We start from the raw sequence: 57,671 nt of genomic DNA on the forward strand, positions 1-57,671 counted from the left end.
TGCCGGAACGGCCGGAGGCGCCGCGCCCGCCACCCCGGGAGGCGGCGATGACAGGTGCGCGGACTCCGGGCCGTGCGGCGTGAGCCCGTCACGCACGATGTCGGAAATAATCGCGTATATGGATGAATCCTCGCGCTCCGACAGCCCCGGCAGGAGCGCCCTCTCGCGCCGGCTGATCCCGATGACGGGCCGCGACCCGGAGGAACCGGGCCGGGTCTCCTCCCCGTTGGAGCTCCTGTTCGACCTCACGTTCGTGGTCGCCGTGGGTACGGCCGCGTCCCACTTCGCCGAGATGGTCGCCGCGGGGCACGCCGGCCAGGCGGTCACCGCGTTCGTCCTCGCGATGTTCGCGATCAGCGTCGCCTGGATCAGCTTCAGCTGGTTCGCCTCGGCGTTCGGCACCGACGACTGGCTCTACCGCGCCCTGACGATGGTGCAGATGATGGGTGTCGTCGTCTTCTCGCTCGGCCTGCCCGCGATGTTCCACTCCGTCGAGGAGGGCGGACACCTCGAACTGCGGGTCATGGTGATCGGCTACGTCGTGATGCGGGTCGCCATGCTCCTCCAGTGGTGGCGCGCCGCCCGCGAGTCGCCCGACTTCCACGACGTCGGCATGGCCAACATCCGCTGGACCGCCGCCGTCCAGGTCGGCTGGACCGCGGTCGCCTTCACGCACCTGCCGCTGGCCGCCGTGTTCGCCGCCTTCGTCGTCCTCGGGGCGCTGGAACTGGCGCTGCCGGTGCTCGCCCAGGGAGGCGCGGGCGGCACACCGTGGCACCCCCACCACGTCGCCGAGCGCTACGGCCTGTTCGCCATCATCGTCCTCGGCGAGGGCGTGGTCGGGACCGTCGCCTCCTCCGGCGGACTGCTGGGCGGTGTGGACGGCACGCGGTGGAGCGGGAACGCGATCGCCGTCGTGGTCGCCGGCGTCGGGCTGACCTTCGGCATGTGGTGGGTCTACTTCACCACCCCCTTCGGCGACGTCCTCGCGCACCGCCGCAGCCGCGGCTACCTCTTCGGCTACGGGCACATCCCCCTCTTCGTCGGCATCGCCGGAGCCGGCGCGGGACTGCACGTGGCCGGACTCCGGCTGGAACACCACTCCCGCCTCGGCGACACCGCGGTGGTGCTGTCCCTGGCCCTCCCGGTCGGCCTCTACCTGCTCATGGTCTATCTGCTGCACACCCTGCTGATGTCCGCGGCGGACCGGTTCCACCTGCTCCTGATCTCCCTCACCGCCGCCGTGCTGCTCGTGGCCGTCCTCCTGGCCGCGGCCGGCGTCGCGGTCGCGGTCTGCCTCCTCCTCGTGATGCTGGCCCCCCTCGTCACCGTGATCGGCTACGAGACGGTCGGCCGCCGCCACCAGCAGCGGATGCTGCGGAACCTCGCCGCCGACGACCGCTGACGCCGTCCGGCGGCGCCCGGCTCCACCGCCGGTACCGCCGACGGGCCGCGCTTCCCCCTCTGCCATCCTGACCGGGTGCCGCCTCCTCCGCGAACGCCGCAGCCCGTCACCCCCGACCCGCCGCACCCGGCGATGAGCCCCCTGATGACACAGTCCTGGCTCGACCTGGCCTTCCTGCACTGGGCCGTCGACCCCGCGGTCGTGGCGCCCCTCCTGCCCGCCGGCACCGTGCCCGACACCCTCGACGGCGTCACCCACGTCGGACTCGTCGCCTTCCGGATGCACCGCGTCGGATGGCTCGGCCTCCCCGGCATCCCCTACCTGGGCACCTTCCCCGAGACCAACGTCCGGCTGTACTCACGGGACGCGCACGGCAGGCGCGGGGTCGTCTTCCGCTCCCTGGACGCCTCCAGGCTCATCCCCGTGGGCGTCGCCAGAGCCGGCTTCCGGCTGCCGTACGTGTGGTCCCGTATGGACATCCGGCGCGAGGGCGACACCCTCACCTACACCAGCCGACGGCGGCTGCCGGGGCCACGGGGCGCCCACAGCAGGATCGTGCTGCGCGCCGGCGCGCGCATCGACGCGCCCAGCGAACTCGAACACTTCCTCACCGTGCGCTGGGGCATGCACAGCATGTTCCGCGGGCGCCTGATGTACCTGCCGAACGCGCATCCCCGCTGGCCCCTGCACCGGGCCCGGCTCGTCGAATGCGACGAGGCCCTGGTGACGGCCGCCGGACTGCCCGCGCCCGTCGGCGAGCCGCTGAGCGTGCTCTACTCGCCCGGTGTGCGGGTACGCTTCGGCCGCCCGGCCCGCCCCTGACCGGGCCCTTCGTCCGGGGCGCGGCGGGCTTGTGTGCCCGGGGCGATGACCCCGGGGGCGACCCGATCCGGCCGCCGCGCACGGCTCGCCCGGCGTATGGCCAGGGTGTAAAAAGGGGGACATGGCCGGACGCTACGGCCGCCCGCGTTCGTTTCTCCGAATGAGAAGCCTCGCCGGTCAGGTCTTTCTCCTGCAAGTGGCGATCGTGGTGCTGCTGGTCGCTGCCGCCGCGACCGCACTCGTGCTGCAGTCCCACGCGGACAGCGAACGCGAAGCGCGCAACCGGTCGGTCGCTGTGGCCGAGGCCTTCGCGAACGGCCCCGGCATGGAAGCCGCCCTGAAGAGCCCCGACCCCGCCGCCGTGCTCCAGCCGAAGGCCGAGGCGGCACGGAAGGGGTCCGGCGTCGACTTCGTCGTCGTCCTCAGCCGCGACGCGGTCCGTTACACCCATCCGCTGCCCAACCGGATCGGCAAGATGTTCGTCGGCGAGGTGGGGCCCGCCCTGGCCGGCCACGTCGTGACGGAGAAGATCAACGGGACCATCGGCCCGCTGGTGCAGGCCGTCGTGCCCGTGTACGGGTCGAAGGGCCAGGTGGTGGGCCTGGTGTCGGCCGGGATCACCATCAAGAAGGTCAGCGGCGTCGCCGAGGCCGAGTTCCCCCTCCTGTTCGGCTCGGCCGCCGGGGTGCTGCTGCTCACCATGGGAGGCACGGCGCTTGTCACCAGACGCCTGAAGCGCCAGACCCACGGTCTCGGACCCACCGAGATGACCCGGATGTACGAGCACCACGACGCCGTTCTGCACGCCGTGCGGGAGGGCGTGGTGATCGTCGGCGGCGACCGGCGGCTCCTGCTCGCCAACGACGAGGCGCGAAGACTCCTCGGCCTCCCCCCGGACGTCGAGGGCACGCCCGTGTCCGAGCTCGGGCTCGCCCCGGCCGTCACCGGCCTCCTCGACTCGGGACGCATCGCGACCGACGAGGTGGTCGCCGTGGGCGACCGCCTGCTCGCGGTCAGCCAGCGGGCCACCGACAGGAACGGCGGGCCGCCCGGCAGCGTGACGACCCTGCGGGACACCACGGAGCTCCAGGCCCTCACGGGCAAGGCCGCCACGGCGCGCGGACGGCTGAAGCTCCTCTACGACGCCGGCACCGAGATCGGCACCGCCCTGGACGTCGTACGGACCTGCGAGGAGCTGGCCGACTTCGCCACGGCCCGATTCGCCGACTACGCCACCGTGGACCTGGCCGAGAGCGTGCTGCGCGGGGAGGAACCCACGGCCGCCCGCGCCACCACCGGCAACCTGCGCCGCTCGGCCTTCAGCGGCCCCCGCGACGACACGGGCCTCCACCCGCTGGGCTCGGTGGTCCGTTTCCAGCCGAGCACGGTCCTCGGCGCCGGGCTGCTCAGGGGCGAAGCCGTGCTCGACACCGACCTGAGCCGGCTCTCCGGCTGGCAGCAGCCGGACCCGGAGCGGGCCGGATACCTGGTGGAGTGCGGGTTCCACTCCCTGATCGCCGTCCCGGTGCGGGCCAGGGGCGTGGTCCTCGGCGTGGCCATGTTCTGGCGGGCGCAGCGGCCCGAGCCGTTCGAGGAGGAGGACCTGTCCGTCGCGGAGGAACTCGTCGCACGGGCCGCGGTGAGCATCGACAACGCCCGCCGCTACTCGCGCGAGCACAACGTGGCGGTCACCCTGCAACGGAGCCTGCTGCCGCAGGGGCTCCCCGACCAGAGCGCCATCGACGCCGCCTACCGCTATCTCCCCGCCCAGGCCGGGCTCGGCGGCCTGGGCGGTGTCGGCGGCGACTGGTTCGACATCATCCCGCTGCCCGGCGCCCGGGTCGCCCTCGTGGTCGGCGACGTGGTCGGACACGGGCTCCACGCCGCCGCCACGATGGGGCGCCTGCGCACGGCGGTCCACAACTTCTCCACCCTGGACCTGCCGCCCGACGAACTGCTCTGGCACCTGGACGAACTGGTGGCCCGGATCGACCTGGACGAGGCGTCCAACGGATCCGACGGAGGAGGCGTCACCGGGGCCACCTGCCTCTACGCGATCTACGACCCGGCCTCCGGCCGCTGCACGATGGCGCGCGCGGGACACCTCCAGCCGGTGATCGTCAGCCCCGAGGGCGAGGCGGCCTTCGCCGACGTGCCCGGGGGCCCGCCCCTGGGGCTCGGCGGCATGCCCTTCGAGACCCTCGACGTACAGCTTCCGCCGAACAGCAGGCTGGTGCTCTACACGGACGGGCTCGTCGAGGACCGGCGCCGCGACATCGACGAAGGGCTGGACCTGCTGCGGGAGACCCTGTCGGGCCACCCCGACCGGACACCGGAGGAGACCTGCGAGGCCGTCCTCCGCGTCCTGGTGACCGAGAAGGCGCGGGACGACATCGCGCTGCTCGTCGGCCGCACCCGCCGGCTCGCCGCCGAGAACGTGGCCGACTGGGACGTCCCCTCCGACCCCTCGGCCGTCGCCCGGGTCCGCTCGGAGGTGTCCCGCAAGCTGAGCGAGTGGGACCTGGTCGAGGAGGCCTTCACGACCGAACTCATCCTCAGCGAACTGGTCACCAACTCCATCCGCTACGCCAGCGGTCCCATCCGCGTACGGCTGATCCGTGACAGGACGCTGATCTGCGAGGTGTCCGACCGCAGCAGCACCTCGCCCCACCTGCGCCAGGCGGCCAGCATGGACGAGGGGGGCCGCGGGCTCTTCCTCGTCGCCCAGATGGCCGAACGCTGGGGCACCCGCTACACCGACGACGGCGGCAAGGTCATCTGGACCGAGCAGGTACTCCAGCCAGGGGTGGACCGGCAGGTATGAGGGCGGCCCCTCGTGTCACGCCCCCGGCCGCGCCGGCTCGCGGCGGCAGTCCAGGAAGAGGTGGGGTTCGGGCACGGCTCCCGGGTGGGACGGGCTGAAGACCGTCTCGTCCTCGCCCACCACCCCGAGACCGGCACCCGTGACCAGGTCCCTGAACGCCTCCGGGCCGAAGCTCGTCACACGTACCTCCTGGCCCATGAAGAGCGAGCTCACGCCCTCCACGTCCAGTGGCACGGTCGCCAGGACCAGATGCCCGCCCGGCTTCAGCGCGCCGGCCAGGCGGTGCACGAGGGAACGCTGTTCGCCGCGCGGCATCTGAAGGAGCGAGAAGTAGACGCAGACCGCGTCGAAGCTCTCCTCCTCCAGGGGGACCTCGCGGATGTCGGCGCAGCGGAAGGACGCCTCGGGGACACTGCGGGAGGCCAGGTCCACCATGACGGGCGAGACGTCGACACCCAGCACCTCGTGCCCGGCGGTGGCCAGGGTGAGCGCCGTCGGCCTGCCCGTCCCGCAGCCGACGTCCAGAACCCTGCTGTGCGGGGTCAGCCGCTCCAGCAGCCTGTTCAGCGAGGCGCGGTGCGCGGGGGAGCCGGCGAAGGCCCGCTCGTAGTCGGCGCCGATGGCGTCGAACGCCTGGGCTGCCGGGTGCTGGTGGCCGTCGGCCATGGGGACGATCCCTTCCGGACGGGTGGGACGGGGCGGTCCGTCCCGGTACTGTCGCCGCCGCCCCCCGGTGGCGGCCGGAGTGCGGGCGGACGACCACCAGGAGCCCCCCGGCCGGGCCCGGAACGGACCTGGCCCTCGGAGGCGAGCCGCTCCGCCCGGGCAGTCTGCCACAGCGACTGCGCGAAAAACGTGAGCGGTTGACGCGGTGCGGGGTGAAAGGGCGCGGCCCCCGGGACGGATCCCCGGGGGCCGCGCACGGGAGGACGGGATCAGGGGGCGTCGACCAGGTCGTGCTTGGGCACCTTCACCGTGCGGGCGCCGGGCTTGCCGCCCAGGACCACCTTCCGCAGGGCGCTGTTGTTGCTGAGGTCGGTCTCCTTGAGCCGGTTCTCCGGGTTGGCCAGCACCTGGATGTAGTACGTGCCGTTCGGGAGCCCGGTGATGTCGAAGGACTGGCCGGGAAGATCCTGGGTGTAGGTGTCACCGGACCCCACGTCGAGGACCTCACGCACGGAGATGGAGTTCTCCTGGCCGCAGGCCGTGGACAGGTCGGTGTTGTCCGGGTGCCAGTTGGCGTTCTTCACCGTGTAGTCGACCGCGTCGGTGTTGGCCAGGCAGAAGGCCTCCTTGCCGCTGCGCACGGTCTCCTTCTTGTCGGCCTTCAGCAGGCGGTAGCTCGCGAAGTCGGTGAAGTGCCAGTGTTCGTGGCCCGGGCGGGGGTCCCACTCCATGGTGCCGGTCGGGGTGTAGCCGACCTGCTTGCCCGAGGCGTCGTAGAAGTACTGGTAGGCGTCCATCAGTTCGTTGCCGGGCTTGCGGAAGCCGTCCACGACCAGCTGGGCGGGGCCGGCGTTCCACACGTTGGCGCTGAAGGCCAGGTAGTCCTTGCCGGGCGCGCTCGGGTCGGGCTCACTGATGGTGATGCCGTACGCGGGCAGGGAGCGCAGGTCGGGCTTGGGTACGTCCGGCACCGTCGCCCTGCCCGTCGGGCGCTGGGCGTTCGGCGCTGCCGCCGGCGCCTGCCGGGAGCCGTCCGTCATCCCCTGACCGTCGGCCGGGGCGGACCGCAGGCCCTGGCGCGCCGCGGCCCAGGGCAGGGCGGCGGGTGCGGGCGGGTAGGGACCGTGGCCCACGTTGTAGGAGGTCCCGGCGCCGTTGGTCGCGGACACCGGAGCGGGCGGCCGGGCCGCGGTGTGGCCGGCGTGGCCCTCGCGCCCCGCTCCGTGACCGGCGTGCCCGGACGCGGGGCGGGCGCTCCGTACGAGGGCGGAGTCGTCCTCCTCGTAACTGCGCTCGCGCACCGTCAGGCTGACGGTCTGCGGCGCGTCGGCGATGCCGAAGACGTCCCGGTAGCGCTTGGTGACGGACACCTGGGCGGTGTACTTCCCGGCCGGCAGGACGACCGGGTCCGAGTAGTAGCCGGCGTAGGTGTTGGCGGCCCAGCCGTTCTCGACACCCCAGACGGAGCCCAGCGTGAAGGGGTTGGTGGGGCAGCTCTCGGGATACTTCGAGGTGGCCGGGGCGTCGGGCCTGATCCTGCCCGACGCGTTGTTCGGGCAGAACGACTCCGTCCGGCTCGACACCGTTCTGCCCGCGGTGTCGCGGACGGTGACCTGGATGAAGCCGGGCAGCCCGGAGAAGTCCTTCACCAGTCCCTCGGGCAGGACCTTGGTGCGGGTCTTCCCGCCCTCGCGGATCACCTGGGTGGCGACGACCGGGTCCTTGTAACTCTTGCGGGTCACGCGCAGTTCGAGCGGCGCCCCGGCGGCCGTGAGGTAGGTCCCGAGGTCCAGATAGACACCCGGGTCCTCCTTCCACGAGTCGAGCGTCACGGACTTCGACGCGGCGACCAGGCCGAGCTGCGGGACGGGGGACTTCTGCGCCGTGTCGGGCGTGGCGGCGGCGACGCCGGCCGTCACGGCGATCGCCGCGGCGGCTGCGACGGCCGGACGCCACAGCCGGTTGCGGGGGGTTCTGATGCTCATCGTTCTCCGATGTCCGAGTGCCCGGTTGGGCGGTGGAGTCGCTTTGCCTGTCAGAGACGACAACCGCGGGCGCGGGTTGTCCCGCGGTCCGGGAGACAGAGATTGTTGGCTGAAATCAGGCTTTGAGATGCACAATCGGACATTTCTCCGTCGTTTCCCTCCCGTTCCCGGCGAGGCCGTGTTACAAGCCCCCGCCCGGCCCCGGGTGACCGCCGACGGGCGTGAAACGGGCGCCGTGACGACCGAAGCAGGCACCGCCCCGCCGTTTCGCGGCCCCTTCCCCGGGCACGACCAGCGGGGAGGCGTGACGTGAAACGGGCATGAACGGGCACAGCCCGAGGCGCGAAGAAGCTGGTCGTAGTGCCGTTTCTGCTTGTACAAACAATGCGTGGGCCCGAACGGACGCCGGGCCCGCACAGGATCCGCACTAGTGCAGGGATGTGTCGTGGGCACCGAGGAACGCCGGCGGGGAATTCTCGAGACGGCCCGACGGGACGGCTCGGTCGACGTGAACCTGCTGGCCGAGCGGTTCGAGGTGGCCAAGGAGACCATCAGGCGCGATCTGCACACCCTGGAGGAGCACGGTCTCGTGCGGCGCACGCACGGAGGTGCCTACCCGGTCGAGAGCGCCGGGTTCGAGACCACCCTGGCGATGCGCACCACGCACCACGTGCCGCAGAAGGCGCGGATCGCGACGGCCGCCGCCGAACTGCTCGGTGACGCCGAGACGGTCTTCGTCGACGAGGGCTTCACCCCGCAGCTCATCGCCGAGGCCCTTCCCCGCGACCGGCCGCTGACCGTGGTGACGGCCTCCCTGGCCGTCGCGACCGTCCTCGCGGACGCGGAGAAGACCGCCGTGCTCCTGCTCGGCGGGCGCCTGCGCGGCAGCACCATGGCGACCGTCGACCACTGGGCCACCCGTATGCTCGCCGACTTCGTCATCGACCTGGCCTACGTCGGCGCGAACGGCATCTCCCGGCAGTACGGGCTGACCACCCCGGACCCGGCGGTCGGCGAGGTCAAGGCGCAGGCCATGCGGAGCGCCCGACGCCGTGTGTTCGCCGGGGTCCACTCGAAGTTCGGAGCGGTGAGCTTCTGCCGCTTCGCTGGGGTCGGTGACTTCGAGGCCGTCGTCACCGACACCGGACTGCCCTCGGCCGAGGCCCAGCGCTACTCACTGCTCGGCCCGAACGTGATCCGCGTCTGACGCGGCGACCGGCCCGGCCCCGCAGCCCCCACCCTCTCGTCCCCGTCCCCGCCGCAAGGCCGGAGGCCGGCCTCGCCGTGCCCGAACGGCCAGGAGGACCGCAAGCCACGGGCACCGACCCACGAGCCGCTACGACCGATCAGGAGACCTTATGCCCCACCAGCAACGACGCCGTGGGACCCGCGTGCGTGCGGTCGCGGGCACAGCAGCCATGGCCCTTCTCACCGCCGGGTGCGCCGGAGCGGGCGGCACCGCGTTCGGAGGAGGTGACGCGCTCAACGTCCTCATGGTGAACAACCCGCAGATGGTCGAGCTGCAGAAGCTCACCGCCGAGCACTTCACCAAGGAGACCGGCATCAAGGTGCACTTCACCGTGCTCCCGGAGAACGACGTCCGCGACAAGATCAGCCAGGACTTCTCCAACCAGGCCGGCCAGTACGACGTCGGCACCATCAGCAACTTCGAGGTGCCCTTCTTCGCGAAGAACGACTGGCTGCACCCGCTGGACACCTACGCCGCGGAGGACCCCGACTTCGACCAGGACGACATCCTGGCCCCGCTGACGGAGTCGCTCACCGCCGAGGGCCGGCTCTACGCCGAACCCTTCTACGGGGAGTCGTCCTTCCTCATGTACCGCAAGGACGTCTTCGAGGCGAAGGGGCTGACGATGCCCCCGCACCCCACCTGGAAGGAGGTGGCCGGCCTCGCCGCGGAGGCGGACGGCGCCGAGCCGGGCATGAAGGGCATCTGCCTGCGCGGGCTCCCCGGCTGGGGCGAGCTGATGGCCCCGCTCACCACCGTCGTCAACACCATGGGCGGCACCTGGTTCACCGAGGACTGGGAACCCCGGCTCACCTCACCGGAGTTCAAGGAGGCCACCCGCTTCTACGTCGACCTCGTGCGCAAGCACGGGGAGCGCGGGGCCTCCCAGTCCGGGTACGCCGAATGCCTCAACAACATGACCCAGGGCAAGACCTCCATGTGGTACGACGCCACGGCGGGCGCCGGCTCGCTGGAGGCCGCCGGCTCCCCGGTGAAGGGCAAGATCGGCTACGTGCCGGCACCCGTGGAGAAGACCAAGAGCTCGGGCTGGCTGTACACCTGGGCCTGGGGCATCCAGAAGGCCTCCAAGAAGTCGGACGACGCCTGGAAGTTCGTCTCCTGGGCGTCCGGCAAGGAGTACGAGTCCCTCGTCGGCGAGACCAGCGGCTGGTCCAACGCCCCCGCCGGCAAACGGGCCTCCACCTACGAGAACCCCGAATACCGCAAGGCGGCAGGCGCCTTCGCGGACGTCACCGAGCAGGCCATCTCCGCGGCCGACCCGAAGAACCCGGGCACCCAGCCGCGCCCCGTGCCCGGGATCCAGTTCGTCGGCATCCCCGAGTTCACCGATCTCGGCACCCGGGTCGCCCAGGAGATCAGCGCCGCCATCGCCGGCCGGCAGTCCGTCGACAAGGCCCTGGCCACTTCCCAGAAGCTGGCCGAACAGGTCGCCAAGGAGTACCGATGACCACAGCAGTCGACACCGCACCCCAGTCACCACCCCAGCCGCCCCGGGCCCCGGCGCGCAGGACGGACCGGGCCCGGGCCTGGGCGACCAGGGCCCCGCTCCTGCCCGCCCTCGTCTTCCTGATCGTGGTCACCCAGCTGCCGTTCGTGGCGACCCTGGTGATCTCGCTCTTCGACTGGAACTCCCTCAGCCCCGACAAACGCGCCTTCAACGGGCTCGGCAACTACGCCTCGGTCTTCACCGACGCCGCGCTCCGCGACTCGGTCGTCACCACGATCATGCTGACCGTGGGCGTCGTCCTCGCCACCGTGGTCATCGGGCTGGCCCTCGCGCTGCTCCTGGACCGCACCTTCTTCGGCCGGGGCATGGTCCGCACCCTGCTCATCACGCCGTTCCTGATCGTGCCCGTCTCGGCCGCCCTCCTGTGGAAGCACGCGCTCTACAACCCGGAGTACGGCCTCCTCAACGGCACCCTCAGCTGGATAGGCGACCTCTTCGGCGACACGAGCCCCAGCCAGCCGGACTGGATCGCGGACATGCCGCTGCTCGCCGTGATCGCCGCACTGGTCTGGCAGTGGACGCCGTTCATGATGCTGATCCTGCTCGCGGGCCTCCAGAGCCGGCCCGCCGAGGTCGTCGAGGCCGCCCGCCTCGACGGGGCGAGCGCCTGGCAGACGTTCCGCTACCTGACCCTGCCGCACCTGCGCAGGTACCTCGAACTCGGCGTCCTGCTCGGCGCCGTCTACATCGTCCAGAACTTCGACGCGGTCTTCACGATCACCGCGGGCGGACTCGACACGGCGAACCTTCCGTACACGATCTACCAGACCTTCTACCAGGCCCACGAATACGGACTGGCGTCCGCCGCGGGAGTCGTCGTGGTGATCGGCACGATCATCATCGCCACCTTCGCGCTCCGGACCGTCTCGTCCCTCTTCAGTGAGGAGGCGAACCGCGCATGACCACCTCCACCGTCCCCGCGCCCGCCCCGTCCGCCCGCAGTGTCCGTCGCAGGGCCGGACGCCGCTCCGCCGTGCTCGGCCTGCTGGCCTGGGCGGCGGGACTCGCCTTCTGCCTGCCCGCGCTGTGGATGCTGCTGACCTCGCTGCACGCCGAGTCCGACGCCGCGACCAACCCGCCCTCCCTGTTCGCGCCGCTCACCCTCGACGGCTACCGGGCCTTCTTCGGCGCCGACACCGGCGTCACCCCCTGGCCGCCGCTGCTCAACTCCCTGGGCGCCTCGTTCTTCTCCACCGTCCTGGTGCTGCTGCTGGCGCTCCCCGCGGCGTACGCCCTCTCCATCCGGCGTGTGCGCAAGTGGACGGACGTGATGTTCTTCTTCCTCTCCACGAAGATGCTGCCCGTCGTCGCCGGGCTCCTCCCGGTCTACCTGTTCGCCAAGAACGCCGGGCTGCTGGACAACATCTGGCTCCTGGTCCTGCTCTACACCTCGATGAACCTGCCGATCGCGGTATGGATGATGCAGTCCTTCCTCGCGGACGTGCCGGTCTCCGTCATCGAGGCCGCCCAGGTGGACGGCGCGCGGCTGCCGACCGTCCTGGCCAGGGTGGTCGCTCCGATGGCCGCGCCGGGCATCGCGGCCACCGCCCTGATCTGTTTCATCTTCAGCTGGAACGAACTGCTCTTCGCGCGGGTGCTCACCGGCGTCGTCGCCCAGACCGCACCCGTCTTCCTCACCGGATTCGTCACCAGCCAGGGCCTCTTCCTGGCCCAGCTGTGTGCCGCGTCCGTCGTCGTGTCCCTGCCGGTGCTCGCCGCCGGCTACGCCGCCCAGGACAAACTCGTCCAGGGCCTGTCTCTTGGAGCAGTGAAATAATGCGGGCAGCGATCGTCGAAGCCCCCGGCAAGGTCTCCGTCACCACCGTCCCCGACCCCACACCCGGCCCCCGCGACGTCGTCGTGTCCGTCGCCTCGTGCGGACTGTGCGGCACCGATCTGCACATCCTGCAGGGCGAGTTCGCGCCGACCCTGCCCCTCGTACCCGGCCACGAGTTCGCCGGTGAGATCGTGGGCGTGGGACGGGACGTCACGGAGCTGGCCGTCGGCGACCGGGTCGCCGTCGACCCCTCCCTGCACTGCCACGAGTGCCGCTACTGCCGCAGCGGGCGCGGCAACCTCTGCGAACGCTGGGCCGCCATCGGTGTCACCGTCTCCGGCGGCGCCGCCGAGTACGCCGTGGCGCCCGTCGCCAACTGCGTCCGGCTGCCCGAGCACATCGACGTGAAGGACGCCGCCCTGATCGAACCGCTGTCCTGCGCGGTCCGGGGGTACGACGTACTGAGCAGCACGCTCGGGGCCGAGGTGCTGATCTACGGCTCCGGGACCATGGGCCTGATGATGCTGGAGCTCGCCAAGCGCACCGGGGCGGCGGGTGTGGACATCCTGGACGTCAACCCCGAGCGCCTGGCCACGGCCGGGCTGCTCGGCTGCTCCCGGTCGGCGGCCGGGGCCGACGAACTGGACCGCCCCGGCGGCTGGGACGTCGTCATCGACGCGACGGGCAACGCGGCCGCGATCCAGGACGGCCTGGGACGCGTCGCCAAGGGAGGGACCTTCCTCCAGTTCGGGGTCGCCGACTACGCGACGACGGCGGTCATCGAGCCCTACCGCATCTACAACCAGGAGATCACCATCACCGGTTCGATGGCGGTCCTGCACAGCTACGAACGCGCCGCCGCGCTCTTCGCGACCGGGGTCCTCGACCCCTCGGTCTTCATCAGCGACCGGCTGCCGCTCGACCAGTACCCGCAGGCCATCGACCGGTTCAAGGCGGGCGTCGGCCGCAAGATCGTGGTCGAGCCGTGACGGGAGGTCCCGGCGCGGTCCTCGTGGTCGGTGAGGCCCTCGTCGACCTCGTCCCGGTGGCGGGGGACGGCGGGGTACGGGCCGCCCAGTTCGGCGGGGCCCCGGCCAACGTCGCCGTCGGACTGGCCAGGCTCGGCACCCAGGTCTCCTTCGCCGGGGGCCTGGGCGGCGACGGCTTCGCGGACATGATCGAGGACCGGCTGGCGGCCGCCGGGGCCGACCTCACACTGTGCGAACGCTCCGGCCTGCCCACCGCGCTGGCCGTCGCCGAACCGGGTGCGGGGGGAACGGGGTACCACTTCCACCTCCAGGACACGGCGACGTTCAGGCTGCCGGACGTGTCCGCCAGGACCGCCGGGTACGGCGCCGTGTACGTGGGCGGCCTCGCGGCCGTCGTGGCACCCGCGGCGGCGGCCGTACGGGCGGCCGCTCTGGCGGCGGCCGAACACTCGCTCCTCGTCGTCGACCCCAACGTGCGCCGGGACCGCACCCTGGGCGCCGACCACGGCGCGGCGGCGCTGCGGGAACTGTGCGGCCTCGCGCACGTCGTGAAGGCCAGCGACGAGGACCTCCAGCGGCTGTGGCCCGGGACCGATCCGGAGGAGACCTGCCGGAGACTGGCGGCCGGGGGACGGCTGGTCGTCCTCACCCGGGGAGCCGAGGGCAGCACGGCGTACACCGCGACCGCGCCGCCCGTGTCCGTCGCGGCCGCACCGGTCGAGGTCGTCAACACGATCGGCGCGGGAGACGCGTTCGCCGCGGGCCTGCTGAGCCGGATGGGCGCCCGCGGCTCCTTCACGGCGACACCGGAGCCGGAGGAACTGAGGGACCTGCTGTCCGCCGCCTCCCGGGCGGCCGCCTCGGTGTGCGCCCAGGCCGGCACCGAGCCCTCCGTCCCCGCCGGCACCTGAGGGACCGCGCCGGAGCGGAGGACGCGCACCCGCGCACGGGTGCGCGTCCCGGCCGTCGGGGGCCCGGAGCCCTGAGACCTCCGGACCCCCGACGGCCGGTCGCCGGTCCTTCCCCGGGGCGGCGGCCGGAGCCGTCCCGCTGATCTCCGCAGGCCGCGGGCGGCCGGAGTGTCCGTCATACGGACCGTCCCCGGCACGGACTGCGCCCCCGGCGCGCGGGTGAGGCATCCTCTGCTGGTCGGGCAGAACGGGCCCGTGGCGCTGGGTCGATCCTCCGCCGCGGTCTGTTACGGAGAAGGATGCGGAACCAGATGGCAGAGAACTCGGACCTTTTGGCCTTCGTGCGCGCACGCCTCGCCGAGGAGGAGGGCATCGCGCGGGAGGCGGGCGGCGACGGCTGGCGGACCCCGGCCGAGGCACCCGGTGAGGTGCACGACCGCACGAGCGGTATCGCCTTCGTCGTACGGTCGCGCGGGTACGACCGGCACATCGCCTTCCAGGACCCCGCGCGCACCCTGCGCCGGATCGAGACCAACCGGGTCCTGCTGGACGAGTACGAGGAGATCGCGGCCCTGGACACCGACCGGCCCGCCCAGGACTTCCCCTCCGGCCGCGCCGTGGGGCTGGGGTTCGTCGTCCGGCAGATGGCCGCCGAACACGCCGGGCACCCCGACTACCGGGTCAAGTGGCTGCCCCGGTTCTCCCACTGGGGGCCGTCCTCCCAGGACTGAGGACCGAGGACCAAGGACCGAGGACCGAGGACTGAGGACCGAGGGCCGCGCGTCGGGATGAGTACGGGGGAGTGGCGGGACTGAGTACCTGACCCGATCCCGCCTGCCGCTCCCGCCGGTCGAATGGGAGGCATGCTCCCCGACGCGCGGACGCGCCTCCGCATCCGGAACCTGGCCGGCGCGGGCACGACGCTGGCCGTGACCCTGCTCCCGCTGGCCGTGGGGGTCCTGCTGGCCAGGACGACGGCACTGGATCCGATGACGCCCGTGAACGCGCTGGTCACCAGCGGCGGCCAGCGCGCCCGCCTCGCCCCGTCGCGCTGGATGCTCAAGGCCCGAACGCACGAACTCCTTTCCCGCCGGTAATGAAACCTTTGTCCAGGTAAGCGCTGTCGCTTCTGTTACACGGATCCGCGCGGTCCGGGCGGGTCGTCCGGGAGGGCGGGGCCCCGGCGGACGCGATGCGGTGGCCGGGTGGACGGCCCGCCGGAAGGGTCGGTGCAGAGGTCAGCGGTTGACAGGTCTGCGGCGGCCGAAATCCGTGCCGAATGCAGTCGTGTGTGACAGAAATGTCCGCGTTTCGTCACATGGATCAGGGTGTCTTCCGGCCATGCGGGAGGCGGGACACAGTGTGCGTTCCCGGCGCGACGCCGGGGTCGGAGAACGCCCGGGAATCCATTCCGGGCCCGCACGATGAGGGGTTTCCATGTCCCGTTCCGCACGACGGATCACCGCCGCCGTCCTCGCCTCAGGCGCCCTGCTCGCCGCAGCGGCCCTCCCGGCCACGGCCGACGGCCGGGACCACGGTCACAACCGGCCGGCACCGCGCCCGGCGGTCGTCCTGGGCGAGATCCAGCACGACAGCCCCGGTCGCGACGACGGCTCCAACCGCAGCCTGAACGCCGAGTGGGTCACCGTCACCAACACCGGCCGCCGGGGCGTCGACCTCCGCGGCTGGACGCTCAGCGACGAGAGCCGCCGCACCTACACCTTCGACCTGCGGCTGCCCGGCCGCTCCTCCGTCCGCGTCCACACGGGTTCCGGCCGTGACACGCGGCACGACGTCTACCAGGGCCGTCGTGGGTACGTGTGGGACAGCAGGGACACCGCCACGCTCCGCGACGGCCGCGGGCGCCTGGTCGACTCCACCTCCTGGGGCCGGCACCGCGACGGCGGCCCCCGCGACGGAGGACGGCGCGACGGAGGGCACCGCGGCAACCGCTGAGCGGCACGGACGCGGGGGAGGCGGCGCTCCCCCCGAAGGAGACGGCGCACCGCGGCTCACCCCCGTGGTGCGCCGTCCCGCGTGCCGCCCACGGCCGCCGGGGGGCGGGGTCCGTGCACCGGGAGGCCGGGGGTGATGTCAGGATGGACCCATGACCATCAAGGCGTATTTCGACATCACCATCGACGAGCAGCCCGCTGGGCGGATCGTGTTCAACCTTTTCGACGACGTAGCCCCCAAGACCGCCGAGAACTTCCGTGCGCTCGCCACCGGCGAGCACGGCTACGGCTACGCCGGTTCGCCGTTCCACCGCGTCATCCCGGGCTTCATGCTCCAGGGCGGTGACTTCACCCGGGGCAACGGCACCGGTGGCAAGAGCATCTACGGCGAGAAGTTCGCCGACGAGAACTTCACCCTGAAGCACGACAAGCCGGGGCTGCTCTCGATGGCCAACGCCGGCCCGAACACCAACGGTTCGCAGTTCTTCATCACCACCGTCCTCACCCCGTGGCTGGACGGCAAGCACGTGGTGTTCGGCGAGGTCGCCGACGACGACAGCATGGCGCTCGTCCGCAAGATCGAGACCTACGGCTCGCAGAGCGGCAGCACCAAGGCCGCCATCGCCGTCTCCGGTTCCGGCGTCCTCTGACGCACGCGACGGGGCTCCCTGCCGGTTTCCGCCGGCCGGGAGCCCCGAGCTGTGTCCGGGCCTCCCGGACACCGTCCCGCCCGCGATCGTGACCGGGTCCTCCGGGCTGGCATGATCGTGCGCATGGACGAGCGCATCATCGCCGCGTGTGACGGGGCATCGAAGGGTAATCCGGGGCCTGCGGCCTGGGCGTGGGTCGTGGCCGACGGCCAGGGCAACCCCCTGCGGTGGGAGGCGGGCCCGCTGGGCACCGCCACCAACAACGTCGCCGAGCTCACCGCCCTGCTGGAGCTGCTGAGGTCGACCGATCCCGCCGTGCCCGTCGAGGTGCGCATGGACTCGCAATACGCGATGAACGCGGTGACCAAGTGGCTGCCGGGGTGGAAGCGCAACGGCTGGAAGACATCGGCGGGCAAGCCGGTCGCCAACCGGGAACTGGTCGTCGGCATCGACGCACTGCTGTCCGGCCGCGGCGTGACCTTCCGCTACGTACCGGCCCACCAGGTGGACGGCGACCCGCTGAACGCCCTGGCCGACCAGGCCGCGAGCGAGGTGGCCGTCTCGCAGCAGGCCGCGGGGACCGCGTACGGCGCCGTGGACCTGCCGGTACCGGCCCCCGCCCGCTCGACGAAGGGCCGGGCGCCAGGAGCGGCCGGGAGCGGGTCCACGGGCGGGTCCACCGGCAAGGCGCGCTCCGGTGGCACGATCCGCGCGAAGTTCGCGGGCCGCTGCCACTGCGGGAAGCCGTACGCGGCCAAGGACATGATCGCCAAGAATCCGAACGGCTGGGGTCACCCGGAATGCCGGGCCGCGCTCGCCTGAGCCGCGACCGGGGGACTCAGACGTCCGCCCAGACGAGCCGGCCGGACACGCTGGTGCGGGTACCCCACCGCGTCGCCAGCGCGTCCACCAGCATCAGGCCCCGGCCGTCCTCGCCCACCGACGCCAGGCTGAATCCGTCCTCCGCGCCGTCGAGCGCCACCGGGCCGGGGCCCTCCGCGCCGTAGGGCCCGCCCTCCGGCGCGGACGGCCGCTCGGGGTCCCGCGGGCCGGGCAGCCCGGGGGAGTGCAGCCGGCCGCGGTTCCACACGCAGACGCGCACCCGGCCGGAGGTCCGCAGGAGGCGGCACCGGATCCGCCGGCCCGCGGTGTGCTCCACCGCGTTCGCGACCAGCTCGGTCACGACCAGGGCCGCCGTCTCCACGCGCTCGTCGGGCTCTCCCCAGCCCCGCATGGCTTCCTGTACGCGGTGCCTCGCCAGGGGGACGCCCCGGGGGAGGCGGGGGATCCACCAGCTCTGCGCGCTCCGCCCGCCCGAGCCTTCCGGGGCCGGGCGCACGCACGTAACTATTTCCGACATGTACGTACTCTCCGTGCAAAATGCATACTTTGCAAGGGGCAGAGTGTCAGGATGGCCGCCATCCGGAACTTATCGCTCCGGAATATCCCGGAAGCCGTGAGGAAGGTGCGCGGATGAGGCCACGGTCCGGCCCCACCGTCGAGCACCGCGTCCTGGCGACGCGGCTGCGGATGCTGCGGGAGCGCGCGGGCGTCAGCCTCCAGGCGGCGGCCGTGGCGCTGGGTGCCCATCCGGCCACGGTCCGGCGCATCGAGCGTGCCGAGACCGGTCTCGACGCCCAGCAGGTCAGCGTCCTCCTGGAGTGTTACGCCGTCCCCGGCACGGAGGCCGAGCCGATCATGGCAGGCCTCGCCGCCGCGAACCTGCCGGGCTGGTGGCACCGGTGGCGGGACGCGATGGAGCCGTGGCAGCAGGAGGTCATCGGTATCGAGTCCTCCGCCGCACTCGTGAGGACCTGGCACCCCGCGCTCGTACCCGAACTGCTGCGCACCCCCGCCTACGAGGCGGCCCTGTGCCGCACCCTGACCGCCGGTCCGGCCTCGCGGCTCGACGGGCGCCTCGAACTGCTGGCGGAGCGGCAGCGCCGGCTGCGGGAGCGCGGAGCGGCCCTCTGGGCCCTGCTCCCGGCCGCCGCCCTCCACACGAGGGTCGGAGGGCCCGCCGTGATGGCCGGCCAGCGGGCGGCCCTGGAGGAGGCCGCGCACCAGCGCCACCTCACCGTCCAGATCACCCCCCTCGACTTCCCCCCGCACCCCATGACCGGTGTCCCGCCGCTCCACCTCCTGCGCGTGGCGGCCCCCGAGATCGGCGACCGCGCGGTCCTGGAGATCCCCGGTGCCAGGGTGGACATCATCGGCGACCCCGCCGCGGTCCTGGACTACCGCATCAGGATGGACGGCGCGTGCGCCGCGGCCCCGCACCCCGCCTCGCCCCTGCCCGAGGGCACCGGAGCTCCGGAACCGCTTGAAGGCGGGGCCCGTTGAGGGTTTCGAACGCCCGATGGCGGTCACGCGCACAGTACGGAGCCCGGGACGGAGCGGAATCCGGCCGGGACCGACGGACTCCTCCCGCGAGAAGGAAGTGAGCGACATGGACAACTGGCGCATGCACGCGGCGTGCCGCGAAGAGGACCCCGACCTGTTCTTCCCGATCGGCAGCAGCGGTCCCGCGCTCGTACAGGCCGAGGAGGCCAAGGCCGTCTGCGGGACCTGCCCCGTACGGGAGAAGTGCCTGGACTGGGCCCTGGAGAACGCGCAGGACGCGGGTGTGTGGGGAGGCATGGACGAGAACGAGCGCCGTGCCCTGAAGCGCCGCCGCGCCCGTCAGCAGGCCAGGATCCACGGGTGACGCCTCCCGGCCCCGGCTGCCCGCCGGGGAGAGGATGAGCCGTGGACACCTCGGTCTGGCTCGTCGTCGGCGCGCTCGCGCTCCTGCTCATGGCAGGGGCCGCCGCCGTCCTGCTGGTACGCGTGATCCGGGCGCGGAAGCTCCTCGTCGACGCGGGCATCCCCCTGCGCGACAAGGCGCTCGTGTGGGCGGCGATCATCTACACCGTGTCGCCCGTGGACCTGCTGCCCGACCCCGTCTACCTCGACGACATCGGCTTCCTGCTGCTCGCCCTGCGCTCGCTGCACGCGGCGGCGCGCGCCGCCGGCGCGGGGCAGGACCGGCCGGCGGTCAAAGGGGCGGCACCGGGCGGCAACCTTTCGGTGCCCGGGAGCGACTGAGGGGGCGTAAGCCGTCCCCTGCCAGAAGGTGCCTCCCGTGGAGCCTCCGCTTCCCCACCCCGAATCCCGTCCCCGCCGCGGACGCCGTGCGCCCCGTGCCCGCGCGCTGACCGGCGCGCTCGTGGCCGGACTGCTCGCCGCCGGCGGCCTCGTGGCGTTCGGCCCGGCCTCCCAGGCCGCCACCGCCCGGCAGGCCGAGGCGCTCGACCGCGGCGTCGTGAGCGTGCACACCGACAGCGGGAACCTCGTCAGCTGGCGCTGGCTGGGCACCGACCCCGACGGCGTGTCGTTCAACGTCTACCGGGCCGGCACCAAGGTCAACGCCTCGCCGGTCACCGCCACGACCAACTACTTCCACTCCGGGGCCCCCGCCACCGCCGACTACACCGTCCGCGCGGTCGTCGGCGGCGTGGAGCAGGGCGACTCCGTGCACGCGATCCAGTTCCGTACCGGATACAAGGACGTCCCCATCAGCCCGCCCGCGGGAGGGACGACCCCCGACGGGGTGGCCTACACCTACGAGGCCAACGACGCGTCCGTCGGTGACCTGGACGGCGACGGCGCCCTGGACTTCGTACTGAAGTGGCAGCCCACCAACGCCAAGGACAACTCCCAGTCCGGCTACACGGGCAACACGGTCATCGACGGGATACGCCTCGACGGCACCCGGCTCTGGCGGATCGACCTCGGGCGCAACATCCGCTCCGGCGCCCACTACACCCAGTTCCAGGTGTACGACTACGACGGTGACGGCCAGGCCGAGGTGGCGATGAAGACCGCCGACGGCAGCGCCGACGGCACCGGGAAGGTGATCGGCAGCGCCTCGGCCGACTACCGGAACTCCTCCGGATACGTCCTCTCCGGCCCGGAGTTCCTGACGATGTTCAACGGGCGTACCGGCGCGGCGATGGGCACCGTCGACTACGTCCCCGCGCGCGGCACGGTCTCCTCCTGGGGCGACTCCTACGGCAACCGGGTCGACCGGTTCCTCGCCGGCACGGCCTACCTGGACGGCTCCAGGCCGTCCCTGATCATGGCGCGCGGCTACTACACGCGCAGCGTCATCGCCGCCTGGGACTGGCGGGGCGGCGCCTTCACCCGCCGCTGGACCTTCGACACGAACAGTTCGACCAACTCCGGCAAGGGGTACGACGGCCAGGGCAACCACCAACTGTCGATCGCCGACGCCGACGGGGACGGGAAGGACGAGATCATCTACGGCGCGATGGCGGTGGACGACAACGGCAGTGGCCTGTGGACGACGAAGAACGGACACGGCGACGCCCAGCACGTCGGCGACCTCGACCCCTCGCGGGCGGGCCTGGAGGTGTTCAAGGTCGACGAGGACAGCTCGAAGCCGTCCTCGTGGATGGCCGACGCCAGGACCGGCCAGATCCTGTGGTCCACCCCCGCGAACGGTGACAACGGCCGCGGCGTGTCCGGTGACATCTGGGCCGGCAGTCCCGGCGCGGAGTCCTGGTCCTCCGCCGTCTCCGGGGTGCGCGACCCGAAGGGCACCGTCGTCTCCAGCCGGAAGCCGTCCAGCTCCAACTTCCTGGCCTGGTGGGACGGTGACACCACCCGTGAACTCCTCGACGGCACGCACATCGACAAGTACGGGCCCTCGGCCGACACCCGCCTGCTGACGGGCGCGTCGGTCCACTCCAACAACGGCACCAAGGCCACCCCCTCGATCTCCGGGGACCTCTTCGGCGACTGGCGCGAGGAAGTCGTCTGGCCGACCACCGACAACACGGCGCTGCGGATCTACTCGACGCCGTACGAGACCGGCACGAAGATCACCACGCTGCTCCACGACACCACGTACCGGACCGCGCTGGCCTGGCAGAACACGGCGTACAACCAGCCCCCGCACCCCGGCTTCGCCATCGGCAGCGGGATGGCCACCGCGCCCCGACCGAGCATCACCACGCCGTAGAGTCACGGCGGGCCGCGCCCCCCGCGTCAGGGGGCGCGGCCCGGAAGGCGTCGGCCCGTGCCCGGGGGCGCGGGCCGTTCGCGGTCCGGCGGCCGGTGCGAGGGCCCGGGCCGGAGGATCCGTTCTTCCGGCGCACCGCACGGCGGACCCGTGCCGGTGACGGTCCGGCGCCGGTGGCCCGGTTCCGGACGCCCGTTCATGACCCGTTCACCGCTCGGATCCGCCCGGGGCATTCCCCGGCACGCCGTGGGGACCTACGCTCGGCCGCGCATCGACCGACGCTGTCCACGCCGTGATCCGACCAGGTGTTGACAACGTTGTCCAACTCTGCCGGAGGTATCCCAGACCATGCCCTCCAGACCGTCCGCGGCCCGACGCCTCGCCGCACGGGCCGCCGCGATCGTCCTGACCGGTGCGCTCGCGGGCGCCTTCCTGCCGCCGGCCGCCCAGGCCGAGGCGTTCGTCCCGCGTCCCACCGCCTACGTGGATCCGATGATCGGCACGGCCAACGGCGGCAACACCTATCCCGGCGCGGTCAGACCGTACGGCATGATCGCCTGGTCGCCGACCAGCACCACGGGCGACCAGACGAGCACCGGGGCCGCCAACGGCTACGAGTACGGCGTGACCCGCATGCGCGGGCTCAGCCTCACCCATGTCAACGGCGCCGGCTGCAATCCGGGTGCCGCCGGTGACGTGCCCATCATGCCGTTCGTCGGCGACGTCACCTCCTCGCCGTCCGCCGACACCAAGGACGCCGTCTACGCCTCCGGGTTCTCGCACGACGACGAGCGCGCGGTGCCGGGCCGTTACACCGTCGGGCTCGACTCCGGCGCCACGGCCGACCTGGCCGTGAGCGACCGCGCGGGCGTGGCCGACTTCGGCTTCCCGGCGGGGAAGCCCGCCAGCCTGCTCTTCCGGGTCTCCAACTCCCTCAACGGCAGCGAGGACGCCGGGATCGAGATCGACACCGCGCACCGCAAGGTGACCGGTTCGGTGCTCACCGGGGCGTTCTGCGGCCGGCGCGCCAACGGGGGCACCAACAACCGCAAGAGCTACTACCGGCTCTACTTCAGCGCCTCCTTCGACCGCGACTTCGCCACCACGGGCACCTGGCGCGACGGCACCCTCGCGCCCGGCGCCACGACCGGAGGCGGCGGCGAGGGATACGCCACCGGGGCGGACCGCGCCGGCAGGGGCTCCGGAGGCTGGGTCGGCTTCGACACCTCGGCGGGCGGCGACGTCCGCATGCGGATCGGGATCTCCTACGTCAGCCTGGCGGGCGCGGAGGCCAACCTCCGCAAGGAGATCGCACCGCGGGCGAGCGTCGACGACGTGGCGCGGGCCGGGTCGGCCGCCTGGGACCGCGAGCTCGCCTCCGCGCGGGTCGGCGGGGGCAGCGACGCCCGGCGCACCACGTTCTACACCGCGCTGTACCACGCGCTGACGCAGCCGAACCTGATCAGCGACACCGACGGCCGCTACCCCGGCATGGACGGCGTACCGCACCGCGTGACGGGCGGTCAGAAAGCGCAGTACAGCAACTTCTCCGGCTGGGACCAGTACCGGGCGCAGATCCAGCTCCTCGCCCTCCTCAAACCCAGGATCGCCGGGGACTTCGCCCAGTCGCTGTACAACTTCGCCCGGCAGAACGGCGGCGTCTGGGACCGGTGGGTGCACGTGAACGGGGCCACGCACGTCATGACGGGCGATCCCACCGCGGCCACCCTCGCCACGTTCTACGCGATGGGCGTACGCAACTTCGACTACGAGGGCGCCTTCGAGTCCCTGGCCCGGCAGGCCACCGTGCCGCACCCCGACGGCCTCTCCGACGCGGGGTGCCCCGGCCAGTGCACCGGCCAGCGGCCCAACCTCGCCCAGTACCTGGAGTCCCACTACGCGGCCCAGGACGTCTGCCACTGCTGGGGCGGTGCCGCCGAGACGCTGGAGGACGCGGTGGCCGACGCGGCGCTCGGCCGGTGGGCGCGGCTGCTCGGACGGGACGAGGAGGCCGAAGCCTTCGAGGAGCGCGGCCTGTGGTGGCGCAACGTGTTCAACCCCGGGGCCGGGGACGGCGCCGGGACCACCGGCTACGTCCAGGCGCGCAACCTGGACGGCTCGTGGGTGACCCCCTTCGGCCCGGGCAGCGAGAAGGGCTTCGCGCAGGGCACGAGCGCCACGTACACCTGGATGGTCCCGCAGGACGTGCAGGGCCTGGCCGATGCCATGGGAGGCCGGGAGAAGGCGGCCACGCGGCTGGACGGCTTCTTCCACAAGGCGGACGGTTCCTGGTCGGTCAAGGGCGGCGACGCACTGCGCTACGACCCCACCAACGAGCCCGGAATCCACGCCCCTTGGCTCTACAACGCGCTCGGTCAGCCGTGGAAGACCCAGGAGACCGTACGCGAGATCGTGGACACGGTCTACGGGACCGGCCCGCGCGGCCTGCCCGGCAACGACGACCTCGGGACGATGTCGGCCTGGTACGTCTTCTCGGCCCTCGGCCTCTATCCGCAGACCCCGGGCAGCGCCACCCTGCTGCTCGGGGCACCGCTCTTCCCGTCCGCCGTGCTGCACCGTTCGCAGGGCGGGGACATCCGGATCAGCGCGCCGCAGGCCGATGCGACACATCCGTACATCGACGCGGTGAAGGTCGACGGGCGGGCGGCCGACCGGTCGTGGACGGACGCCCGGCTGGTCACCGGGGGAGGGTCGCTGGCCTACCGTCTCGCCGACCGGCCGAACACCTCCTGGGCCACGGGACCTGCGGGTCTTCCCCGGTAGTGCGTCAACTGGCCCTGCCGCAGGACCCGGTGGGCGGCGCGTTGCCGTTCGCCGGGTCCCGTGCGTCCGGCGGGGAGGGCGGGAGGGGCCCTGATTTTCTATCGTTGAAAAATCTGCGTGCACGACCGTTGTCAGGTGTTTGGGGCTGTGGCTCAATGTTCGACTATGTGCAGTGCTCCGCGGTTGGGGGCACTTCGGCTTCTTCGACGAGGACGACGCCTTGATACGACAACTAGCCCGCCCCCGAACGCTTTTCAGAACGCTCGCCTGCACGGCGGCGCTGCTGCTCCCCGTCGGGGCCACCCTGGTCCCGGCCGCGGCCGCCGCTCCCGCCGCCGCTCCCGCCGAAGGGGCCTCGACCGCTTCGGCGTTCGTGAAGGAGAACCCGTCCACCGAGCCGCACGGTCTCAAGGGCGAGTACTTCGCCATGTCCGCCCCGGGCGCCCGTGACTTCGCGAAGCTCGGTGCCGTCTCCCTCGACCCGGACATCAACTTCCCCGGTCTCACCGGGGCGTTCGAGTCGGCCACGGGTAGGACCGAGCACACCACCGCCCGCTGGACGGGGCAGATCGCGGCACCGGAGACCGGCGACTACACCTTCTCCGCCATCGGCGACAACGGCTTCCGCCTCTTCATCGACGACAAGCCGGTCATCGACCACTGGGTGCCGGACTGGGACAAGGAGCAGACGAGCGCGCCCCTGACGCTGAAGGCCGGCGAACAGCACACGTTCCGGCTGGAGATGTTCCAGGACACCGGCGGGGCGAACATGTTCCTGCGCTGGTCGAGTGCCAAGCTCGCCAAGCAGATCGTCCCCGAGTCGGCCTTCACCCCGCCGGCCGACTTCGAGGTCTACCCGATCGGTCTGAGCGTCGCCGGGAACGGTCTGAAGGTGCAGGCGACCTTCGACCACGAGGTCCGCGACGTCAAGGACGTGAAGAACCACCTCGTCGTCGAGGCGGACACCACGCCGATGCCCGTGAAGTCGGTCGTCCGGGCGTCCGACAACCGCAAGGCGCTGATGGTCACCCTGGGCGCGGCCGTCCAGAAGGGCCAGCAGGTCAGGTTCGCCTACGACGGGAAGGGCGGCCTGAAGAACGGCGGCGAGACCGTCCCCGAGATCAGCCGCAGGGCGAAGAACCTCTCCACGCACCGGCTGACCACACCGTGGGGCGACAAGGTCGACCGGAAGAACCCGCTGCCGGAGTACCCCCGCCCGCAGCAGGTCCGCGACGACTGGAAGAACCTCAACGGCCAGTGGGAGTTCGCGGGAGCCACCGCCGGTGAGAAGCCGGTCTTCGGCAAGGCGCTCGGCGAGCGCATCACCGTGCCGTACCCCGTCGAGTCCCAGCTCTCCGGGCTGGAGCGCCACGAGGACCACATGTTCTACCGCAAGCTCGTCACCGTGCCCAAGAGCTGGTCGGTCGGCAAGCGCGGCAGCGACGACCGTCTGAAGCTGAACTTCGGAGCCGTCGACTACCAGGCGCGGGTCTGGGTCAACGGCAAGCAGGTCGCCGAGCACACCGGCGGCTACACCGCCTTCAGCGCGGACATCACCGACGCCCTCAAGGGCAGCGGCCCCCAGGAGATCGTGGTCGCGGTCACCGACACCACCGGAGCGGACCAGCCCACCGGAAAGCAGTCCGCGAACCCGAGCGGCATCTTCTACACCGCCACCTCCGGCATCTGGCAGACCGTCTGGATGGAGCCCGTCGCGCCCGCGGCCGTCGACTCCCTGAAGACCACGCCGGACATCGACAAGGGGCGGCTCGCCCTGACGGTCACCTCCGCGAACGCCTCGAAGTCCGCCCGGGTCACCGCCGTCGCCCGTGACAGGAAGGGCAAGGTCGTCGGCACGGTCACCGGCCCGGCCAACGGCGAGCTGAGCCTCCCGGTCGCCAAGCAGCACCTGTGGACGCCGGACGACCCGTACCTGTACGACCTGGAGGTCACCCTCAAGGACGGCCGCTCCAAGGACACGGTCGAGAGCTACTTCGGTATGCGCTCCTTCGGTGTCGCCGAGGTCGGCGGCTACCAGAAGCTGGTGCTCAACGGGAAGCCCTTCTTCTCCCTCGCCCAGCTCGACCAGGGCTTCTACCCCGACGGCCTGAACACGGCGCCCAGCGACAAGGCCCTCGTCTTCGACCTGAAGGCGCAGAAGGACCTCGGCTTCAACTCCGTCCGCAAGCACATCAAGGTCGAGCCCGCCCGCTGGTACTACCACGCCGACCAGCTGGGCCTCCTGGTGTGGCAGGACTTCGTCTCCGGCAACATCACCGGCGAGAAGGGCCAGAAGGCCTTCCTCGACCAGGGCGCCGAGATGATGGAGCAGCTGCACAACTACCCCTCGATCGGTGCCTGGATCGTCTTCAACGAGGGCTGGGGCGAGTGGGACCGCACCGAGACCGGCAGGATCACCGAGAAGGTCCAGGCCGCCGACCCCTCGCGCGTCGTCAGCGCCCACAGCGGTGTCAACTGCTGCAACAGCAAGGGTGACTCCGGCAAGGGCGACATCATCGACCACCACGACTACAACAACACCGATCCGGCCTTCCCCGACCGGACGCGCGCCGCGATGGACGGCGAGCACGGCGGATTCACCCTGAGGATCCCCGGCCGCATGTGGCCCGGTGCCCCCACCGCGATCTACAGCGGCGTGGCGGACAAGGACGCGCTGACCGCGAAGTACGTCGACAACACGCGCACGTACTACCTGGAGGCGGCCCGCGCCGAGCTCTCCGGCTCGATCTACACCCAGGTGACCGACCTGGAGAACGAGCTCAACGGCCTGTGGACGTACGACCGCCGGGAGATCAAGGTCGACGCCGCCAAGGTCCGGAAGATCAACCAGGAGGTCATCGCCGCCGGCGCCGCCGCGGGCGAGCGGGATCTGATCAAGGGCGGCGGTGCCTGGTCCCTCGACGAGAACAAGGGCACCAGGGCGGCCGACAGCGGCCCGAACCGCAAGGACCTCACTCTCTCCGCCGGCACCTCCTGGACGCCGGGGGTGCGGGGCTCGGCGCTGAAGTTCAACGGCGCGGGGCAGTACGCGGAGACCGACGGCCCGGTCGTCGACACCACCGGTGACTACACCGTCTCGGCCTGGGCGTCGCTCGACGCCCTGCCGGGCAACTACGCCACCGTCGTCAGCCAGGACGGCCGCCGCCAGGAGAACCCGTTCTACCTCCAGTACGGGCAGGGCGCGTTCGCCTTCTCCACCCCGGGCGCCCACCGGGCCCGGCTGGAGATCAAGCCCGAGCTCGGCCACTGGTACCACCTCGTCGGCGTACGCAGCGGTGACGAGATCAAGCTGTACGTCGACGGCAGGCTCGCCTCCACCGCCGCGGCGGGCAGCGCCGACGTGAGCTCCGGCGCGCTGTCGGTCGGCCGTGCCAAGTGGTCGGGCGGCAACACCGACTTCTGGAACGGTTCCGTCGACCAGGTGAAGGTGTACGACAAGGCGCTCACCGCCCAGGAGGTGACCGCGCTCCACGACGGCGAGAAGCCGTAGACCGGCCGCAGGACCGCTCCCGGCGGTGCGCGCACGCGCCGCACCGCCGGGAGCACCGCGCTGTCCGGCGGCCCCGCCGGCGCGCCGGCCGGAGAGCCGCCTCGACGCGCTCCTCCGCCGGGCAGCGGGCCGTATGCCGCGGTCCGGGCGCGCCGGCAGGAGGGTGGTCTCCCCGGCGCCCCGGCGCGCCGTCACACCTGGGAGAGCGCGCCCCCGGTGCTCTCGCGCACCCGCACCCGGTGCGGGACCACGATCCGGCGGCCGGGCAGTGCGTCGAACCGGCCCAGGACCCGCTCGGTCAGGCACTGCACGGCGCGTTCGGCGATCTGCTCCCGGTCCGGGGCGATCGTGGTCAGGGAAGGCGACGCGAACCGGCCGTCCTCGATGTCGTCGAACCCCATCAGCGCCAGGTCCCGCGGGACCCGGACCCCCCGCTCGGCGGCCACGCGCAGGGCGCCGAGGGCGAGTTCGTCGCTGAAGCAGAACACGGCGTCCACGCGGCCGGGCACCGCCAGCAGCTCCCGCAGGGCCCGCGCCCCCTCCGCACGGTGCAGATCGGCCACCTCCACCTCGGCCACCGGGTTCAGGCCCGCTTCCCGCAGACCCTGCCGGAAGCCCTCGGCCCGCAGCTCCGCCGTTCCGTGTCCCAGCCCGGACTGGAGCCCGATCGCCGCGATCCGGGTACGGCCCCTCGCGACCAGATGGCGAGCGGCGTCCCGCGCCGCCCCCACGTTGTCCAGGGCCACGTGGTCGATCGCCCCGTCCGCCTCCAGCTCACCCAGGACCACGAGCGGCAGACCGCCCGCCAGCGCGGCCAGTTCGGACGGGGACGTCGACCAGGGACTGACGATCATCCCGTCGACCTGGTGACCCTCCGAGCCGTCCAGCAGGCGCCGTTCCAGATCTCCGCGCCCTCCGGTCCGCTCCAGCAGCACGGTCCAGCCGCGCTCCTGCGCCGCGTCGATGAGGAGGGACGCCAGCGCGCCGAAGTAGGGGGAGTGGATCTCGGGTACGACGACCCCGATGAGGCCCGTGCGTCCCTGACGGAGGTTGCGGGCGGCGAGATTGGGGCGGTAGCCCAGCTCCTCGACCGCCGCCTCGACCCGGGCGCGCGTCGCCGGTGCGACCGCCGCCGCGTTGCTCACGACGTTGGAGACGGTCCGGACGGACACGCCGGCCAGCGCGGCGACGTCCTTGAGTCTCGCTGCCACGGTCGGTGCGCTCCTGTCCCTCGGTGCGCGGGGGCGGCCGGTGGAACCGGTCCCTCGCGCTGAGCACCGTAACAGTCCCGCCGCACGCGGGGGCGCACTCCCTCTTGCCACGTTGCTTGCAACGTTGCAACATGGGCGGGCCGGCCGTCGCGCAGGGGAGGGACAGCGCACCCCCGCCGCCCGGCCGCCCCCGCCTCCCGTCGACGAAGGGACCCCAGCCATGTCCGAAGCCGCTCTCGCCCCGCACCTCGACACGGCCGTCGAGGACCTGTACACGGCCGGCATCACCGCGCACCGCGGCGCCTTCACCCCGCAGTGGGCGGACGTGATGCGCGAGGACATCGAGTCGGCCTTCACCGAGGCGCGCGGCCGGGAGGGCGGTGCGGTCGGCCGGGGACCCCACCGGTACTACGTGGAGATCCACCCCGAGCAGATGCGGGGCTTCGTCGAACTCGTGGACCACCCCTGGGTCCGGGGTGTGTGCGAGGCCGTCCTGGGGCCCGACTACCGCATCGTCGAGCTCGGCTTCGACGTCCCGCTCGCCGGGGCGGTGAACCAGCCCTGGCACCGGGACTTCCCCATGCCCGACGCCACCCGGCACCGGCGCAGGCTCACCTCCCTCGCCTTCAACCTGACAGCCGTGGACACCCGTGAGGACATGGGCCCGTTCGAGATCGCGCCCGGCACCCAGTGGGACGACGACGCCCGCTTCGGCCACGCGATGTTCCCGCCCCGCGACACCTATCCGCGCTACGCGGGGCTCGCCCGGCGCACGTACCCGCGGCGCGGGGACATCTCGGCCCGCTCGGCCCTGACGGTCCACCGGGGCACCGCCAACCACTCCCCGGACTCCCGGCCGGTCCTGGTACTGGGCGTCGACGCCCCGGGCGCGGGGAACGACGCCCAGCACGACATGGCGGTCACCCGCGCGTACTGGGCCGCCCTGCCCGGGCGGGTCCGGGCGCATCTGCACTGCCCGGTCGTGGAGGCGCTGACCCCCATCGTCCAGAAGCACACCATCGAGGGCCTGGTCATGGGCGAGGAGTGAGACCGGACCCGGTGCCGGCCCGACGAGGGCCCGGCACCGGGTCCGGCGGCCGGCCTCAGGGAGCCCAGGGGCCGTCCACGGCCCAGGTGGTGTCCTCGGTGAAGGTGGCCGCGTTGTCCCAGGCGTGGCCGCCGCCGGGCGTGGCCAGCCACACCTCCGAGTCGATGTGGCGCAGGTAGCTGCCCGGCAGGTTGGCGCTGGAGAACCTGACCCCGCCCGTGCCCGCGACCGCGCACCAGGTGGCGTCCGCCTTGAACAGGGCCGAGCCGTCGTTCGCGTCACGGCGGACCCGGAAGTCCCGGTGACGCAGGTACTCACCGGGGTAGTTGCGTGACTCCAGCGAATAGCAGTTGCCGTTCGCCAGGCCCGTGACGACCTTCCAGGTGGCGTCGTTCTTCAGCAGCGCGCTGCTTGCGCCGTCGACGACCGCGGTGTAGGCGAGTGCCTCGGAGTGACGCAGGTACTTGTTCGTGTGGCCCGGAGTGGTGACCCGCAGCGACCTGTACTGCCCGGTGGGCAGGGTGACCGGCGGCGCGGGGTCCTTCGACGCCTGGATGAGCGCCTGGTTCGCGGCCCTCACCCGTGCCGTGTCCACCTTGACCACCTGGCGGTCGTAGGTGAGCAGCCCGTTCGCCTCGTTCTCGACGTCGGTGATCTCCGTGTAGACCGAGGCGGAGAGGCCGGCCGGCAGCTGGCCGGTCCTGATGGCGTCCAGGAGCCCGACGAACCGGTTGTTCAGCGCGGTGACGCTCGCCTGGTCCTCGTAGCTGAAGCCGCCGCCCGGGTACCACTCGTGGCCCGGGACCCTGTACCCCAGCCCGCCGAACTCGCCGAGGACGGCGGCCCGGGTCGCGGTGGGCGCCGTGTTGCCCGGGCCGACGTAGACGTGGTTGTCCACCACGTCCCCGTTGCCGCCGTCCACGGAGCCGCAGCAGTTGACCCCGCTCATGTTGTCCACCAGCCGCGACGGGTCGTAGGCCTTCACCTCGTTCGCGATCCTGGCCTGGTCGTACTGGCCCCACCCCTCGTTCTGGTTGACCCACATGACCAGCGACGGGGAGCTCCGGTGCTGGTCGATGACCGCGTGGTACTCGGCCTCCCACTGGGCCCGTGCCGCTGCGTCGGGGGACTTCCCGGTGTCCATGGCGGGCATGTCCTGCCAGACGAGCAGGCCCAGCTTGTCCGCCCAGTAGAACCAGCGCTGCGGTTCGACCTTGATGTGCTTGCGCACCATGTTGAACCCGAGGTCCTTGTGCGCCTGGAGGTCGGACCGCAGGGCCGCGTCGGTGGGCGCGGTGTAGATGCCGTCGGGCCAGTAGCCCTGGTCGAGCGTGCCCGTCTGGAAGACGAACTTCCCGTTGAGGACGGGGCGCAGGATGTTCCCGGCCTTGGCCACGGCGATGGACCGCATGCCCGCGTAGCCGCCCACCGTGTCCACCACCGCGCTCCCGTCGAGCAGTTCGGCGCGCACGTCGTACAGGAACGGGTCGTCCGGGCTCCAGAGCCGGGGGTTCGGCACGGGTACGGAGATCTCGGCGCCGGGCGCCCCGGTCGCCGTACCCACGACGGTGCCGCCGCTGGAGACGGTGACCCGCGCGGTCCGGCCGCTCGCCGAGGCCGCCTGGACCTTCACCCGCAGGCTGCCGCTGCCGAGGTCCGGCGTCATGTCGAGGCGCGTGACGTGCGACGCGGCGACGGGTTCCAGCCAGACCGTCTGCCAGATGCCGGAGGCCGCGGTGTAGAAGATGCCGCCGCCCGGGTGCGGGTTCACGTCGTTCAGGCGCTGCTTGCCGACGGCCTGGCCACCGGTCTGCGTCGGGTCGTACACGGAGACGACGACCGTGTTCGTACCGCCGTTGAGCTGCGGCGTGATGTCGTACGAGAACGAGTCGAAGCCGCCCTGGTGGGCGCCGACCTGGGTGCCGTTGACGAGCACGGTGGTCTGCCAGTCGGACGCGCCGAAGTTGAGCACGACCCGGCGGCCGTTCCAGTTCGACGGCACGGTGAACGTGCGCTTGTACCAGAGCTTGTCGTTCTGGGTGATCTTCCGCTTGATCCCGGAGAGCGAGGACTCGGCGACGAACGGAACCCTGATCTGCTCGGAGAACGCCGCAGGCTGTCCCGCGTCGCGGCCGGTCACCGCGAAGTCCCAGATGCCGTTGAGGTTCGCCCAGTCGGGGCGGGTGAGCTGGGGACGCGGGTACTCGGGCAGGGGGTTGTCGACGGACACCTGGTCCGTCCAGGGCGTCGTCATGGGGGCCGGCTTCGGCGCCCATGCCGTCGGCGCGGCCGTCGCCGGAGCGGTGCTCGCTCCCACCAGCGCGGTGGCGAGCAGGGCCAGCAGGCCGGTGCCTGCGGTCAGCCGTCTCCGCCAGGTGCGGCGGCGTGGTGCGGGTGCGGACGTCATTCCCGGATCTCCTTCAGGGGGGAAGGACTCCCCGCACCGGGCCGGCGCGGGGAGCGGTGCCGGTGGCCGCAGCTGCTCAGAGCAGCTGCCAGAGGTGGTCGGCGGTCCCGTTGTCGTCGTACTGCACGACATGGGCGCTGTCGGCGGCGGACATGCCGTCCACGCCGAGCACCTTGTCCGAGTTGCGGTTGCGGACGCGATACCAGCCGTCGCCGTCCGGTACGAGCTGCCAGAGGTGGTCGGCCGTGTCGTTGTCGTCGAACTGCACGACATGGGCGCTGTTCGCCGTGGACATGAGGTCCACCCCGAGCACCTTGCCGGAGTGCCGGTTGCGGACGCGGTACCAGCCGTCGCCGTTCGCCACGAGCCGCCACAGGTGGTCGGCGGTCCCGGTGTCGGCGAACTGGACCACGTGGGCGCTGTTCGCGGTGGACATGCCGTCCACGGCGAGCACCTTGCCGGAGTTGCGGTTGCCGATCCGGTACCAGCGGTCCGCGAGCCAGGGTGCGGCGTCCGGGCGGGCCGTGGGGAAGGACGTGATCCGCAGCCGTGCCGCGCCCATCGGGACCAGCGTGACCTCCTCGACCGGCTCGGTGCTGCGGGCCGGGCTCTGCTGGAGGGGTGCCACCACGTGCTCGTCGTCGGCGCCCCACTCCGGGATGCGGCGGGCGCGGGCGGTCATGGCGAGCGGGGTGCCCTCCAGGGTGAAGGGGTTGTCGCCGGGGGCGCGCCCGGTGGGGCGGGGACGCAACGAGGACGCCGGCCGCGCCCCGTCCAGGACGAGGCCGTAGTTCCACGGTGTGGTGGCGTGGACCGCGTACTCCGGGAACCGCTCCGTACCGCCGATGCGCTCGTACGACTCCCCGACGCGCAGGGAGTAGGTCAGCGGCCCGTGGTCGACGCTGACCGAGCCGCGGTTGCCGGTCCAGGTGCGTACGGTGGTCCGCTGCGGCAGACGCAGCGTGATCTCGTCGCCGTCGGCCCAGGTGCGGTCGATCCGGGTGAAGGCCGGACCGGCCGGGGCCGCGGCGCGCTCGCCGTTGACGCGGATGTCCGGCTCCGCGCACCACGCGGGAACGCGCAGCACCAGGGGGAAGCGCAGCGGCTTCGGGGACCTGAGGGACAGCGTGACCGTGTCCGTGAAGGGGTAGCCGGTCTCCTCCGTGAAGGTGACCTCGGTGCCGTCGGCGACCTTGGCGGTGACGTCGCTCGCCGCGTACATCGCGGCGGCGAGACCGCCGTCCGGGGTGGCGAGCCAGAGTTCCCCGGTGAAGCGGGGCCAGCCCATGCCGTAGTTGTGCGGGCAGCAGCGGTACCGGTCGACCCCCGGCAGGTACGCCTGCATCGCGAAGCCGTTCTGGAACTGCCGGTCCCGCTTGGGCGCGTCGTCCAGGTCCACGGCGTTGGCGCTGGTGACGTAGTGGACCGCCTTCCCCGACGGGTCCAGTGCGGCGGGCAGCGAGTTGAAGGTCAGCTCCTCGCACCGGTCCGCCCAGAGCGGGTCGCCGGTGATCCGGGTGAGCAGCTGGTGACTCGCCATGAACTCGACGATCCCGCAGGTCTCGAAGCCCTGCCGGGGGTCCCCGTGGCCGGGCCGGGCGTTCTCGTCCCCGGCGAAGCCGCCACCGGCGAACTGCCCGTACGTGTCCATGGCCCTGGCGTACGTCCCGTACGTGTTCCGGGTGTCCTGCCGTGAGCCGCTGCGCAGGGCGTACTGGGCGGGCTCGCGGAAGCCCTGCGCGATGTTGACGTTGTGCGGATCGGCCAGGTTGTCGCCCCAGTCGGCGCCGTACCGGTGGATCCGGTCGGCCAGTTCGAGCAGGAAGGCGTCCCCGGTGCGGTTGAACAGCCAGTAGACGCTGTCGAGTCCGTCGCCCCAGCGCAGGGCGATCCAGCTGGTGCCGAAGGCGCCGGGACCCTGGGCGTTCATGTAACGGAAGAACCGGCTGAGGAAGGGGATGATCCGGGTGTCGCCGTCGTACTCCTGCCACGAGCGGAGCGCCTGGAGCAGGGGAAGGAAGGGCCAGAAGTCAGGCCCGCCGCCGAGCGAGGTCCGCAGCGCCTCGGGTCCGAAGAAACCGTCGGGCCGCTGGGTCGCGAGGACGGCGTCGATCCACCGGCGCGCCGAGGCCAGTGCCGTCGCGTCGCCCGTGACGATCGCCAGGTCCGTGTATCCGCGCAGCCAGTAGGGGACTTCCTCCCAGCCCCCTCGGTCGGGGCGGACCCATCCGGAGGCCTCGAAGTCGAGGAAGTGGGAGAGCTCCTCGTAGCGGCCGCAGAGGCCGTCCAGCTGGAGCCGGAGCTGACCGGCCAGCCAGCCCCGGGCGGTGACGCGCCCGGGAGGCAGCCTCAGGAACGCCGTGGGGTGCAGCGGGGCGGCGTTGGGGGAGTAGTGGCCGCCCGGCGCCGCGGCGGCCAGGCCGCCCGCGGCGGTCGCGGTGCCGGCCCACCGGCCGGCCGCCGTGGCCGCGGCGACGGTGGCGAGGGCGCCCGTCATGAGGTGTCTGCGGTTCAGGGACATCGTGTGGGGACTCCGCTTCTGCACTGCCGGACAGGGGTGGGGTGACCGGCCGGGACGGGCCGGCGCATCGCGAAGGTGGCCGTCGCATCCGCGCCTGACGGAGCGACAACAGGTATGCAACGTTGGAAAATTGATGTCGGCGGTATGACAGCACGCGGTCAAGCCGGTGTCCAGAGGTGGCGCAGCAGCTGGTGCGACGGCTTCCCCGCGGCCGGCGCGCGCGGGGGGCCGCGTCAGGGGCGGACACATTTTGGAAATGCGTCGACAACTCTCTTGCCGCCTGCGGCGCCTCGCCTATATAACGTTGTAAACCGAGCCGCCGAGAGGCCTCACAGGCCCTTACGACCGCAGATTCCGCAGCTCGAAGCGGGGGTCGTGAGGGATGCAGCGTCATCTGCCGCCGAGCGGCCGATGCACCGTCCCGCCATGCCCGACCGCACGCCGAACAGCGTGCCGTCACCCCGCCAAGGAGCGTCCCGCGCATGATGATCCAGCGTCGATCCCGTACCCTCGCCGCGGCCTGCCTGCTCGCCGCCACCGCCACGCTGGCCGTTTCCGGCTGCTCGAAGTCGGAGACCTCGAACGACGCGGGCGGTGACAGCAGCCAGGGAGCACAGGCGGCCAAGTCCCCCGAGGCGGCCTCCGGCCCCGGCTGTTCGCTGGAGACGTACGGCGCGCCCAAGATCGACCTCAAGGACGCGGTGGTCGGCTTCTCCCAGTCGGAGAAGGAGGCCAACCCGTTCCGTATCGCCGAGACCCAGTCGATCAAGGACGAGGCCGCCAGGATCGGCGTCAAGAAGCTGCTGACCACCAACGCCCAGTCGCAGCTGTCGAAGCAGATCAGCGACATCCAGGACATGCTGTCCCAGGGCGCCCAGTTCCTCATCATCGCCCCGCTGAACTCCGACGGTCTGGAGCCGGCGCTCAAGGCCGCGGCGGCGAAGAAGGTGCCCGTCCTCACCGTCGACCGCAAGGTCAACTCCACGGCCTGCAAGGACTACGTGGCCTTCCTCGGCTCCGACTTCGTCGAGCAGGGCAAGCGCGCCGCCGACGCGATGATCAAGGCGACCGACGGCAAGGGCAAGGTGGCGATCCTGCTCGGGGCCTCCGGCAACAACGTCACCACCGACAGGACCAAGGGATTCGTCGACCAGATCAAGGCCGAGGCCCCCGGCATCGAGATCGTCGCGCAGCAGACGGGTGAGTTCGCCCGCGACAAGGGCCAGCAGGTCATGGAGCAGCTCATCCAGTCCAAGCCGGACATCACCGCCGTCTACGCGGAGAACGACGAGATGGGCCTCGGCGCCGTCACCGCGCTGAAGGCCGCCGGCAAGAAGCCCGGCAAGGACGTCAAGATCGTCTCGGTCGACGGCACCCGCAACGCCGTACAGGCCCTGGTCAACGGCGAGTACAACGCCGTCATCGAGTCCAACCCGCGCTTCGGCCCGCTGGCCTTCGCGACCGCCCAGAAGTTCTACGGCGGCGAGGAGATCCCCGAGAACGTCATCATCACCGACCGCGCCTACGACGACACCAACGCCAAGGAATCGCTCGGCGGGGCGTACTGATCCGCTCCTGAACCCAACGGCCCAGGCCGCCGCGGCCCCTCGACCGGCCGCGGCGGACCCGGGCCCTCCCCCTTGGACAGCGGAAGGCCAAGACCACCCATGGCACCACCCGAAGCAGTACCGCAGGCACCGGAGGCGGCCGCGCCCACGGCATCCGCGGTGCTCGAAGCCCGCGCGGTGAGCAAACGGTTCCCCGGCGTCGTCGCACTCGACGGCGTCACCTTCTCCCTGCGCGCGGGGGAGACCCACGCGCTGGTGGGGGAGAACGGCGCGGGCAAGTCCACCCTCATCAAGGTGCTGACCGGTGTGTACCGGCCGGACGAGGGCGAACTGTCGATGACGGGCGAACCCGTCAGGTTCGCCCGGCCGTTCGAGGCACAGCAGGCCGGGATCTCCACGATCTACCAGGAGGTCAACCTCGTCCCGCTGATGAGCGTGGCGCGGAACATCTTCCTGGGCCGTGAGCCCAGGAACCGGTTCGGCCTCATCGACTTCGCCCGTATGCACCGCGAGACGGGCGAACTCCTCGACGGGTTCGGCGTACGCGTCGACCCCCGGCGCCCCCTGCACACCCTGGGCGTCGGCACCCAGCAGATGGTCGCCCTGGCGCGGGCGGTGTCCGTGAACGCCCAGGTCGTCATCATGGACGAGCCCACCTCCTCGCTCGAACCCCGCGAGGTGGAGACCCTCTTCCGGGTCATCGGGAACCTGCGGGACAAGGGCATCGCCGTCCTCTACGTCAGCCACCGCATGGACGAGCTCTACCGGATCTGCGACCGCGTCACCGTCCTGCGCGACGGACGCCACATCCACACCGGCGACCTCGCGGACCTCGACCGCATGCAGCTCGTGTCGATGATGCTCGGCCGCGACCTCGCCGAGGTACGCCGCTCCGGCGTCACCAGTTTCGCCGCCGAGGGGCACGAGGCCGCCCGTACCCCCGTACTCACCGCGACCGGGCTCTCCAGCCGCCTCCAGCTCCACGACATCTCCGTGTCCCTGTACGCCGGAGAGGTGCTCGGCCTCGGCGGCCTCCTCGGCTCCGGCCGCAGCGAGACGGCCAAGGCGCTGTCCGGCGCCCTGCCCCTGGACGCCGGCGAACTCACCGTCGACGGCACCCCGCTGAAGCGTCTCACCCCGGCCGCCGCCATCCGGGCCGGCATCAGCCTGCTCCCCGAGGACCGCAAGGCCGAAGGGATCGTGCCCGGCCTCTCCGTCCGGGAGAACATCGTGCTGGCGGCCATGCCCCGGCTCTCCCGGGCCGGTGTCGTCTCGCGGGCCAGGCAGGACCGGATCGTCGACATCTTCATGAAGCGCCTGCGGATCAAGGCGTCGAGCCCCGAGCAGAAGGTGGGGGAGCTCTCCGGCGGCAACCAGCAGAAGGTCCTGCTGGCCCGCTGGCTCTGCCTGGAGCCCAAGGTCCTCCTGCTCGACGAACCCACCCGCGGCATCGACGTCGGCGCCAAGGCCGAGGTCCAGAGCCTCATCGACGACCTCGCCCGCGAGGGCCTCGCCGTCCTGCTCATCTCCTCCGACATCGAGGAACTCATCGAGGGCGCCGACCGGATCGTCGTCCTGCGCGGCGGAGCGGTCGCCGGTGAGCTGTCGGGCGACGACGTGGCCGAGGACCGGCTGCTCGAAGTCCTCGCCGACCACGCACCGGAGCCGGCGGCCACGGAGCCGGCCGCCCAGGAGGACCCCCGATGACCCCGACCGCCGTCGTCCCGCCCGTGAAGGACGGAACGCCCGAGAAGACCGTGAGCCCTCTGGCCCGGCTGCGTGACCCGGCCTGGTACCAGCGCTACGGCGTGTACGTGGCCGTGGGGGTGGTGCTCCTCTTCAACGCCCTGTTCACCGAGCACTTCATGACCGCGGACAACTTCCGCACCCAGCTCGTCCAGGTCGCCCCCATCGTCATCGTCGCCCTGGGCATGGCCCTGGTCATCGGCACCGAGGGCGTCGACCTGTCCGTCGGCTCGACCATGGCGCTCGCCACCGCCTTCCTCCCGCTCTACCTCGGATACGGGCTCGTCCCCGCGCTCGTCGTCGCCCTCCTGGCGGGCGCCGTCGTCGGAGCCGTCAACGGCGCCCTCGTCTCCCTCGTCGGGCTCCAGCCCATCGTGGCCACCCTCGCGCTCTTCGTCGGAGGCCGCGGACTCGCCCTGGTCATGGCCGACGGCCAGCTCAAGCAGATCGTCAACCCCGACCTGCTGTCCCTGGGCACCGGCTCCTTCCTCGGCATCCCCCTGGTCGTCCTCATCGCCGGAGTCCTCGCCGTCGCCGTCGCCTTCCTGGTGCAGCGCACCACCTTCGGCCGCCAGATCGTCGCCGTCGGCGGCAACCGCTCGGCCGCCGCACTCGCCGGACTCCCCGTCAAGCGGGTCCTCATCGGCGTGTACGTGCTCTGCGGTGTGCTCGCGGCCCTCGCCGGCATCCTCGCCACCGCCCGCCTCACCGCGAGCGACCCGTCCTCGCTCGGCACCCTCATGGAGCTGTCCGCCATCACGGCGGTCGTCGTCGGCGGCACCCCCCTCAACGGCGGCTCCGTACGGGTGCTCGGCACCGTGGCGGGAGCCCTGCTCATGCAGCTCCTGCGCGCCACCCTCGTCAAGCACGACCTGCCCGACTCCACCGCACAGATCGCCCAGGCGGCCATCATCATCGCCGCCGTCTACGTCGCCCGGGAGCGTCGGTCCCGATGAACGAAACCAAGCCCGTCACCGCAGCCCCGGCCCCGGTGCCGCCGAAAGCGCCCGCGGCCCGCCCCGCAGCCGGGCCCGGGCGGACCGGCCCGCAGCGCGCCGCGGAACTCCTGCAACGCCAGGGCGTCCTCGCGGTCCTGCTGACCGTCGTGATCGCCGCCTCCTTCATCTACCCGACGTTCGCCTCCCTCGACAACGCGCGCGGCGTGACCATCCAGGCGTCCTTCCTCGCCGTGGTCGCCCTCGGCATGACGATGGTCATCATCACCGGCGGCATCGACCTGTCCGTCGGATCGGTCTTCGCCCTCGGAGGAGTCCTCGCCGCCTGGGCCTCGCAGTACGGATTCCTCGCCGCCCTGCTGCTGCCCCTCGTGGTGTGCGGCGGGATCGGCCTGCTCAACGGGTTCCTGATCGCCCGGGGGAACATGGCCCCCTTCATCGTCACCCTGGCCACCCTGCTCGGCGCCCGAGGACTGCTGCTCGCCCTCACCGGCGAGGGCGCCACCACCTACCTGGTGCCCAAGGACTCGGCGTTCGGAGAGCTCGGCCAGGGCAGCGTCTGGGGCTTCGGGTACCCGATCATCATCGCCCTGGTCCTCTTCGGGGCCGGCGGACTCGTGCTGCAGCGCACCTCGTTCGGACAGTCCCTCTTCGCCGTGGGCGGCAGCAGCGACGCCGCCACCCTGATGGGCCTCCCCGTCGCCCGTACGAAGATCCTCGTCTACACGCTCAGCGGGCTGCTCGCCGGTCTCGCCGGAGCGCTCAACGCGGCCAGGCTGTCCTCCGGCGTCACCATCGTCGGTGTGGGCATGGAGCTCGACGCGATCTCCGCCGTCGTCATCGGGGGCACACTCCTCGTCGGCGGCGCGGGATCCATCAGCGGAACCCTCTGGGGCGTGCTCCTGCTGGCCGTCATCCAGAACCTGATCAACCAGATCGGCTCCCTCAACTCCTCGTACCAGTCGGTGGTCAGCGGCGGTTTCCTTATCGTTGTCGTGGTGGCCCAGCGCTATCTCGCGCGCAGTCGCAGAAGCACCTGACGACGAGCCGGCCCGCCGGGCCGGACCCAGATCCAAGCCGAGCCGAGCCGAACCAAGGAGTGCCGTGGGCGTCAGCCTCAAGGACGTTGCGCAACGGGCGGGCGTGTCCATCAAGACCGTGTCGAACGTGGTGAACAACTATCAGCACGTCACACCCGCCATGCGCGCCAAGGTGCAGCACGCGATCGACGAGCTCGGCTACCGGCCGAACCTCACCGCCCGCCATCTGCGCAAGGGACGCACCGGCATCATCGCCCTCGCCGTCCCCGAGTTCGGCAACCCGTACTTCGCGGAACTCGCCGGAGCGGTCATCGACGCCGCCGCCCGGCACGAGTACACCGTCCTGGTCGACCACACGGCCGGCCTCAGGGAGAAGGAGCTCCTGGTCAGCCAGGGTTTCCGGTCCCACGTGATCGACGGTCTCATCCTCAGCCCCATCCACCTGGAGCCCGAGGACCTCATGGCGCGCACCGAGACGGCGCCCCTGGTCCTGCTCGGCGAGCGCGAGTACGAGGCGCCCTACGACCACATCGCCATCGACAACGTGGCGGCGGCCCGCGCGGCCGTGCGCCACCTCGTCGCCCAGGGGAACCGGAGGATCGCCTTCCTCGGATCGCGCACCGGCCAGGAGCGCCAGCCCGCACACCTGCGTCTGCGGGGCTGGCGCGAGGAACTCGCCGCCGCCGGCCTCACCCCCGACGAATCCCTCGTCGTGGTCACCGACGGGTACGGCCGCGAGGACGGCGCCACCGGCATGGCGCGACTCCTGGACCGCGAGGACCGGCCCGACGCCGTGTTCGCGTACAACGACCTCATCGCCATCGGCGCCATGCGGACCATCACCGAACGCGGCCTGCGGATCCCGGACGACATCGCCGTCGTCGGCTTCGACGACATCGAGGAGAGCCGCTACACCACCACCACCCTGACCACCATCGCCCCGGACAAGGAGGCCATCGCCCGCCTCGCCGTCGACAGCCTCGTCGGGCAGCTGGCGGGCGAACCGGTGGCCGAACCGCGCAGACCACGCCCCGGCTACCGCCTCGTCGTCCGCGAATCCACCACGTCCGGGCCCGGATCCGGCCACACCGAGGACCACTGATGCCGCGCCCCACCGTGCACCGCACCCCGTTCGGATCCGTCCAGGGGACCCGGACCGACCTGTGGACCCTCGACAGCGGCACGGGTGTCCGCGCCGAGATCCTGACCTACGGCGCGTCCCTGCACCGCCTCACCGTGCCGGACACCACGGGCGCAACCGCGTCCGTCGTCCGGTCCCTCACGACCCTCGACGACTACACGGCCGAACACCCCTACTTCGGCGCCGTCGTCGGCCGCTACGCCAACCGCATCGCCCGCGGCCGCTTCGTCCTGGACGGCACCGAACACCACGTCCCCGCCAACGACCGGGGCCACGCCCTGCACGGGGGACCCGACGGCTTCCACACCAAGGTGTGGGAGGCGGTATCCGTCCCGGGCGACGACAGCGCGTCCGTACGGCTCAGCCTGCACAGCCCCGACGGCGACATGGGCTTCCCCGGGGCACTGGACGCCACCGTCACGTACACCCTGGACACGGCGGGCACCCTGGCCGTCGACTACGCCTCGGTCACCGACCGCCCCACGGTCGTCAACCTCACCAACCACGCCTACTTCGACCTGGCCGGGCACGACGACGTCCTCGGCCACCGCCTGGAGGTCGACGCCGACCTCTACCTGCCGGTCGACGACGACGGCATCCCCTCGGGCCCGCCCGCCCCGGTCCGCGGCACGCCGTTCGACCTCACCGTGCCACGGGTCCTGGGGGAACGGCTGGGCGTCGAGGACGGACAGCTGCGGGCCGCGGGCGGCTTCGACCACTCCTGGGTCCTGCGGGACTCCGACGCCGTCCTGCGCCGCGCCGCACGTCTCACCGCACCGGACGCCGCCCGGATCCTGGAGGTGTGGACCACGGAGCCCGGCATCCAGGTCTACACCGCCAACCAGCTCGACGGCTCGTTCACCGACGGCGCCGGCCGCCGCCACGAACGGCACGGCGCGGTCTGCCTGGAGACCCAGCACCTGCCCGACTCGCCCAACCGGCCGGACCTGCCCAGCACCGTGCTGCGCCCCGGCGACACCGCGCGCAGCCGCACCGAGCTGCGCTTCCCGCACCTCGGGAACGGGCCGCACGCCGAAGCACCCTGACACACGGCCGCCGCACCGCGGCAACGGTGCGGCGGCGGGTGCGAGGGACGCGCCGCCGCACGTCCCCCGCACCCGGGGCGTCGGCCGGTCACTTCAGGTAGGCGCCCGCCGTACCGATCTTCCCCGGGGCCGCGTTCCTGCCGCCGAGGTCGAGGACGTACACCCGGAGATTGCCCTTGCCCGGCGCCGGGACGGCGAGCGTGCCGCCCGTCACCACCCGGGTGTCGCCCGTGACCGCGTCCTTGTACGTGCCGTTGGGCACGCCCGTGTACGTGGCGCCGCCCGAGACCGTCACCAGCGCGAAGCTGTCCGTGCCGCTCGCCGCGTCGGTGTAGCGGCGCTTGTACGCCATCGAGCCGGTGATGCCCTCCGTGGAGTACTGCCCCATCTGCAGGGCGGGCACCGCACGGCGGATCTGGTTGAGCCGCTGCACGTGCTTGACCAGGGGCTTCGACAGGGTGTCGGCGACCGCGCCGGACGCCGAGTCGACGGTGCCGAAGTCCGACGCCCTGACGTCGCCCGCGAGGTGCCCGCCGAAGTACGCCCGGCCGGTCGTCGCCAGCGGGCAGCTGGGGCCGCAGTCGATCTTCTTGCCCGCCTGGAACTCGATCTCCGAGCCGTAGTACAGCGTGGGGATGCCCCGGAACGTCCACATCAGCGACATGTTCTCGGCCCAGGCGTCGGTGCCGCCCGCGTACCGTTCGCTGCTCTTGTTGGGGCCGTAGTCGTGGCTGTCGACGTACACCACGTTGTAGGTGGCGTCGTTGTAACTGTCGTCGGAGTCCTTGCCGTTGCCGTAGGCGTTGGTGGCGTCACCGAAGTTCATGTGCATGCGCATGTCGATGACGTTCATCCCGGAGAAGCGGCTGTGGTCCGGGGCGTGGTAGCTGTTGCCGTCCAGGAAGGCGTTGGCGGAGGTGGGCTGGGAGCCGGTGCCCTGCTGCTGCTCGTAGTCGTACATCTCCAGCGCCGCCTTGCCGTCGTCCGCGCTGTACTCCTTGCGCTCCTTCCACGTGTAGAACTGCGCCGAGTGGTTGACCGAGCCGCGGTTCCACTTGTCGTTGACGAAGGCGGCGACCTCGCCGAAGACGAAGAAGTTCTTCGCCGCCTCCGCGCCGAACCGCTGGGTGACGCGCTCCTGGATGGCCGGCAGGAAGCGGCGGTTCCAGGTGGTGCGGGGGATGTGCACGGCGGTGTCGACGCGGAAGCCGTCCACCCCCATGTCGATGTACTTGTCGTAGGCGCCTATCAGGTAGTTCTGCACGGGCGCGCTCTCGGTGTCGAAGTCGGCGAGGTCCTCGTGGAGCCAGCAGGAACGGGAGTCCTCGCCCTCCCAGTTGCCGATCCAGCAGTTGTGGTAGTACGCCTTGGGGAACATGCCCGAGGTGGGACTGGGCCACTGGCAGTTGTAGATCCGGTAGCCCTCCGGCGAGGTGTACTGGGTGGGGGTGCCCCAGTTGACGCAGGTGTTGCCCGAGGGTTCGGCCGTCGACCACAGGTCGCCGTTGTAGTACGACTTCCCGGACTTCGGCTCGACCGTCAGTCCGTCGTACTCGAAGCCGTCGTTCCCCTCGTCGTAGTACCAGCTCCACTGGGCGTCACGGACCCCGTACGTCTTCGGGGTGAACAGCCCCTTGGCGCCCCAGCGCGAGGAGTGGTTGTAGACGACGTCCTGGTAGATCTTCATGCCCTTGGCGTGCGCCGCGTCGATGAGGTCCTGGTACGAGGCCCCGGCGGACTCGAGCCGGGAGTCGACCTCGTAGAAGTCGTAGCCGTGGTAGCCGTGGTAGTCGTAGTCGGAGCGGTTCAGGACCACGGGGGTGATCCAGACGGCCGACATCCCGAGGCCCTTGATGTAGTCGAGCTTCTCGACCAGGCCCTTGAAGTCGCCCCGGAACATGGGGTCGTCGTTGGCCGCGTTGCCCGACTTCACGTGCTGGCTGCCGCCCCGGTTGTTCGAGGGGTCGCCGTCGTTGAAGCGGGCGGTGAGCACGAAGTAGATCGGGTCCTTGCGGGGGTCGGTGCCCAGCGGCTTCCCGGCGGCCGGGGCCGTCGGCTTCTCCCCGGTGGTCACGGTGGCCGGGGCGGAGGCCGCCGAGACGTTCCCCGCGGCGTCGACGGCCCTGACGGTGTAGCTGTAGGCCGTCCTCGCCTCCAGACCGGTGTCGGAGAACACCGTGGAGCCCACGTCGCCGACCATCGTGCCCTTGCTGCCGCCCGTCCGGGTGACCTGGTACTTCGTCACACCGCGGTCGTCCGTGGAGGGGTCCCAGGTCAGCACGACGGACACCCCGTCCACGCTCGCCGACACCTTCGACGGGACGGTGGGGGCCTGGGTGTCCGGTGTCTCGGCGGCACAGGGGTCCCCGGCGCCGGCGGTGACCTTCCGGTCCTTCACCGTGGTGAGGCCGGCGGGGAGGGTGTAGTCGGCCCCGTTGTTGTTGTCCCAGACGCCGTTGCCGTTGTTGAAGGCCGCTTGCAGGGAGGCGGCGGTCCCGAGGTCCACCGACCTCTTCACCCAGCCGGTGCAGGCCGGCTCCATGCCCACGCCGGGCACGGTGGTCCACGCGCCGCCGGCCGGCCTGTAGTGCAGATTGGTGGTCGTCCAGCCGACCGTGGCGGTCGAGTAGTAGACCGAGGCCGTGCGGGTCCCCCCGGGTTCCGTGCCGCTCTCCGCGCAGGGGTCGCTGTGGGCCACGACGCCGTCCTTGACCGTGACGGAGCCGGTGCCCAGGGCGTAGTTCTTCCCGTTGTTGTTGTCCCAGACGCCGGCGCCGTTGTTGAACGTCGCGGCCAGGCCGGCCGCGCCGCCCAGGGGGACGGTCAGCTTCACCCAGTCCGTGCACGCGGCCTCCATGGCCGTACCGGGCACGGTGGTCCAGGATCCGCCGTCGGGCGCGTAATGCAGCCGGTAGGCGGACCAGTTCCTGGTCTTGGTGTAGTAGAAGACGGTGGCGGAGGATTCCGGCGCGGACGCGGCCGCGGGCACGGCCTCGTCCGGGGTGGAGGGGGTGGGGCCCGGCGTCAGGAGCCCGAGCATCACCGTCGCCGCGACGGCCGCCGCCGCGGGGCGTCCGAGCAGCCGGACAGGGGTGCGTCTCATGCGTGTGTCTCCAGGGGAGGGCCGCGGGCGGGTGGACCGCGGCTGCCGTCAGCACGGCCGCTCCGCGAGCGGTCGCGAGGATCCCGCCGGAGAACCCGGACGCGCCTCGGGGTTCGGGCGAGCAGTGCGCTCCGACAGCAATTCCTGTCAGAACTTTTCTGCAATCTCTTGCACCCAGGAAGTTACCGGTGCATGACAGGTCCGTAAAGAGGCCGCGCACCGGTGACGCGACGAAGGACGGGAGGAACGAGGGGGCGGTGTACGGGCGTTCCGCCACTCGCCGCCCGCTCCGCCGATGCGGCGGTGGCGTTGCGCGGCTACGCGCTCGGCACCCCGGGCCGGGCGGCCTCGACCGGGCCGTCCGCCTCTCCCGCGCCGGGCATGTGCGGTGGGAGCGCCCGGGGAGGCCCGAACGGTCCGGGGGAGAACGGGAGTCGGCGCCGGCCTGGTCACCGGACCGCCCGGCGGAAGCGGGCCGCACGCCCCGGTGCGGGCCTCACCCCGCGTGCGGTCCCGGCCGGATCCGGTTCCGGGGGTGCGCGGGGTGTCCGGAGCCGGGGTGCCGGATGTCCGGGGGCGGGCGTTCAGCCGTGGGGCGGCGGGGCCGTGCTGGCCCGGACGACCAGACGGGTCGGCACCAGGGTGGTCCCGCGTTCCGTCGTCTCGCTGCGGATCTGCCGCAGCACCCCGTCCACGCACAGCCGGCCGATCTCGGCGAAGTCCTGGTGGACCGTGGTCAGCGGCGGAAGGAACGACGCGGAGTCGGCGATGTCGTCGAACCCCACGACGCTGACGTCCTCGGGCACCCGCCTGCCCCGCTCGTGCAGCGCGCGCAGAACGCCCAGGGCCATCTGGTCGTTGGCCGCGAAGATCGCGGTGCAGGCGGGGTCCGCCGCCAGGGCGAGCCCCGCCGCGTAGCCCGAGGCCGCGGACCAGTCGCCCCCCACCGGAGGCGGAACCGGGCGCCCCGCCGCCTCCAGGGTCTGCCGCCACGCCTGGGCGCGGCGCTGCGCCGCGAACGACTCGGCGGGACCGGCGACATGGACCACGCTGCGGTGGCCGAGGTCGAGCAGATGCTGCACGGCCGCCCTGGCGCCCCCCGACTGGTCGGTGTCCACGACGCTGTAGCGGTCGCCCGCGTCGGAGTCGGCGACCACGACATGGGTGTGCGGCGGCAGCGAGATCGCGGCGTCCAGCAGGCGGACCTCCATGATCACGATGATGCCGTCCACGACCTGTTCGCCGAGCACCGTGACGGCGCCCCTGACGCTCTTGCTGGTGGGCGTCGCGACCGGCAGCAGGGTGATGGCGTAGCCCTCGTCCGCCGCGGAGGCCGAAATGGCCTCGAGTGTCCGGACGTTGCCCGTCGTCGCCAGAGTGAAAAGGATCACCCCCAGCGTGCGGAATTTCCCGCTCTTGAGAGCCCGCGCGGCGCTGTTGGGCCGGTAGTTGAGCTCCTTCATGGCCGTGAGGACGCGCTCCCGGGTGTCCTCGGACACCACGGAATGCCCGTTGGACACACGGGAGACCGTCTGCGAGGAGACTCCGGCCAGGCGCGCGACATCAGCCATGGAGGCTTCCTTGCGAGGAGGTCTGTCCATGGCTTGTTCCTGTCCCTGCACTTCGTCTGCCTCCGTCGTGACTCCGCGAGCCTTTCACCGTGTGTGGGGCGCTCCTGTGGCCGTCGGGCCGTCATTTCCACTGATCACCGCATGCGTCCTGAAGACGTTCCGAAGGGGGACGCGCCCTGCCGCCGCAACGGGTCCGGCCGGTTCCGGGCACGGACCGAGGGTTCGGGCATCGGCATTTCTACCACTTTCGGCCGACCGGTGCCGACGGGCGGGTGCCCCGGTGACGGGGGTGCCGTGCGGCGGCCGTGCCGATGGTGGGACGATCTCACGAACTCGTCGCCGTCAAACGGAATCCCGGCCTTGACCGTAGGTGAAGAGGGCGTGTAGACATCGTCCCACCGATAAATGTTTACGTAAACATCGGTCTTCTCAAGCACAGCGCCTCCACGATGTCCGGTGTCTCCATCCGGCCGGGGCCATGCTCAACGCCGGAACAACAGGAGTACCCATGACGGCCGTTACGCCGATCACGACCGGACGCCGCCCACCAGCCGCACGCTCCCGCAGCCGCCGCGGACGGGTCGGCTGGATCTTTGTAGGGCCCTTCATGGCCGTGTTCGCCCTGGTCTTCCTCGCTCCGATCATCTACTCGCTGTATCTGAGCTTCTTCCGGGACCAGTTGGTCGGCGGCACCTCGTTCGTCGGCCTGGACAACTTCCAACGGGCCTTCGGGGACGAGAAGTTCTGGGAAGCCGTGGGCCGGGTGGTCCTGTTCCTCGCGGTGCAGGTCCCCGTCATGCTCGGGATCGCCCTGCTCATAGCCCTGGCGCTCGACAGCGGCAGGCTCTACGGCAAGAGCTTCTTCCGGATAGCCGTCTTCCTGCCGTACGCCGTCCCCGCCGTCGTCGCCACACTGATGTGGGGCTTCATCTACGGCACCCGCTTCGGGCTCGTGGGGAACATCAACGACGCCTTCGGCGTGACGCTGCCCGACCCGCTCTCGCCCTCCCTGGTGCTGGCGAGCATCGGCAACATCGTCACCTGGGAGTTCATCGGCTACAACATGCTGATCTTCTACTCGGCGCTGCGGGTCGTCCCCAAGTCCCTCTACGAGGCGGCCGAGATCGACGGCGCGGGGCAGTGGCGGGTCATCACCGCGGTCAAGATCCCCGCGATCCGGGGTGCGCTCGTGATCGCCACGATCTTCTCGGTGATCGGCAGCTTCCAGCTGTTCAACGAGCCCAGCATCCTGCAGAGCCTGGCGCCCAACGCGATCACGACCTACTTCACGCCCAACCTCTACACCTTCACGCTGTCGTTCTCCGGCCGGCAGCAGAACTACGCGGCCACGGTTTCCCTCGTGATGGGCGTCGTTACTATGATCATCGCCTACGCGGTACAGCTGCGCGGCATGCGAAAGGAGGCGTGAGCGATGAGCGCCCCTTCCTTCACCGCCGAACAGACGCCCCGTCGGCGGACCTCCCACCGTCGTGCCCCGGCCATCCGCCACACCCGGCACACGCCCGGCCGGCCGCGACGCAGCGTGGTGCTCACGCTCCTGATGTGCCTCACCGCGCTCTACGCACTCCTGCCGCTGGTCTGGCTCGTCATCAACGCGACCAAGACGCAGAAGGGTCTCCTCGACTCCTTCGGCCTCTGGTTCAGCGGTGACTTCGCGCTCTGGGACAACATCTCGCAGACGCTCACCTACGACGACGGCATCTTCGTCCGCTGGTTCCTCAACACCCTGCTGTACGTGGTCGCGGGTGCCGGCGGTGCGACCTTCCTCGCGGTGCTCGGCGGCTACGGCCTGGCGAAGTTCGACTTCACGGGCAAGCGGGCCGTGTTCGCCACCGTCATCGGCGCGGTGGCCGTGCCCGCCACGGCGCTGGCGGTCCCCACCTTCCTGATGTTCAGCAAGATGGGGCTCACCAACACGCCCTGGGCCGTCATCATCCCGTCGCTGATCTCACCGTTCGGGCTCTACCTCATGTGGGTGTTCGCCGCCGAGGCCGTCCCCACCGAGCTCCTGGAAGCGGCCAGGGTGGACGGCTCCGGCGAACTGCGGACGTTCTTCCGCGTCGCCCTCCCGCTGCTGACCCCGGGTGTCGTGACCGTACTGCTGTTCACCATGGTGCAGACCTGGAACAACTACTTCCTGCCCCTGATCATGATCAAGGATCCGGACTGGTACCCGCTGACCCTCGGTCTGGACGCCTGGAACGAGCAGGCGTCCACCGCGGGCGGCCAGCCCGTCTTCAACCTGGTCATCACGGGCTCGCTGCTGACCATCGTGCCGCTGATCATCGCCTTCCTGCTGCTCCAGCGATACTGGCAGTCCGGACTGGCGGCAGGCAGCGTCAAGGGGTGAGCCGCTCCCCGGCCTCGTCGGCCACCGAATCTCCGCGCTCCGGGTCCGGTTTCCCCCGGCCACCGACCGGCGCGGCGTTCCACCCCTCTCCACCCCCGCACCCCCGTGCGGGTGTTCCACGGTTCGTGCACCACCCTCACCACAACGGAGTGAAGCAATTATGAGAACCATGACCAGACGCGCGATGCGTGGCGTCGGCCTGCTGTGCGCGGCCGCGCTGAGCCTCACCGCGTGCGGGTCCTCCGACGACGCCGCCTCCTCGGACAAGACCGTCTCGGGAGGCGACCTCAGGGCTGCCCTCAAGGAGGGCGGCTCCATCACGGTGTGGGCGTGGGAGCCGACGCTGAAGCAGGTGGTCAGCGACTTCCAGAAGGAGTACCCCAAGGTCAAGGTGAAGCTGGTCAACGCCGGTACCGGCAACGACCAGTACACCGCCCTGCAGAACGCCGTGCAGGCCGGATCCGGCGTGCCGGACGTCGCGCAGGTCGAGTACTACGCCCTGGGACAGTTCGCACTCGGCAAGTCCCTCGAGGACCTCAGCCGTTACGGCGCGGGCGACTTCAAGGACGACTACTCCCCGGGCCCGTGGAACGCGGTCACCGTCGAGGACGCCGTGTACGCCCTGCCCATGGACTCGGGCCCGATGGCGCTCTTCTACAACAAGAAGGTTCTGGACAAGCACCAGATCGCCACGCCCACCACCTGGGACGAGTACCTCGAGGCCGCACGTGCCCTGCACGCCGCGGACCCGAAGGCGTACATAGCCAACGACACCGGTGACGCCGGGTTCACGACCAGCATGATCTGGCAGGCCGGCGGAACCCCCTTCAAGACCCGTGACACCGACGTGACGGTCGACCTGGCCGCCGACAAGGGTGTCGTCGCCTTCACCAAGGTCTGGCAGAAGCTGCTCGACGAGAAGCTCCTCGCGCCGATCGAGAACTGGAGCGACGAGTGGTACAAGGGTCTGGCGGACGGCACGATCGCCACGCTGTCCACCGGCGCCTGGATGCCCGCCAACTTCGTCTCGGGCGTCGAGTCCGCCTCGGGTGACTGGCGTGCGGCCGCCCTCCCGCAGTACGAGAAGGGCGGCGAGGTCAGCTCCGAGAACGGCGGCAGCTCCCTCGCGGTGATGAAGGCCGGCAAGAACAAGGACCTGGCGTACGCGTTCAACGAGTACGCCAACCACTCGGAGGGTGTCCAGGCCCGCATCGCCGGCGGCGCCTTCCCCGCCACCACCAAGGACCTCTCGTCCCCGTCGTTCCTCGACACCACCTTCCCGTACTTCGGCGGCCAGAAGGCGAACGAGATCTTCGCCCGGTCCGCCACCCAGGTGCCGGAGGACTGGTCCTACCTGCCTTTCCAGGTCTACGCGAACTCCGTGTTCAACGACTCCGTCGGCAAGGCGTACGTCTCCGACACCAAGCTGGTCGACGGGCTGAAGGAGTGGCAGAAGGCTGCCGTCACCTACGGCAACGACCAGGGCTTCAACGTCAACAAGTGACGTCCGGAGCCTGAACAGGCTGAGGGCGGTCGCCCGACCGGGCGGCCGCCCTCAGCCGTACTCGCACCTCGTATCCAAAGGATCAACATGAGCCCCGCCTCCCAGCGCCACTGGCTGCGCCCGCCCTCCGACGACCGCACCGCGAGCTTCGCCTACGGGGCCGACTACAACCCGGAGCAGTGGCCGCGCGAGGTGTGGAAGGAAGACGTCCGGCTGATGCGCGAGGCCGGGGTCACCATCGTCTCCGTCGCCATCTTCTCCTGGGCACGCCTGCAGCCGGCCGAGGACCGCTGGGACTTCGACTGGCTGGACGAGGTGCTCGACCTGCTCCACGACAACGGGATCGCGGTCGACCTCGCCACCGCCACCGCCTCGCCGCCGCCCTGGCTCACCACCCTTCACCCGGAGATCCTGCCGGTCACCCGCACCGGCGAGACCCTCTCGCAGGGCGCGCGACAGCACTGGCGGCCCACCTCGCCCGTCTTCCGCAGATACGCCCTCGAGCTGGTCGAGGTCATGGCCACCCGCTACGCGGACCACCCCGGTGTGGTCGCCTGGCACATCTCCAACGAGCTCGGCTGCCACAACATCTACGACTACTCCGACGACGCGGCCCAGGCGTTCCGCGACTGGCTGCGCGCCCGCTACGGCACCCTGGAGGAGCTCAACCGCGCCTGGGCTACCTCCTTCTGGTCGCAGTACTACAGCGACTGGGCGCAGATCCAGCCGCCGCGACTGGCCGCGAGCCACGCCAACCCGACCCAGCAGCTCGACTTCAAGCGCTTCTCCTCCGACGCACTCAAGGACTACCTGCGGGCCGAGCGCGAGATCCTGCGCCGCATCACCCCCGAGATCCCCGCCACCACCAACTTCATGGTGATGGGCGGCACCAAGGGCATGAACTACCCGGAGTGGGCCGAGGAGATCGACTTCGTCTCCAACGACCACTACGCCCACCCCGGACCGCAGCGCCTGGACGAGCTCTCCTTCTCCGCCGCCCTCACGCACTCCATCGCCCAGGGCAGGCCCTGGTTCCTGATGGAGCACTCCACGAGCGCGGTCAACTGGCAGCCCGTCAACGTCGCCAAGCGTCCGGGCGAACTCGCCCGTGACTCCCTGGTCCACGTCGCCCACGGAGCCGACGCCGTCTGCTTCTTCCAGTGGCGCCAGTCCGCCGCCGGAGCGGAGAAGCACCACTCCGCGATGGTGCCCCACGCCGGCGCGGACAGCGAGGTCTTCCGTGCGGTCGCCGCCCTCGGCCGGACCCTGGAGACGCTCACCCCGGTCACCGGCTCCGTGCGGGAACCGGCTCGCGCGGCACTCGTGTACGACTGGGACTCCTGGTGGGCCGTCGAGCGCGACTCCCAGCCGTCCTCCCTGGTGGACTACCGGCAGGAAGCCCTCGACTGGTACTCCGCCTTCCTGGCCCTCGGCGTCCGGGTGGACGTCGTCACGACCTCGGCCGACCTCACCGGGTACGACTTCGTCGCCGCCCCCCTCCTGCACGTCGTCCCCCAGGCCCTCGCGGCCCGGCTGGAGGCGTACGTGCGCGGAGGCGGCCACCTCGCCACCACCTACTACTCGGGTGTCGTGGACGAGAACGACCATGTGCACCTCGGCGGTTACCCGGGGGCGCTGCGCGATCTGCTGGGCATCCGCATCGAGGAGTTCGGCCCGCTGCTGGAGGGCGCGGACGTACAGCTCGACAACGGTCTGACCGGCACCCTGTGGACCGACCGGATCGACCTGACCGACCCCGAGGTGGAGGTGCTCGCGCGGTACGGGAACGGGGACCAGGCGGGGCGTCCCGCCCTCACCCGGCGCGCCCTGGAGGAAGGCGGCTCCGCCGCCTACGTCTCGACGCGTCTGGGCAGCTACGGGCTGGCCGACGTGCTGCGCCCGCTGCTGTCCGGGGCGGGCGTGCCCAGCGAGCTTCCCGCCGACGTCCGGGGACGGGTCGAGCTGACCGTGCGCACCGACGGCTCACAGGCGTACTGGTTCCTCGTGAACCGTACGGACGAGCCCGTCGCCTTCGGCGCGGTCGACGGAGAGGCCCTCACCGGGCCTTCGCCGGACACCGACGGCGGCCTGGTCCTTCCGCCGCGAGGGGTCTCCGTGCTCCGTGTGGCGTCCGGGGCCACGCCCTTCCCCGCCGCCGCGCTCTCCGGGCAGGCGGCAGGCTAGCGGCCCCGCGCTCCGTGCGCCCCGGGGGACAGGACCGTCGTCCCCCGGGGCGCGCCGCGTCGTGCGCCGGTCCGTCCACCCGGGCCGGGGCTCCCGTGCGGCGGGGCCGAATGGGCCTGCCCGGTACCGAACGTTGCGCTGTCCGGCTGACGCGGCTCAGGACCGCGGGGGATGTGGACGAAGGGTCAGGTGTTCGCACGTCGCGGGCCCGAGCGTCCGCGATCCGCTCCACCACCCCAAGGGAGAACGCATGCGCCTGCGCGCCCGCTGGGCACCAGCCGCTCTACTGCTGATCGTCCCCCTGATCGGCACCACCACGGCCACGGCCGACACCGCCGAACCTCTCGTGCCGCTGCAGAAGTCGGACCGGGCCGTGCCCGGCCAGTACATCGTCACCCTCGCGCCCGACCAGAAGCCGGCCGCCATGGCCGAGCAGCTCGGTGTCAGCACCCTGTTCACCTACGGCAAGGTCCTGCACGGCTTCGCCGCCTCGCTCACCCCCGCACAGCTGGAGCAGGTGCGCGGCGACGCGAGCGTCCAGGCCGTCGAGGAGAACAGCGAGGCATCCGTCTCGCCGCCCGCGGCGAGTACGGCGGCGGGGCGGCGGGCCGTGGCCGGGAGCTGGGGGCAGGACCGCATCGACCAGCGGAACCTGCCGCTGGACGGCATGTACGACGTGAACGGCACGGGCAAGGGCGTGACCGCGTACATCCTGGACACCGGCATCGAGTCCGCCCACAGCGAGTTCGGCGGCCGGGTGGGCGCCGGGTACGACGCGATCGGCGACGGCCGCAACGGCGAGGACTGCAACGGCCACGGCACCCATGTGGCCGGGACCGTGGCCGGGGCGACGTACGGCGTGGCGCCCGGCGCCTCCCTCGTGCCGGTGCGGGTGCTCAACTGCGAGGGGTCGGGCACCTGGGCCGGGATCATCGCCGGCCTCGACTGGATCGCCCAGAACGCCGAGCAGCCGGCCGTGGTCAACGCCTCCCTCGGCGGGCCCGCGTCGTCGGCCGTCGACGACGCGTTCGACGCGCTCGCGTCGGACGGCATTCTGCCCGTGGTCGCGGCGGGCAACGAGAACCAGGACGCCTGTGACGTCTCCCCGGCCCGCGCCGACGGCGTGCTCGCCGTGGGCGCGAGTGACGACCAGGACCGGCAGGCGACCTTCAGTAACTGGGGCACCTGCGTGTGGCTGTACGCCCCCGGGGTGGACATCGTGTCCGCGAAGCTCGGCGGCGGTTCGACGAAGCTGAGCGGTACGTCGATGGCGAGTCCCCATGTCGCCGGCGTGGCCGCGCTCTACAAGGAGCAGAACCCCGACGCGGCGCCGCAGGAGGTCGCGGACCGGCTCGCCGCGGAGGCGACCCCGGACGTCCTGACGGGTCTGGGCTCCGGCTCGCCCGACCGGCTGCTCTACACCGGCGGTCTCTGACCGGCCCGCGCCACCGGAGCGGGGTCCGCGTTCTGCGGGCCCTGCTCTTTTGCGCGCCGTGGAACAGGCCCTTTCCGGCAGCTTGCGCTGCAACGCAAGAAATCAACATTCCTTGCGGCACCCTTTGGGGGCCTCTCCGTGACGACCTCGCGCGACCCCCACGGTTCCGAATGCGCCTCATTAGGCGTCCTTTGGGGTTCCCGTCGAGCCCGATCGTGTTCCGGTTTCTGTCTCAACCGTGGACGCTCTCGCACTTCTCTGCAACTCTCTGACCGCCAAGCGCAAAACTCAGCTCAGTGCGTGCAGGAAGTGGCGATACAGAGCTGATCCGACAGAGCCGCACCCTCGGCGCCCTCCGCGCCGGGGCCGAAGATCGGGGATCTATGCGAGCCCAACGCTGGAGATGGCGGGCCCTTTCCGCCGTGGTCACCACCAGTCTTCTGATGATCGGATGGCCGTCGCTCACCGCCGCGGCGGCCGACGGACCCAACATCGCCGCGGGCCGGGCCGCGGCGGCCAGCAGCGCCGGCACCGGGTACGCCGCCGGCAACGTGACGGACGGCGACCGGTCGACGTACTGGGAGGGTTCCGGCGGAACCCTGCCCCAGTGGGTCCAGACCGACCTCGGCTCCGCCGCCCGGGTCGACGAGGTGACGCTGAAGCTGCCGGCCGGCTGGGAGAGCAGGCAGCAGACCCTCTCGCTCCAGGGGAGCGCCGACGGCACCAGCTTCTCGACCCTGAAGAGCTCGGCCGCCTACACCTTCGGCCCCGGCACGTCCAACGAGGTGAAGATATCGTTCCCGGCCACGCTGACCCGCTTCGTGCGGGTGAACGTCACGGCCAACACGGGCTGGCAGAACGCCCAGCTCTCCGAGCTCGAGGTGCGCGCCGCCGGGGAGTCGTCGGCCAACCTCGCCGCGGGCAGGACGCTCACCGCGAGCAGCTACACCGAGACGTACGTCGCCGCCAACGGCAACGACGGCAACCGGGCCAGCTACTGGGAGAGCAGGAACAACGCCCTCCCGCAGTGGCTCCAGGCGGACCTGGGCTCCTCGGTCCGCGTCGACCGCGTGGTGCTGCGGCTGCCGGACGGCTGGGAGCAGCGGTCCCAGACCCTGAAGGTGCAGGGCAGCGCCAACGGTTCGGACTTCGGTGACCTGACGGCGTCCAAGGCGTACACGTTCAACGCCGCGGGCGGCCAGTCGGCCACGATCACCTTCGACGCGACCACGACCCGGTACGTGCGGGTGCTGGTCACCGCCAACTCGGTCCAGCCCGCCGCCCAGTTCTCGGAACTGGAGATCTACGGTCCCGCGACCGGTGACACGCAGGCCCCCACCGCCCCCACCGGCCTGGCCTACACCGAGCCGGCGACGGGTCAGATCAGGCTGACCTGGAAGGCGTCCTCGGACGACACCGGCGTCACCGGTTACGACGTCTACGCCGACAACGCGCTGCTGACCTCCGTGGCGGGTGACGTCACCACGTTCACGGACACCCGTCCGGCGGGCGTGACCGTCTCCTACTACGTCCGGGCCAAGGACGCCGCGGGCAACCAGTCGGGCAACAGCAACACCGTGACCCGCACGGGCGAATCCGGCGACACCCAGGCGCCCACGGCCCCCTCCGGGCTCGCCTTCACCGAGCCCGCCGCCGGGCAGATCAAGCTGACCTGGACGGCCTCCACCGACAACAAGGGCGTCACCGCCTACGACATCTACGCCGACAACGTGCTCCGCAAGAGTGTGGCGGGCGATGTCACCACCTACACCGACACCCAGCCGGCGGCCACCACCGTCAGCTACGTGGTGCGTGCGAGGGACGCGGCGGGCAACACCTCCGGTGCCAGCAACACCGTGACGCGCAACGGTTCGGCGAGCGCCGCCTCCAACCTCGCGGTCTCCAAGCCGATCACCGCGTCCTCGGTGGTCCACACGTTCGTCGCGGCCAACGCCAACGACAACTCCCTCACCACCTACTGGGAGGGGGCGGGCGGCAGCTACCCGAACACGCTGACCGTCAAGCTGGGCGCCAACGCCGACACCGAGAGCGTCGTCGTCAAGCTCAACCCGGACAGCAGCTGGGGTGCGCGCACCCAGAACATCCAGGTGCTCGGGCGGGAGCAGGCCGCCGGCTCGTTCACGAGCCTGGCCGCGGCCAAGGACTACGCGTTCAGCCCGGCGACCGGCAACACGGTGACGATCCCGGTCACGGCCCGGGTCGCCGACGTCCAGCTGAAGTTCACCTCCAACACCGGCTCCGGTGCGGGCCAGGTGGCCGAGTTCCAGGTGCTGGGCACTCCGGCCCCCAACCCGGACCTCCAGGTCACGGCGGTCGGCGCCTCGCCCGCGGCTCCCGTGGAATCGGACTCCATCACCCTGTCGGCGACCGTACGCAACGCGGGCCCGGTGGCCTCTCCCGCCGGGAAGCTGGACTTCGAGCTCGGCGGCTCCAAGGTGGCCACCGCGTCGGTGGGCGCCCTCGCGGCCGGTGCCTCGGCCCAGGTCACCGCCGCTGTCGGAGCGCGTGACGCCGGAAGCTACACGCTGGGCGCGGTCGTCGACCCGGCGGACGAGATCATCGAGCAGAACGAGACCAACAACCGCTTCACCAGCCCCACTCCGCTGGTCGTCAAGCCGGTCTCCAGTTCCGACCTCGTCGCGCACGCCGTCACGACCTCCCCGTCCGCCCCCTCCGACGGCGACACCGTCACCTTCTCCGTCGCCGTCAGGAACCA

41 protein-coding genes (1 of these 41 running past the window's edge) are annotated in these 57,671 nt (G+C 71.5%); 33 read left to right on the plus strand and 8 right to left on the minus strand.

Features of this window, described 5'->3' with window-relative positions; translation table 11 throughout:
• Positions 1-118: 118 nt before the first annotated feature.
• The 3 genes from ACFVS9_RS15890 to ACFVS9_RS15900 all read left to right on the plus strand — a co-directional run bounded on the left by ACFVS9_RS15890 (position 119) and on the right by ACFVS9_RS15900 (position 5,051).
• The gene (locus tag ACFVS9_RS15890; protein ID WP_389932662.1) at positions 119-1,405 is read left to right on the plus strand and encodes a low temperature requirement protein A; all 1,287 of its coding nucleotides are present in this window, start codon (positions 119-121) and stop codon (positions 1,403-1,405) included.
• Positions 1,406-1,480: 75 nt separating this feature from the next.
• The gene (locus ACFVS9_RS15895) at positions 1,481-2,227 is read left to right on the plus strand and encodes a YqjF family protein (protein WP_389932665.1); all 747 of its coding nucleotides are present in this window, start codon (positions 1,481-1,483) and stop codon (positions 2,225-2,227) included.
• Between the two features lie 121 nt (positions 2,228-2,348).
• Positions 2,349-5,051 carry a SpoIIE family protein phosphatase gene (locus ACFVS9_RS15900; protein WP_389932668.1) on the plus strand — a complete coding sequence of 901 codons (2,703 nt, stop codon included), beginning with the start codon at positions 2,349-2,351 and terminating at the stop codon, positions 5,049-5,051.
• A gap of 15 nt (positions 5,052-5,066) precedes the next feature.
• Here the strand turns inward: ACFVS9_RS15900 and ACFVS9_RS15905 are convergent, their stop codons facing one another.
• Together ACFVS9_RS15905 and ACFVS9_RS15910 are read right to left on the minus strand one after the other, a co-directional pair.
• Positions 5,067-5,717, minus strand: a complete 651-nt coding sequence (locus ACFVS9_RS15905) for a class I SAM-dependent methyltransferase (RefSeq protein ID WP_383117453.1) — start codon at positions 5,715-5,717, stop codon at positions 5,067-5,069.
• Between the two features lie 269 nt (positions 5,718-5,986).
• Positions 5,987-7,702, minus strand: a complete 1,716-nt coding sequence (locus tag ACFVS9_RS15910) for a lysyl oxidase family protein (RefSeq protein WP_389932672.1) — start codon at positions 7,700-7,702, stop codon at positions 5,987-5,989.
• Positions 7,703-8,147: 445 nt separating this feature from the next.
• On the opposite strand from ACFVS9_RS15910, the gene ACFVS9_RS15915 reads away from it, so the two are divergent.
• The 11 genes from ACFVS9_RS15915 to ACFVS9_RS15965 all read left to right on the plus strand — a co-directional run bounded on the left by ACFVS9_RS15915 (position 8,148) and on the right by ACFVS9_RS15965 (position 17,583).
• Positions 8,148-8,909: a DeoR/GlpR family DNA-binding transcription regulator gene (locus tag ACFVS9_RS15915; protein WP_383117451.1), complete on the plus strand. Its 762-nt coding sequence runs from the start codon at positions 8,148-8,150 to the stop codon at positions 8,907-8,909.
• Between the two features lie 151 nt (positions 8,910-9,060).
• Positions 9,061-10,419 carry an ABC transporter substrate-binding protein gene (locus tag ACFVS9_RS15920; protein ID WP_383117450.1) on the plus strand — a complete coding sequence of 453 codons (1,359 nt, stop codon included), beginning with the start codon at positions 9,061-9,063 and terminating at the stop codon, positions 10,417-10,419.
• Positions 10,416-11,381, plus strand: coding sequence for a carbohydrate ABC transporter permease (locus ACFVS9_RS15925; RefSeq protein WP_383117449.1), 966 nt, complete (start codon positions 10,416-10,418; stop codon positions 11,379-11,381). The genes ACFVS9_RS15920 and ACFVS9_RS15925 overlap by 4 nt, the downstream gene beginning before the upstream one ends.
• Entirely contained in the window at positions 11,378-12,256 is an 879-nt protein-coding gene (locus ACFVS9_RS15930; RefSeq protein ID WP_383117448.1) for a carbohydrate ABC transporter permease, read from the plus strand. Before ACFVS9_RS15925 ends, ACFVS9_RS15930 begins: the two co-directional genes overlap by 4 nt.
• Positions 12,256-13,245: a zinc-dependent alcohol dehydrogenase family protein gene (locus ACFVS9_RS15935; RefSeq protein WP_383117447.1), complete on the plus strand. Its 990-nt coding sequence runs from the start codon at positions 12,256-12,258 to the stop codon at positions 13,243-13,245. Before ACFVS9_RS15930 ends, ACFVS9_RS15935 begins: the two co-directional genes overlap by 1 nt.
• Positions 13,242-14,156 carry a carbohydrate kinase family protein gene (locus ACFVS9_RS15940; protein ID WP_383117446.1) on the plus strand — a complete coding sequence of 305 codons (915 nt, stop codon included), beginning with the start codon at positions 13,242-13,244 and terminating at the stop codon, positions 14,154-14,156. The genes ACFVS9_RS15935 and ACFVS9_RS15940 overlap by 4 nt, the downstream gene beginning before the upstream one ends.
• A 311-nt stretch (positions 14,157-14,467) precedes the next feature.
• Entirely contained in the window at positions 14,468-14,887 is a 420-nt protein-coding gene (locus ACFVS9_RS15945; RefSeq protein WP_383112961.1) for a DUF6221 family protein, read from the plus strand.
• Positions 14,888-15,019: 132 nt separating this feature from the next.
• Entirely contained in the window at positions 15,020-15,253 is a 234-nt protein-coding gene (locus ACFVS9_RS15950) for a hypothetical protein (protein WP_383112962.1), read from the plus strand.
• Positions 15,254-15,593: 340 nt separating this feature from the next.
• Positions 15,594-16,112 carry a lamin tail domain-containing protein gene (locus ACFVS9_RS15955; RefSeq protein ID WP_383112963.1) on the plus strand — a complete coding sequence of 173 codons (519 nt, stop codon included), beginning with the start codon at positions 15,594-15,596 and terminating at the stop codon, positions 16,110-16,112.
• Between the two features lie 151 nt (positions 16,113-16,263).
• Positions 16,264-16,761 (plus strand): peptidylprolyl isomerase, encoded by a 498-nt coding sequence (locus tag ACFVS9_RS15960; RefSeq protein ID WP_383112964.1) that lies wholly within the window; start codon positions 16,264-16,266, stop codon positions 16,759-16,761.
• A gap of 123 nt (positions 16,762-16,884) precedes the next feature.
• On the plus strand, positions 16,885-17,583 hold the full coding sequence (locus ACFVS9_RS15965) for a ribonuclease H (RefSeq protein ID WP_389932680.1): 699 nt from the start codon (positions 16,885-16,887) through the stop codon (positions 17,581-17,583).
• Positions 17,584-17,599: 16 nt separating this feature from the next.
• Here the strand turns inward: ACFVS9_RS15965 and ACFVS9_RS15970 are convergent, their stop codons facing one another.
• Positions 17,600-18,049 (minus strand): ATP-binding protein, encoded by a 450-nt coding sequence (locus tag ACFVS9_RS15970; protein WP_389932930.1) that lies wholly within the window; start codon positions 18,047-18,049, stop codon positions 17,600-17,602.
• A 185-nt stretch (positions 18,050-18,234) separates the two neighbouring features.
• On the opposite strand from ACFVS9_RS15970, the gene ACFVS9_RS15975 reads away from it, so the two are divergent.
• The 6 genes from ACFVS9_RS15975 to ACFVS9_RS16000 all read left to right on the plus strand — a co-directional run bounded on the left by ACFVS9_RS15975 (position 18,235) and on the right by ACFVS9_RS16000 (position 28,082).
• Positions 18,235-19,104 carry a Scr1 family TA system antitoxin-like transcriptional regulator gene (locus ACFVS9_RS15975; protein WP_389932682.1) on the plus strand — a complete coding sequence of 290 codons (870 nt, stop codon included), beginning with the start codon at positions 18,235-18,237 and terminating at the stop codon, positions 19,102-19,104.
• 106 nt (positions 19,105-19,210) lie between these two features.
• Positions 19,211-19,468: a WhiB family transcriptional regulator gene (locus ACFVS9_RS15980; RefSeq protein WP_383112968.1), complete on the plus strand. Its 258-nt coding sequence runs from the start codon at positions 19,211-19,213 to the stop codon at positions 19,466-19,468.
• Positions 19,469-19,509: 41 nt separating this feature from the next.
• Positions 19,510-19,848 (plus strand): YkvA family protein, encoded by a 339-nt coding sequence (locus ACFVS9_RS15985; RefSeq protein WP_383112969.1) that lies wholly within the window; start codon positions 19,510-19,512, stop codon positions 19,846-19,848.
• 37 nt (positions 19,849-19,885) lie between these two features.
• On the plus strand, positions 19,886-21,787 hold the full coding sequence (locus ACFVS9_RS15990) for a rhamnogalacturonan lyase (RefSeq protein WP_383112970.1): 1,902 nt from the start codon (positions 19,886-19,888) through the stop codon (positions 21,785-21,787).
• A gap of 348 nt (positions 21,788-22,135) precedes the next feature.
• On the plus strand, positions 22,136-24,571 hold the full coding sequence (locus tag ACFVS9_RS15995) for a GH92 family glycosyl hydrolase (RefSeq protein WP_389932687.1): 2,436 nt from the start codon (positions 22,136-22,138) through the stop codon (positions 24,569-24,571).
• Positions 24,572-24,743: 172 nt separating this feature from the next.
• Entirely contained in the window at positions 24,744-28,082 is a 3,339-nt protein-coding gene (locus ACFVS9_RS16000; RefSeq protein ID WP_389932690.1) for a LamG-like jellyroll fold domain-containing protein, read from the plus strand.
• A 191-nt stretch (positions 28,083-28,273) separates the two neighbouring features.
• Here the strand turns inward: ACFVS9_RS16000 and ACFVS9_RS16005 are convergent, their stop codons facing one another.
• Positions 28,274-29,293, minus strand: a complete 1,020-nt coding sequence (locus ACFVS9_RS16005) for a LacI family DNA-binding transcriptional regulator (RefSeq protein ID WP_389932693.1) — start codon at positions 29,291-29,293, stop codon at positions 28,274-28,276.
• Positions 29,294-29,513: 220 nt separating this feature from the next.
• On the opposite strand from ACFVS9_RS16005, the gene ACFVS9_RS16010 reads away from it, so the two are divergent.
• Positions 29,514-30,341: a phytanoyl-CoA dioxygenase family protein gene (locus tag ACFVS9_RS16010; RefSeq protein WP_389932696.1), complete on the plus strand. Its 828-nt coding sequence runs from the start codon at positions 29,514-29,516 to the stop codon at positions 30,339-30,341.
• A 55-nt stretch (positions 30,342-30,396) separates the two neighbouring features.
• Here ACFVS9_RS16010 and ACFVS9_RS16015 read toward each other — a convergent pair whose 3' ends face one another.
• Both ACFVS9_RS16015 and ACFVS9_RS16020 read right to left on the minus strand, forming a co-directional pair.
• The gene (locus ACFVS9_RS16015) at positions 30,397-32,748 is read right to left on the minus strand and encodes an AbfB domain-containing protein (protein WP_389932699.1); all 2,352 of its coding nucleotides are present in this window, start codon (positions 32,746-32,748) and stop codon (positions 30,397-30,399) included.
• Positions 32,749-32,824: 76 nt separating this feature from the next.
• Positions 32,825-35,269, minus strand: coding sequence for an RICIN domain-containing protein (locus ACFVS9_RS16020; protein ID WP_389932702.1), 2,445 nt, complete (start codon positions 35,267-35,269; stop codon positions 32,825-32,827).
• Between the two features lie 482 nt (positions 35,270-35,751).
• Here ACFVS9_RS16020 and ACFVS9_RS16025 point away from each other — a divergent pair, with 482 nt between their 5' ends.
• The 6 genes from ACFVS9_RS16025 (at position 35,752) to ACFVS9_RS16050 (ending at position 42,766) form a co-directional block, all read left to right on the plus strand.
• The gene (locus ACFVS9_RS16025; RefSeq protein ID WP_389932705.1) at positions 35,752-36,837 is read left to right on the plus strand and encodes an ABC transporter substrate-binding protein; all 1,086 of its coding nucleotides are present in this window, start codon (positions 35,752-35,754) and stop codon (positions 36,835-36,837) included.
• A 99-nt stretch (positions 36,838-36,936) separates the two neighbouring features.
• Complete coding sequence (locus ACFVS9_RS16030) at positions 36,937-38,544, plus strand: sugar ABC transporter ATP-binding protein (RefSeq protein WP_383112978.1); 1,608 nt, start codon at positions 36,937-36,939, stop codon at positions 38,542-38,544.
• Positions 38,541-39,539, plus strand: a complete 999-nt coding sequence (locus ACFVS9_RS16035) for an ABC transporter permease (RefSeq protein ID WP_383112979.1) — start codon at positions 38,541-38,543, stop codon at positions 39,537-39,539. The genes ACFVS9_RS16030 and ACFVS9_RS16035 overlap by 4 nt, the downstream gene beginning before the upstream one ends.
• Positions 39,536-40,579 (plus strand): ABC transporter permease, encoded by a 1,044-nt coding sequence (locus ACFVS9_RS16040; RefSeq protein WP_383112980.1) that lies wholly within the window; start codon positions 39,536-39,538, stop codon positions 40,577-40,579. Before ACFVS9_RS16035 ends, ACFVS9_RS16040 begins: the two co-directional genes overlap by 4 nt.
• Positions 40,580-40,643: 64 nt before the next feature.
• The gene (locus ACFVS9_RS16045; protein ID WP_383112981.1) at positions 40,644-41,681 is read left to right on the plus strand and encodes a LacI family DNA-binding transcriptional regulator; all 1,038 of its coding nucleotides are present in this window, start codon (positions 40,644-40,646) and stop codon (positions 41,679-41,681) included.
• Positions 41,681-42,766, plus strand: coding sequence for an aldose epimerase family protein (locus ACFVS9_RS16050; protein WP_389932709.1), 1,086 nt, complete (start codon positions 41,681-41,683; stop codon positions 42,764-42,766). Before ACFVS9_RS16045 ends, ACFVS9_RS16050 begins: the two co-directional genes overlap by 1 nt.
• Positions 42,767-42,854: 88 nt before the next feature.
• Here the strand turns inward: ACFVS9_RS16050 and ACFVS9_RS16055 are convergent, their stop codons facing one another.
• A complete protein-coding gene (locus ACFVS9_RS16055; RefSeq protein ID WP_389932712.1) occupies positions 42,855-45,869 on the minus strand; it encodes a carbohydrate binding domain-containing protein in 3,015 nt (1,004 codons plus the stop codon).
• A gap of 584 nt (positions 45,870-46,453) precedes the next feature.
• On the minus strand, positions 46,454-47,440 hold the full coding sequence (locus tag ACFVS9_RS16060; protein ID WP_383112984.1) for a LacI family DNA-binding transcriptional regulator: 987 nt from the start codon (positions 47,438-47,440) through the stop codon (positions 46,454-46,456).
• A gap of 508 nt (positions 47,441-47,948) precedes the next feature.
• Between ACFVS9_RS16060 and ACFVS9_RS16065 the strand changes: the two genes are divergently transcribed.
• The 6 genes from ACFVS9_RS16065 to ACFVS9_RS16090 all read left to right on the plus strand — a co-directional run.
• Positions 47,949-48,869 carry a carbohydrate ABC transporter permease gene (locus tag ACFVS9_RS16065; protein WP_383112985.1) on the plus strand — a complete coding sequence of 307 codons (921 nt, stop codon included), beginning with the start codon at positions 47,949-47,951 and terminating at the stop codon, positions 48,867-48,869.
• Between the two features lie 3 nt (positions 48,870-48,872).
• Complete coding sequence (locus ACFVS9_RS16070; RefSeq protein ID WP_389932716.1) at positions 48,873-49,811, plus strand: carbohydrate ABC transporter permease; 939 nt, start codon at positions 48,873-48,875, stop codon at positions 49,809-49,811.
• 160 nt (positions 49,812-49,971) lie between these two features.
• Positions 49,972-51,315 carry an ABC transporter substrate-binding protein gene (locus ACFVS9_RS16075; protein ID WP_383112987.1) on the plus strand — a complete coding sequence of 448 codons (1,344 nt, stop codon included), beginning with the start codon at positions 49,972-49,974 and terminating at the stop codon, positions 51,313-51,315.
• 87 nt (positions 51,316-51,402) lie between these two features.
• Positions 51,403-53,499 carry a beta-galactosidase gene (locus ACFVS9_RS16080; RefSeq protein WP_383112988.1) on the plus strand — a complete coding sequence of 699 codons (2,097 nt, stop codon included), beginning with the start codon at positions 51,403-51,405 and terminating at the stop codon, positions 53,497-53,499.
• A gap of 250 nt (positions 53,500-53,749) precedes the next feature.
• Positions 53,750-54,934 carry a S8 family peptidase gene (locus tag ACFVS9_RS16085; RefSeq protein ID WP_383112989.1) on the plus strand — a complete coding sequence of 395 codons (1,185 nt, stop codon included), beginning with the start codon at positions 53,750-53,752 and terminating at the stop codon, positions 54,932-54,934.
• Between the two features lie 383 nt (positions 54,935-55,317).
• Positions 55,318-57,671 carry the 5' portion of a discoidin domain-containing protein gene (locus ACFVS9_RS16090; protein ID WP_389932720.1) on the plus strand. Its footprint extends 1,936 nt past the window's final position, so only the first 2,354 of its 4,290 coding nucleotides appear in the window; it begins with the start codon at positions 55,318-55,320; the stop codon falls past the right edge of the window.

Origin of the sequence: Streptomyces sp. NPDC058008 (assembly GCF_042886395.1) — a bacterium.
GTDB lineage: Bacteria > Actinomycetota > Actinomycetes > Streptomycetales > Streptomycetaceae > Streptomyces.

Coding starts and splice junctions, on each gene's coding strand:
- ACFVS9_RS16035 (WP_383112979.1), top strand. CDS start 38,541: ATGACCCCGACCGCCGTCGTCCCGCCCGTGAAGGACGGAACGCCCGAG.
- ACFVS9_RS15980 (WP_383112968.1), top strand. CDS start 19,211: ATGGACAACTGGCGCATGCACGCGGCGTGCCGCGAAGAGGACCCCGAC.
- ACFVS9_RS15930 (WP_383117448.1), top strand. CDS start 11,378: ATGACCACCTCCACCGTCCCCGCGCCCGCCCCGTCCGCCCGCAGTGTC.
- ACFVS9_RS15955 (WP_383112963.1), top strand. CDS start 15,594: ATGTCCCGTTCCGCACGACGGATCACCGCCGCCGTCCTCGCCTCAGGC.
- ACFVS9_RS16080 (WP_383112988.1), top strand. CDS start 51,403: ATGAGCCCCGCCTCCCAGCGCCACTGGCTGCGCCCGCCCTCCGACGAC.
- ACFVS9_RS16025 (WP_389932705.1), top strand. CDS start 35,752: ATGATGATCCAGCGTCGATCCCGTACCCTCGCCGCGGCCTGCCTGCTC.
- ACFVS9_RS16030 (WP_383112978.1), top strand. CDS start 36,937: ATGGCACCACCCGAAGCAGTACCGCAGGCACCGGAGGCGGCCGCGCCC.
- ACFVS9_RS16050 (WP_389932709.1), top strand. CDS start 41,681: ATGCCGCGCCCCACCGTGCACCGCACCCCGTTCGGATCCGTCCAGGGG.
- ACFVS9_RS15925 (WP_383117449.1), top strand. CDS start 10,416: ATGACCACAGCAGTCGACACCGCACCCCAGTCACCACCCCAGCCGCCC.
- ACFVS9_RS15890 (WP_389932662.1), top strand. CDS start 119: ATGGATGAATCCTCGCGCTCCGACAGCCCCGGCAGGAGCGCCCTCTCG.
- ACFVS9_RS15910 (WP_389932672.1), bottom strand. CDS start 7,702: ATGAGCATCAGAACCCCCCGCAACCGGCTGTGGCGTCCGGCCGTCGCA.
- ACFVS9_RS16020 (WP_389932702.1), bottom strand. CDS start 35,269: ATGTCCCTGAACCGCAGACACCTCATGACGGGCGCCCTCGCCACCGTC.
- ACFVS9_RS15965 (WP_389932680.1), top strand. CDS start 16,885: ATGGACGAGCGCATCATCGCCGCGTGTGACGGGGCATCGAAGGGTAAT.
- ACFVS9_RS15905 (WP_383117453.1), bottom strand. CDS start 5,717: ATGGCCGACGGCCACCAGCACCCGGCAGCCCAGGCGTTCGACGCCATC.
- ACFVS9_RS15945 (WP_383112961.1), top strand. CDS start 14,468: ATGGCAGAGAACTCGGACCTTTTGGCCTTCGTGCGCGCACGCCTCGCC.
- ACFVS9_RS15950 (WP_383112962.1), top strand. CDS start 15,020: ATGCTCCCCGACGCGCGGACGCGCCTCCGCATCCGGAACCTGGCCGGC.
- ACFVS9_RS16055 (WP_389932712.1), bottom strand. CDS start 45,869: ATGAGACGCACCCCTGTCCGGCTGCTCGGACGCCCCGCGGCGGCGGCC.
- ACFVS9_RS16040 (WP_383112980.1), top strand. CDS start 39,536: ATGAACGAAACCAAGCCCGTCACCGCAGCCCCGGCCCCGGTGCCGCCG.
- ACFVS9_RS15960 (WP_383112964.1), top strand. CDS start 16,264: ATGACCATCAAGGCGTATTTCGACATCACCATCGACGAGCAGCCCGCT.
- ACFVS9_RS15920 (WP_383117450.1), top strand. CDS start 9,061: ATGCCCCACCAGCAACGACGCCGTGGGACCCGCGTGCGTGCGGTCGCG.
- ACFVS9_RS16010 (WP_389932696.1), top strand. CDS start 29,514: ATGTCCGAAGCCGCTCTCGCCCCGCACCTCGACACGGCCGTCGAGGAC.
- ACFVS9_RS15975 (WP_389932682.1), top strand. CDS start 18,235: ATGAGGCCACGGTCCGGCCCCACCGTCGAGCACCGCGTCCTGGCGACG.
- ACFVS9_RS16075 (WP_383112987.1), top strand. CDS start 49,972: ATGAGAACCATGACCAGACGCGCGATGCGTGGCGTCGGCCTGCTGTGC.
- ACFVS9_RS15935 (WP_383117447.1), top strand. CDS start 12,256: ATGCGGGCAGCGATCGTCGAAGCCCCCGGCAAGGTCTCCGTCACCACC.
- ACFVS9_RS15900 (WP_389932668.1), top strand. CDS start 2,349: ATGGCCGGACGCTACGGCCGCCCGCGTTCGTTTCTCCGAATGAGAAGC.
- ACFVS9_RS16015 (WP_389932699.1), bottom strand. CDS start 32,748: ATGACGTCCGCACCCGCACCACGCCGCCGCACCTGGCGGAGACGGCTG.
- ACFVS9_RS16085 (WP_383112989.1), top strand. CDS start 53,750: ATGCGCCTGCGCGCCCGCTGGGCACCAGCCGCTCTACTGCTGATCGTC.
- ACFVS9_RS16060 (WP_383112984.1), bottom strand. CDS start 47,440: ATGGCTGATGTCGCGCGCCTGGCCGGAGTCTCCTCGCAGACGGTCTCC.
- ACFVS9_RS16070 (WP_389932716.1), top strand. CDS start 48,873: ATGAGCGCCCCTTCCTTCACCGCCGAACAGACGCCCCGTCGGCGGACC.
- ACFVS9_RS16065 (WP_383112985.1), top strand. CDS start 47,949: ATGACGGCCGTTACGCCGATCACGACCGGACGCCGCCCACCAGCCGCA.
- ACFVS9_RS15995 (WP_389932687.1), top strand. CDS start 22,136: ATGCCCTCCAGACCGTCCGCGGCCCGACGCCTCGCCGCACGGGCCGCC.